The organism is Kocuria rosea subsp. polaris (assembly GCF_001483755.1).
GTDB lineage: Bacteria > Actinomycetota > Actinomycetes > Actinomycetales > Micrococcaceae > Kocuria > Kocuria cellulosilytica.
The window spans coordinates 1-56,957 of the sequence record NZ_LQBK01000023.1 but is presented as its reverse complement, the minus strand read 5'-3'; the positions used below and the strand labels follow the sequence as shown (position 1 = coordinate 56,957).

General features: G+C 72.0%; 48 protein-coding genes, 1 tRNA gene and 1 pseudogene (1 of these 50 running past the window's edge). 26 read left to right on the top strand and 24 right to left on the bottom strand.

From position 1 onward, the window contains the following. The 5 genes from uvrC to AVL61_RS11770 form a co-directional block, all read right to left on the bottom strand. A protein-coding gene (gene uvrC, locus AVL61_RS11790; RefSeq protein ID WP_058874524.1) for an excinuclease ABC subunit UvrC crosses the window boundary here: on the bottom strand, positions 1-60 show its 5' portion. 1,989 nt of this gene lie to the left of the window's left edge; only the first 60 of its 2,049 coding nucleotides appear in the window; the start codon lies at positions 58-60; its stop codon lies beyond the left edge, outside the window. Between the two features lie 8 nt (positions 61-68). Then, a complete protein-coding gene (locus tag AVL61_RS11785) occupies positions 69-764 on the bottom strand; it encodes an HAD hydrolase-like protein (RefSeq protein ID WP_231738400.1) in 696 nt (231 codons plus the stop codon). After that, on the bottom strand, positions 761-3,724 hold the full coding sequence (gene uvrA, locus AVL61_RS11780; protein ID WP_231738401.1) for an excinuclease ABC subunit UvrA: 2,964 nt from the start codon (positions 3,722-3,724) through the stop codon (positions 761-763). Before uvrA ends, AVL61_RS11785 begins: the two co-directional genes overlap by 4 nt. A gap of 86 nt (positions 3,725-3,810) precedes the next feature. Continuing rightward, the gene (locus tag AVL61_RS11775; protein WP_058874522.1) at positions 3,811-5,571 is read right to left on the bottom strand and encodes an MDR family MFS transporter; all 1,761 of its coding nucleotides are present in this window, start codon (positions 5,569-5,571) and stop codon (positions 3,811-3,813) included. Beyond that, positions 5,568-6,119 carry a MarR family winged helix-turn-helix transcriptional regulator gene (locus AVL61_RS11770; protein ID WP_058874521.1) on the bottom strand — a complete coding sequence of 184 codons (552 nt, stop codon included), beginning with the start codon at positions 6,117-6,119 and terminating at the stop codon, positions 5,568-5,570. The genes AVL61_RS11775 and AVL61_RS11770 overlap by 4 nt, the downstream gene beginning before the upstream one ends. A 329-nt stretch (positions 6,120-6,448) precedes the next feature. On the opposite strand from AVL61_RS11770, the gene AVL61_RS11765 reads away from it, so the two are divergent. Genes AVL61_RS11765 through AVL61_RS11745 form a run of 5 tightly spaced genes read left to right on the top strand, consistent with a single transcriptional unit; the run spans position 6,449 to position 15,114 of the window. Continuing rightward, complete coding sequence (locus AVL61_RS11765; protein WP_058874551.1) at positions 6,449-7,108, top strand: MBL fold metallo-hydrolase; 660 nt, start codon at positions 6,449-6,451, stop codon at positions 7,106-7,108. Continuing rightward, complete coding sequence (locus tag AVL61_RS11760) at positions 7,102-8,082, top strand: bile acid:sodium symporter family protein (RefSeq protein ID WP_058874550.1); 981 nt, start codon at positions 7,102-7,104, stop codon at positions 8,080-8,082. Before AVL61_RS11765 ends, AVL61_RS11760 begins: the two co-directional genes overlap by 7 nt. A 9-nt stretch (positions 8,083-8,091) precedes the next feature. Then, entirely contained in the window at positions 8,092-10,323 is a 2,232-nt protein-coding gene (locus AVL61_RS11755) for a glycosyltransferase (protein ID WP_231738399.1), read from the top strand. Then, positions 10,320-11,618: a glycosyltransferase gene (locus tag AVL61_RS11750; RefSeq protein WP_058874520.1), complete on the top strand. Its 1,299-nt coding sequence runs from the start codon at positions 10,320-10,322 to the stop codon at positions 11,616-11,618. Before AVL61_RS11755 ends, AVL61_RS11750 begins: the two co-directional genes overlap by 4 nt. Further along, the gene (locus AVL61_RS11745; protein WP_058874519.1) at positions 11,608-15,114 is read left to right on the top strand and encodes a patatin-like protein; all 3,507 of its coding nucleotides are present in this window, start codon (positions 11,608-11,610) and stop codon (positions 15,112-15,114) included. The genes AVL61_RS11750 and AVL61_RS11745 overlap by 11 nt, the downstream gene beginning before the upstream one ends. A gap of 161 nt (positions 15,115-15,275) precedes the next feature. Here AVL61_RS11745 and AVL61_RS11740 read toward each other — a convergent pair whose 3' ends face one another. Next, on the bottom strand, positions 15,276-17,012 hold the full coding sequence (locus AVL61_RS11740) for a formate--tetrahydrofolate ligase (protein WP_058874518.1): 1,737 nt from the start codon (positions 17,010-17,012) through the stop codon (positions 15,276-15,278). A gap of 174 nt (positions 17,013-17,186) precedes the next feature. Here AVL61_RS11740 and AVL61_RS11735 point away from each other — a divergent pair, with 174 nt between their 5' ends. Next, the gene (locus tag AVL61_RS11735) at positions 17,187-19,799 is read left to right on the top strand and encodes a DEAD/DEAH box helicase (RefSeq protein WP_058874517.1); all 2,613 of its coding nucleotides are present in this window, start codon (positions 17,187-17,189) and stop codon (positions 19,797-19,799) included. A 132-nt stretch (positions 19,800-19,931) separates the two neighbouring features. Here AVL61_RS11735 and AVL61_RS11730 read toward each other — a convergent pair whose 3' ends face one another. Continuing rightward, positions 19,932-21,260, bottom strand: coding sequence for a TerC family protein (locus AVL61_RS11730; RefSeq protein WP_058874516.1), 1,329 nt, complete (start codon positions 21,258-21,260; stop codon positions 19,932-19,934). A 225-nt stretch (positions 21,261-21,485) separates the two neighbouring features. After that, positions 21,486-23,606, bottom strand: coding sequence for an excinuclease ABC subunit UvrB (gene uvrB / locus AVL61_RS11725; protein WP_058874515.1), 2,121 nt, complete (start codon positions 23,604-23,606; stop codon positions 21,486-21,488). Between the two features lie 158 nt (positions 23,607-23,764). On the opposite strand from uvrB, the gene AVL61_RS11720 reads away from it, so the two are divergent. Beyond that, positions 23,765-24,574, top strand: coding sequence for a phosphatase PAP2 family protein (locus AVL61_RS11720; RefSeq protein ID WP_058874514.1), 810 nt, complete (start codon positions 23,765-23,767; stop codon positions 24,572-24,574). A gap of 191 nt (positions 24,575-24,765) precedes the next feature. Next, positions 24,766-25,620, top strand: a complete 855-nt coding sequence (locus tag AVL61_RS11715) for an SDR family oxidoreductase (RefSeq protein WP_058874513.1) — start codon at positions 24,766-24,768, stop codon at positions 25,618-25,620. A 33-nt stretch (positions 25,621-25,653) separates the two neighbouring features. Here AVL61_RS11715 and AVL61_RS11710 read toward each other — a convergent pair whose 3' ends face one another. Together AVL61_RS11710 and AVL61_RS11705 are read right to left on the bottom strand one after the other, a co-directional pair. Continuing rightward, positions 25,654-25,926 carry a hypothetical protein gene (locus tag AVL61_RS11710; RefSeq protein WP_058874512.1) on the bottom strand — a complete coding sequence of 91 codons (273 nt, stop codon included), beginning with the start codon at positions 25,924-25,926 and terminating at the stop codon, positions 25,654-25,656. Between the two features lie 113 nt (positions 25,927-26,039). Continuing rightward, on the bottom strand, positions 26,040-26,867 hold the full coding sequence (locus AVL61_RS11705) for a DUF1206 domain-containing protein (RefSeq protein WP_058874511.1): 828 nt from the start codon (positions 26,865-26,867) through the stop codon (positions 26,040-26,042). A gap of 172 nt (positions 26,868-27,039) precedes the next feature. On the opposite strand from AVL61_RS11705, the gene AVL61_RS11700 reads away from it, so the two are divergent. Continuing rightward, positions 27,040-27,816 carry a GAF and ANTAR domain-containing protein gene (locus AVL61_RS11700; RefSeq protein WP_082697117.1) on the top strand — a complete coding sequence of 259 codons (777 nt, stop codon included), beginning with the start codon at positions 27,040-27,042 and terminating at the stop codon, positions 27,814-27,816. A 21-nt stretch (positions 27,817-27,837) separates the two neighbouring features. Here AVL61_RS11700 and AVL61_RS11695 read toward each other — a convergent pair whose 3' ends face one another. Together AVL61_RS11695 and AVL61_RS11690 are read right to left on the bottom strand one after the other, a co-directional pair. Continuing rightward, entirely contained in the window at positions 27,838-28,983 is a 1,146-nt protein-coding gene (locus AVL61_RS11695; RefSeq protein WP_058874509.1) for an RNA polymerase sigma factor, read from the bottom strand. Positions 28,984-28,989: 6 nt separating this feature from the next. Next, positions 28,990-29,397, bottom strand: coding sequence for a YciI family protein (locus AVL61_RS11690; RefSeq protein ID WP_058874508.1), 408 nt, complete (start codon positions 29,395-29,397; stop codon positions 28,990-28,992). Between the two features lie 248 nt (positions 29,398-29,645). On the opposite strand from AVL61_RS11690, the gene AVL61_RS11685 reads away from it, so the two are divergent. Next, complete coding sequence (locus AVL61_RS11685) at positions 29,646-30,293, top strand: dihydrofolate reductase family protein (protein WP_058874507.1); 648 nt, start codon at positions 29,646-29,648, stop codon at positions 30,291-30,293. A 174-nt stretch (positions 30,294-30,467) separates the two neighbouring features. Next, entirely contained in the window at positions 30,468-30,956 is a 489-nt protein-coding gene (locus AVL61_RS11680) for a VOC family protein (protein ID WP_231738398.1), read from the top strand. Between the two features lie 299 nt (positions 30,957-31,255). Here the strand turns inward: AVL61_RS11680 and AVL61_RS11675 are convergent, their stop codons facing one another. Further along, the gene (locus AVL61_RS11675) at positions 31,256-32,410 is read right to left on the bottom strand and encodes an AI-2E family transporter (RefSeq protein ID WP_058874506.1); all 1,155 of its coding nucleotides are present in this window, start codon (positions 32,408-32,410) and stop codon (positions 31,256-31,258) included. Positions 32,411-33,164: 754 nt separating this feature from the next. Here AVL61_RS11675 and AVL61_RS11670 point away from each other — a divergent pair. Further along, complete coding sequence (locus AVL61_RS11670) at positions 33,165-34,199, top strand: NAD(P)-dependent alcohol dehydrogenase (RefSeq protein WP_231738397.1); 1,035 nt, start codon at positions 33,165-33,167, stop codon at positions 34,197-34,199. Positions 34,200-34,534: 335 nt separating this feature from the next. After that, positions 34,535-35,863, top strand: a complete 1,329-nt coding sequence (locus AVL61_RS11665; RefSeq protein ID WP_058874505.1) for a serine hydrolase domain-containing protein — start codon at positions 34,535-34,537, stop codon at positions 35,861-35,863. Positions 35,864-35,909: 46 nt separating this feature from the next. On the opposite strand, the gene AVL61_RS18215 is transcribed toward AVL61_RS11665, so the two are convergent. Further along, positions 35,910-36,152 carry a hypothetical protein gene (locus AVL61_RS18215; protein WP_058874504.1) on the bottom strand — a complete coding sequence of 81 codons (243 nt, stop codon included), beginning with the start codon at positions 36,150-36,152 and terminating at the stop codon, positions 35,910-35,912. A 94-nt stretch (positions 36,153-36,246) separates the two neighbouring features. Here AVL61_RS18215 and AVL61_RS11655 point away from each other — a divergent pair, with 94 nt between their 5' ends. The 4 genes from AVL61_RS11655 (at position 36,247) to AVL61_RS11640 (ending at position 40,759) form a co-directional block, all read left to right on the top strand. Further along, positions 36,247-38,712: a molybdopterin oxidoreductase family protein gene (locus AVL61_RS11655; RefSeq protein WP_058874503.1), complete on the top strand. Its 2,466-nt coding sequence runs from the start codon at positions 36,247-36,249 to the stop codon at positions 38,710-38,712. Continuing rightward, on the top strand, positions 38,709-39,191 hold the full coding sequence (locus tag AVL61_RS11650) for a hypothetical protein (protein ID WP_058874502.1): 483 nt from the start codon (positions 38,709-38,711) through the stop codon (positions 39,189-39,191). The genes AVL61_RS11655 and AVL61_RS11650 overlap by 4 nt, the downstream gene beginning before the upstream one ends. 96 nt (positions 39,192-39,287) lie before the next feature. Continuing rightward, positions 39,288-39,773, top strand: a complete 486-nt coding sequence (locus tag AVL61_RS11645) for a transporter substrate-binding domain-containing protein (RefSeq protein WP_058874501.1) — start codon at positions 39,288-39,290, stop codon at positions 39,771-39,773. Beyond that, the gene (locus tag AVL61_RS11640; protein ID WP_058874500.1) at positions 39,773-40,759 is read left to right on the top strand and encodes a cation diffusion facilitator family transporter; all 987 of its coding nucleotides are present in this window, start codon (positions 39,773-39,775) and stop codon (positions 40,757-40,759) included. Before AVL61_RS11645 ends, AVL61_RS11640 begins: the two co-directional genes overlap by 1 nt. 284 nt (positions 40,760-41,043) lie before the next feature. On the opposite strand, the gene AVL61_RS11635 is transcribed toward AVL61_RS11640, so the two are convergent. The 3 genes from AVL61_RS11635 to AVL61_RS11625 all read right to left on the bottom strand — a co-directional run bounded on the left by AVL61_RS11635 (position 41,044) and on the right by AVL61_RS11625 (position 43,500). Continuing rightward, positions 41,044-42,225 carry an alpha/beta hydrolase gene (locus AVL61_RS11635; protein WP_157571401.1) on the bottom strand — a complete coding sequence of 394 codons (1,182 nt, stop codon included), beginning with the start codon at positions 42,223-42,225 and terminating at the stop codon, positions 41,044-41,046. 293 nt (positions 42,226-42,518) lie between these two features. Continuing rightward, complete coding sequence (locus tag AVL61_RS11630; protein ID WP_058874546.1) at positions 42,519-43,058, bottom strand: DinB family protein; 540 nt, start codon at positions 43,056-43,058, stop codon at positions 42,519-42,521. 70 nt (positions 43,059-43,128) lie between these two features. Continuing rightward, complete coding sequence (locus AVL61_RS11625; RefSeq protein WP_058874498.1) at positions 43,129-43,500, bottom strand: ArsR/SmtB family transcription factor; 372 nt, start codon at positions 43,498-43,500, stop codon at positions 43,129-43,131. 85 nt (positions 43,501-43,585) lie between these two features. Here AVL61_RS11625 and arsB point away from each other — a divergent pair, with 85 nt between their 5' ends. From arsB to AVL61_RS11600, 5 genes and pseudogenes are all read left to right on the top strand, one after another. After that, positions 43,586-44,680, top strand: a complete 1,095-nt coding sequence (gene arsB / locus AVL61_RS11620; RefSeq protein WP_058874497.1) for an ACR3 family arsenite efflux transporter — start codon at positions 43,586-43,588, stop codon at positions 44,678-44,680. Positions 44,681-44,705: 25 nt separating this feature from the next. Continuing rightward, on the top strand, positions 44,706-45,143 hold the full coding sequence (locus AVL61_RS11615) for an arsenate-mycothiol transferase ArsC (protein ID WP_082697116.1): 438 nt from the start codon (positions 44,706-44,708) through the stop codon (positions 45,141-45,143). A gap of 56 nt (positions 45,144-45,199) precedes the next feature. Beyond that, positions 45,200-45,673, top strand: coding sequence for an arsenate reductase ArsC (locus AVL61_RS11610; protein ID WP_058874496.1), 474 nt, complete (start codon positions 45,200-45,202; stop codon positions 45,671-45,673). A gap of 11 nt (positions 45,674-45,684) precedes the next feature. Further along, positions 45,685-45,954 (top strand): annotated as a pseudogene (locus AVL61_RS18475) (FAD-dependent oxidoreductase); the annotation flags it as partial. A gap of 235 nt (positions 45,955-46,189) precedes the next feature. Next, positions 46,190-47,269: an ArsO family NAD(P)H-dependent flavin-containing monooxygenase gene (locus AVL61_RS11600; protein WP_058874494.1), complete on the top strand. Its 1,080-nt coding sequence runs from the start codon at positions 46,190-46,192 to the stop codon at positions 47,267-47,269. Positions 47,270-47,439: 170 nt separating this feature from the next. Here AVL61_RS11600 and AVL61_RS11595 read toward each other — a convergent pair whose 3' ends face one another. Further along, entirely contained in the window at positions 47,440-47,808 is a 369-nt protein-coding gene (locus AVL61_RS11595) for an ArsR/SmtB family transcription factor (protein ID WP_058874493.1), read from the bottom strand. A 99-nt stretch (positions 47,809-47,907) separates the two neighbouring features. On the opposite strand from AVL61_RS11595, the gene AVL61_RS11590 reads away from it, so the two are divergent. Further along, positions 47,908-48,408, top strand: coding sequence for an ArsI/CadI family heavy metal resistance metalloenzyme (locus AVL61_RS11590; protein ID WP_058874492.1), 501 nt, complete (start codon positions 47,908-47,910; stop codon positions 48,406-48,408). Between the two features lie 44 nt (positions 48,409-48,452). Here AVL61_RS11590 and AVL61_RS11585 read toward each other — a convergent pair whose 3' ends face one another. The 3 genes from AVL61_RS11585 to AVL61_RS11575 all read right to left on the bottom strand — a co-directional run bounded on the left by AVL61_RS11585 (position 48,453) and on the right by AVL61_RS11575 (position 51,853). Then, positions 48,453-49,931, bottom strand: coding sequence for a glutamine synthetase beta-grasp domain-containing protein (locus AVL61_RS11585; protein ID WP_058874491.1), 1,479 nt, complete (start codon positions 49,929-49,931; stop codon positions 48,453-48,455). A gap of 270 nt (positions 49,932-50,201) precedes the next feature. Beyond that, positions 50,202-51,167, bottom strand: coding sequence for an NAD(P)-dependent alcohol dehydrogenase (locus AVL61_RS11580; RefSeq protein WP_058874490.1), 966 nt, complete (start codon positions 51,165-51,167; stop codon positions 50,202-50,204). A gap of 17 nt (positions 51,168-51,184) precedes the next feature. Then, on the bottom strand, positions 51,185-51,853 hold the full coding sequence (locus AVL61_RS11575; protein WP_058874489.1) for a TetR/AcrR family transcriptional regulator C-terminal domain-containing protein: 669 nt from the start codon (positions 51,851-51,853) through the stop codon (positions 51,185-51,187). A gap of 124 nt (positions 51,854-51,977) precedes the next feature. Here AVL61_RS11575 and AVL61_RS11570 point away from each other — a divergent pair, with 124 nt between their 5' ends. Further along, complete coding sequence (locus tag AVL61_RS11570; protein WP_058874488.1) at positions 51,978-52,472, top strand: DUF6326 family protein; 495 nt, start codon at positions 51,978-51,980, stop codon at positions 52,470-52,472. A gap of 483 nt (positions 52,473-52,955) precedes the next feature. Then, positions 52,956-53,954 (top strand): NAD(P)-dependent alcohol dehydrogenase, encoded by a 999-nt coding sequence (locus AVL61_RS11565; RefSeq protein WP_197412699.1) that lies wholly within the window; start codon positions 52,956-52,958, stop codon positions 53,952-53,954. Positions 53,955-54,111: 157 nt separating this feature from the next. On the opposite strand, the gene AVL61_RS11560 is transcribed toward AVL61_RS11565, so the two are convergent. Then, positions 54,112-54,297, bottom strand: a complete 186-nt coding sequence (locus tag AVL61_RS11560) for a hypothetical protein (RefSeq protein ID WP_058874486.1) — start codon at positions 54,295-54,297, stop codon at positions 54,112-54,114. 864 nt (positions 54,298-55,161) lie between these two features. Continuing rightward, positions 55,162-55,232 (bottom strand) — tRNA-Gln (locus tag AVL61_RS11555). 403 nt (positions 55,233-55,635) lie between these two features. Here AVL61_RS11555 and AVL61_RS11550 point away from each other — a divergent pair. Beyond that, positions 55,636-56,055, top strand: coding sequence for a nuclear transport factor 2 family protein (locus tag AVL61_RS11550; RefSeq protein ID WP_058874485.1), 420 nt, complete (start codon positions 55,636-55,638; stop codon positions 56,053-56,055). Between the two features lie 130 nt (positions 56,056-56,185). Here the strand turns inward: AVL61_RS11550 and AVL61_RS11545 are convergent, their stop codons facing one another. After that, a complete protein-coding gene (locus AVL61_RS11545) occupies positions 56,186-56,623 on the bottom strand; it encodes a PH domain-containing protein (protein WP_058874484.1) in 438 nt (145 codons plus the stop codon). Positions 56,624-56,957 lie beyond the last annotated feature (334 nt).

Genomic DNA, 56,957 nt, shown 5'->3' with positions numbered 1-56,957 from the left:
GACCCCGGGGGCGGTCGGGATGTCCTGGCGGGCGGGGCGGTAGCTCTCGGGGTCGGCCACGGTCCTCCTCAGCGGCCGGTCGGGGCCGGGGAGGTGTACCGGGCCAGCAGCTCCCCGAGCTCGGCGGCGTCCTGGGCCACGGCGGCGAAGCCGGTGCCCAGCTCGTCCTCGTCGGCGAAGCCCCACGCGACGCCGAGGCAGTCGATGCCGTGGGCGAGCGCGCCCTCGGCGTCGTAGCGGCGGTCCCCGATCATCACCGTGCGCGCGGGGTCCGGGGCGTGCACGCCGAGCCGGCGCAGCGCCTCGCCGATGATCGCGGGCTTGTCGTGGGCCTGTCCGTCGCGCGGGGCGGCCGCGGCGTCGTCGGCGGCCCCCGAGACGGTCTCGAACCAGCGGCTCAGCCCGAACCGCGCCACGGCGAGCTCGGCCGTGGGCTCCGGCTTCTGCGTGGCCACGGCCATCCGCACCCCGGCGCCGTGCAGGCGCTCCAGGAGCTCCTCCACCCCCGGGTAGATCCGGGTCTGCGCCAGTCCCTCGGTGCGGTAGCGGGCCCGGTAGGAGGCGACCACCGCGGGGATCTCGTCCTCCGGGACGTCGGTGAAGGTCCGCAGGGAGAAGCCCACGGGCGGCCCCACGAACCGGCGCAGGTCCTCGGGCACGGCGTGGCCGTGCTCGGCCAGGGCCCGGGCGATGCCCCCGGTGATGGCCCCGGCCGGGTCGAGGAGGGTGCCGTCCAGGTCCCAGAGCACCACGGGGGCGCTCATCGGCCGGCCCCCGCGGGGGCGGGGCGCTCGGCGAGCACCTCGGCGAGGAACCGGCCGGTGTGGCTGTCCGTGTTCCGGGCGACCTGCTCCGGGGTGCCCTCGGCCACGACCTGGCCGCCGCCCGAGCCGCCGTCAGGGCCGAGGTCCACGATCCAGTCGGCGGACTTGATGACGTCCAGGTTGTGCTCGATGGTCATCACGGTGTTGCCCTTGTCCACGAGCCCCTGCAGCACGAGCAGCAGCTTGCGGATGTCCTCGAAGTGCAGCCCGGTGGTGGGCTCGTCCAGCACGTAGATGGAGCGGCCGTTGGAGCGCTTCTGCAGCTCGGCGCCGAGCTTCACGCGCTGGGCCTCGCCGCCGGACAGGGTCGTGGCCGGCTGGCCGAGCCGCACGTAGCCCAGACCGACGTCCACGAGGGTGTTCAGGTGCCGGGCGATCGGGCCGAACGCCTTGAAGAACTCGGCGGCCTCCTCGATGGGCATCGCCAGCACCTCGGCGATGGTCTTCCCCTTGTAGTGCACCTCGAGGGTCTCCCGGTTGTACCGGGCCCCCTTGCACACCTCGCACGGGACGTAGACGTCCGGCAGGAAGTTCATCTCGATCTTGATCGTGCCGTCGCCCGAGCACGCCTCGCAGCGCCCGCCCTTGACGTTGAAGGAGAACCGGCCGGCCTGGTAGCCGCGCACCTTCGCCTCCGGGGTCTCGGCGAAGAGCTTGCGGATGTGGTCGAACACGCCCGTGTACGTGGCGGGATTGGAGCGCGGGGTCCGGCCGATCGGACTCTGGTCCACGTGCACCACCTTGTCCAGCTGGTCCACGCCGTCGATCCGCTTGTGCCGGCCGGGGACCTGCTTGGCCCCGTTGAGCGTGTTGGCCAGCGAGGTGTAGAGGATGTCGTTGACCAGCGTGGACTTCCCGGATCCGGAGACCCCGGTCACGGCGGTCAGCACCCCCAGCGGGAAGGAGACGTCGATGCCGCGCAGGTTGTTCTCCCGGGCGCCCACGACCTTGAGCATCCGCTTGCGGTCGATCGCGCGCCGCTGCGCGGGCACCCGGATGGCCCGGCGGCCGGAGAGGTAGTCCGCGGTGATGGACCCCTCGTTGGCGAGCAGCTCCTCGTAGGTCCCGGAGTGCACCACGCGCCCGCCGCGCTCGCCGGCGCCGGGGCCGACGTCCACGATCCAGTCGGCCTCGCGGATGGTGTCCTCGTCGTGCTCGACCACGATCAGGGTGTTGCCCATGTCCCGCAGCTTGGTGAGGGTCTCGATGAGCCGGCGGTTGTCCCGCTGGTGCAGGCCGATGGACGGCTCGTCCAGGACGTAGAGCACCCCCACGAGCCCGGCCCCGATCTGGGTGGCCAGGCGGATGCGCTGGGCCTCGCCGCCGGACAGCGTCGCGGCGGCGCGCTCGAGGTTGAGGTAGTCCAGGCCCACGTCCACGAGGAACGTCAGCCGGGACTGGATCTCCTTGAGCACCTGCTCGCCGATCTTCGCCTCACGGGTGCTGAGCTCGAGGTCCCGGAAGAAGGCGTGCGCCTCGCGCATGGGCATGCGGGTGGTCTCGGCGATGTTCTTCCCGCCCACGGTCACGGCGAGCATGGTGGGGTTCAGCCGCGCGCCGTCGCAGGCCGGGCAGGCCACCTGGCGCATGTACTGCTCGTAGCGGTCCTTGGCGTTGTCCGACTCCGTCTCGGCGTGCTTGCGCTTGATGTAGCCGATGACGCCCTCGAAGCCCTGGGTGTAGCGGCGCTCCCGGCCGAACCGGTTCCGGTAGGCCACGGTGACCTGGTAGTCCTTGCCCTCGAGGATCGCCTTGCGCGCCTTGGCGGGCAGCTTGCCCCACGGGGTGACGAGGTCGAAGCCGAGCTCCTGGCCCAGCCCGGCGAGCAGACGGTTCCAGTACTCGCTGGTGGCCTTGCCGAGCGACCACGGGGCGATCGCGCCCTCCACGAGGGAGAGGTCCGGGTTGGGGACCACGAGCTCCTCGTCGACCTCGAGCCGGGAACCGATGCCGTCGCACTCCGGGCACGCGCCGAACGGAGCGTTGAAGGAGAAGGACCGGGGCTCGATCTCGTCGGCCTGGAGGGGGTGCTCGTTGGGGCACGCGAGGTTCTCGGAGAAGGGTCGGCGCAGCTCCAGCGGGTGGGCGATCTCCTCGTCCGTGCGGGGCACCAGTTCGACGACGACGCGGCCCTCGGCGAGGCCCAGCGCCGTCTCCACGGAGTCGGTCAGGCGCTGGCGGATGCCCTCCTTGACCACGAGCCGGTCCACGACCACCTCGATGGTGTGCTTGTACTGCTTCTTGAGCTTGGGCGGATCCGAGAGCTGGACCGTCTCGCCGTCCACGGTGGCGCGGGAGAAGCCCTTCGCGGTGAGCTCCTGGAAGAGGTCCACGAACTCGCCCTTGCGCTCGCGCACCACGGGCGCGAGCACCTGGAAGCGGGTCTTCTCCGGCATCTCGAGGAGCTGGTCCACGATCTGCTGGGGGGTCTGCTTCTCGATCGCCTCGCCGCACTCGGGGCAGTGCGGGTGGCCGACGCGCGCCCACAGCAGGCGCATGTAGTCGTAGATCTCGGTGATGGTGCCCACGGTGGAGCGCGGGTTGCGGGAGGTGGACTTCTGGTCGATCGACACCGCCGGGGACAGGCCCTCGATGAAGTCGACGTCCGGCTTGTCCACCCGGCCCAGGAACATCCGGGCGTAGGAGGACAGGGACTCGACGTAGCGGCGCTGGCCCTCGGCGAAGATCGTGTCGAACGCCAGCGACGACTTCCCGGAGCCGGACAGCCCCGTGAACACGACCATGGCGTCCCGGGGCACGGTCAGCGAGACGTTGTCGAGGTTGTGCTCGCGCGCGCCCTGCACCACGATCTCGGTGAGGTCGGACCGGCGGGCGGTCCGGGCGGCGGCGGTGGTCACGGGACCGTCGAGGGCTTCGGAGGGCTCGGTCGACGGGCTCATGACCAGGGTGGACGTGGGGATCGGCTCAGACACGCCCTCCACTCTAGTACCGGGCCCGGACATCGGGACCGGGTCCGTGGGCGGGTTCACACCCGGTCCACGGGGCCGGTGGAGGTGTCCTCGCGGACCCGCTCCCCCGCCGCGCCCCCGGCGGAGGAGCCGCCCGGCGAGCCGGTGCCGTCGTTCCCGGGGGTGCCGGCCGTCCCGGGCTCCCGGCCGGCCGCCTCTTCCTGCTGCCGGCGCCGGATCTCGCGGGCGTCGAGGGTGCGGGTGACGACCTTGAGCCGGCCCGTGGCGGGGTCCACCTCGACGATGTCCACGGTGCGGCGCAGCGGGACCTCCTTGATGAGGAGCACCGCGAGCAGGGTCACCAGGGACGCGACGGCGGCGACCAGGAAGACGAGGCCGGTGCCCGTGCCGTAGGCCTCGCGCACCACGCCCTCGACGGAGGCGGGCAGCGACTCCAGGTCCATGGTGGGGCTGTCCACGGCGGCGGGGTCCCCGCCGCGGGCCCGGGTGCTCTCGGCCAGCTGCCCGGCGAGGTGGGAGCTCATGAGGGCGCCGAACACGGCGACCGCCACGGCGCCGCCCATGGTGCGGAAGAAGGCGACCGAGGAGGACGCCGCGCCCATGTCCTTGAGCCCCACGGTGTTCTGCACGGCCAGGACCAGGTTCTGGTTCAGCGCGCCGATGCCCAGGCCCACGAGGAAGATGAACACGCTCACGGCCCACAGCGCGGTGTCGTGCGTGAGCGTCGCGGCGAGGAACAGGCCCGTGGACATGAGCACCGCGGCGACCACCAGGATGATCTTCCACCGCCCGTAGCGGGTGATCAGCTGCCCGGCGACCGTGGCGCCCACGAGGGAGCCGAACACCTGTGGGAGCATCAGCATCCCGGCCATGGTCGGGCTGAAGCCCTGGCCGAGCTGGAAGTACTGGCCCAGGTAGGTGGTGGAGGCGAACATGGCTCCGCCGGTGGCGATGGCCGCCAGGATGGCCAGAGCGGTGGTGCGCTCGGTGACCACCCGGATGGGCAGCACGGGCTCGGCGGCGCGCTGCTCCACGAGCACGAACAGCACGGTGCCCACGAGCGCGGTGGCCACGAGGGCCGCCGAGGTCGGCGAGACCCACTCGAACATGCCCGGCTGCCCGGCCAGGGAGACCCACAGCAGCAGCGCGGAGGCGGAGACGATCAGCAGGGCGATGCCGAGCCAGTCGATGCTCACCTTCCGGGGCGCCTGCGGCGGGATGTGCAGGGTGCGGTGGACGAGCACCGCCGCCAGGACGGCCAGCGGGGCAGGGATGAGGAACACCCAGCGCCAGCCGAAGAGGTCCACGATGAGCCCGCCGAGCAGCGGGCCGGCGGACGTGGCCACGGCCATCACGGCGCCCATGTACCCGGCGTAGCGGCCCCGCTCCCGGGGCGGGATGATCGTGCCCATGATCGTCATGGCCAGGGCCATGATCCCGCCCATGGCCACGCCCTGGACCACGCGGGCCAGCACGAGGAATTCCACGGTCGGCGCCAGTCCGGCCATGCCGGAGCCGAGCACGAAGATCACGATGGACAGCTGCAGCAGCTTCTTCTTGTCGAAGAGGTCGGCGAGCTTGCCCCACACGGGGGTGGTCGCGGCGTTGGCGAGCAGGGTGCCGGTGACCGTCCAGGACAGCGAGGTCTGGTCCCCGCCGAGGTCGGCCATGATCACCGGCAGGGCCGTGCCGATGATGGTGAGGGTGACCATCGCCATGAAGAACACGGAGAGGATCCCGGTGAGCGCCCGCAGCACGTCCTGGTGGGAGGCGCCGGTCCCCCCGCCCGGTGCGGCGGTCGGCTGCTGTGACGTCATCGTGCGGTCGGCTCCTCGTGCTCTCGGTCTGCGTGCTCCTGGTCGGCGTCGTCCGCGCCGGGTCGGTCCTGCTTCTGCGGGCCCCGGCAGGACGTGGTGCGCTCCACGCCGAGGGAGGCCAGGAAGACGGTGGTGATCTCGTTGATGGCGCCCCGGCTGGTGCGGGCCTGCTCCTCGTCCCAGCCCTCGAGCCGCGCGGCGAGACGCTGGGCGTCCTCCTCCAGCACGGCACGGACCTGGTCCCGGCCCCGCTCCGTGATGGCCACCAGTGCGGCGCGCCCGTCGTCGGGGTCGGGGGTGCGCTCCACGTGGCCCTCGTCCTCGAGGACGGCCAGCTGGCGGCTCAGCCCCGAGGGGCCCAGCCCGGTCTCGGAGGCCATGACCGTGGCCCGGCGCGGCCCGTTGCTGTCGAGGTAGTAGAGCAGGGCGATGGCCGTGGGGTTGAGCCGGCGCCCCCCGGCGTCCGTCTTGGTCACGCGCTTCATGACGCGCTGCAGCTCGAGCAGGTCGCGCACCAGCTCCACGGCGGTGTCGTGGGAGACGGGCAAGGGACTCCTCCGGGATCGGGACGTTTCGCGGCGACAACGACGACGGGGCACCCGGTCCGCACTCCCCCGCACGTCGCGGGAGCCGCGTCGACGACGACGCAGGCGTGGTGCCACCGGATGCCCTGATAATTAGTTGCCGCACGCAACTGTATCCGGGTGCGGCGCCGGGGACAACCGCAGACCCCGTGCCGTCGGACACAGCGGGCGGCCCGTCCCCGGGCGGCCGGAACCCCTCCGGGGCAATCCGCGGAGCCGATCGTGCCCACCGGCCGGACCGATCCGGGCCCCGCAATTGGCCAGCACCGGGGCGCGGGAGTACCTTCGTGCTCATGATCGCAACGAAGACGGAGGTCACCGACCTCGCCGAGGTCACGATTCGCCGGATCTCCGTGAGCGAGATGGACAACAACGTCTATCTCCTCACGTCCAAGGACGAGGGCACGCAGGTCCTCATCGACGCGGCCGACGACGCCCGCGCGATCGCCGGTCTCGTGGGCGCCGGCAACGGCGACTGCTCGAACGCCTACGGCAACCTGCAGCTCATCATCACCACCCACTCGCACTGGGACCACGTCCGCGCCCTCGAGGAGGTCCGCTCCCGCTCCGAGGCCATGACGGCGTGCGGCGCCGACGACGAGTCCGACATCGCGGTGCCCATGGACCTGACCTTCGAGGACGGCGACACCGCCGAGTTCGACGGCTTCGACCTCGAGATCATCGGCCTGCGCGGGCACACCCCGGGATCGATCGCCCTGGTCTACCGCGACCCCGAGGGCCCGGCGCACATCTTCTCCGGCGACTCCCTCTTCCCCGGCGGCGTGGGCAAGACCAACAGCCCCGAGGACTTCCGGCAGCTGATCGACGACGTCACCGAGCGCGTCTTCGAGCGCTTCGACGACGACACCGTGGTCCACCCCGGCCACGGCAAGCCGACCACGCTGGGGGCGGAGCGACCGCACCTCGACGAGTGGCGGGCCCGCGGATGGTGAACGGCGGTCCCGCGACCGGGACCACGGCCCCCGACCGGAGCGCCTACACCGCCGTCCTGGTCTTCCCCGTCCTCGTGATCGTGGGCGGGCTCGTGGGGTTCCTGGCCCCCGGCGCCGTGGGCGGACTGACCGGGTGGATCAACCCCCTGCTCGGGGTGGTCATGTTCGGCATGGGCCTGACCCTGCGGCCCGTGGACTTCGCGCTCGTGGCCAGGCGGCCGCTGCCGGTGCTGCTCGGCGTCGCGGCGCAGTACGTGGTGATGCCCCTCGTGGCGCTGCTGGTGGTGTTCCTGCTGCGGCTGCCGCCGGAGCTCGCCGCGGGCGTGATCCTGGTGGGCTGCGCGCCCGGCGGCACGGCCTCCAACGTCGTCGCCTACCTCGCCCGCGGCGACGTGGCGCTGTCGGTCGCCATGACCTCGCTCTCCACGCTGCTCGCCCCGCTGCTCACTCCCCTGCTCACGCTCTGGCTGGCCGGGCAGTACCTGCCGGTGGACGGCGGGGCCATGGCCTGGTCGATCACCAAGATCGTGCTCCTGCCCGTCGTCGCGGGCCTGGCCGTGCGCCTGCTCGCGCCGCGCCTGGTCGAGCGCGCCCTGCCCGTCCTGCCGTGGGTGTCGGTCGCGGCCATCGCCCTGATCGTGGCGATCGTGGTCTCGGGCAGCGCCGACCGGATCGTGGAGGCCGGCCTGCTCGTGCTCGCGGCCGTGGTCCTGCACAACGTCCTGGGCCTGGCCCTGGGCCACCTCGTGGGCGCGGTGACGCGGCAGCCGATCGCCGTGCGCCGCACCACCGCGGTGGAGGTGGGCATGCAGAACTCCGGCCTGGCCGCCGCGCTCGCCGCCCAGTACATGAACCCGCTCGCGGCCCTGCCCGCGGCGGTGTTCTCGGTCTGGCACAACCTCTCCGGCGCGCTGTTCGCCGTGCTCTGCCGCCGTGCCGACGCCCGGACCGCGCCGCGCCTCCCAGCATCCTGAGAATCCCCGGTGCCGCTGTCCGCGGACCCGGGCCTCGGCTACCGTGAGCCCATGACCTTCGCCGCGCCCCGCGCCCCGCGAACCAGCGCGGAGCCCGCCGGCACGGCGGTACGCGAGGCCCTCGAGGCCGTCCGGTGCGCCCCTTCCCTCCTCGACGCCATCCGCCGTGCGGACGACCTGCCGGCGGCCGCCCGGCAGCACCCGGACGAGGCCCTGCCCGTGCTCGCGGCGGAGATCCACCGGCGCGACGACCAGGTCGCCGCCATCGCCGCGGTCCACGCCCTGGCGGCGGTGCCCGGGCCGCGGGCGGACGTCCTCCTCACCGGGCTCCTCGGCCACGACGAGCCGTGGCTGCGCGAGCACACCGCCTGGGCGCTCGCGGACCGCGCTCCCCTGTCCGGGGCGGAGGCCTCCCTGGCCGGGCTCGTCGCCGGCGGCGGCTTCCCCGGCATGCTCGCCCAGCGCACCCTGCAGGCGTGGGCGCCGGCGGCCGCGGGAACCGTGGGCCCGGCCCTCGAGCACGCCCTCGCGGGGGCTCTCGCCCCCGCGGCACGGGCCCGGCTCACCGAGACCCTCGGGCTCGTGCCCGGCACGGGTCCCGCCGGACTCCTCCGGGGCCTGGCCGCCGACCCCGCGGAGCACGAGGACGTGCGCGGCGCCGCCCTCGAGGCCCTGGTGGACCGGTGGCACGCAGACTCCGGCGACGTGGCCGGCCTGGCGGAGCTCGCCCGGGCCTGCGCGCGGGCGGCCGGCCCCCTGGCCGCGACGGCCCGGCTCGCCCTCGCGGAGATCGACGACGCGGGAGACCCCGCCCCGGCCGGCGGCGGGCTGACCGTCCTGCAGTCGTTCCTGCACGCGGAGATCGACCGGGACCTCACCTTCTCCGGGCGGGGGGACAACGGCGGGATCGCCACGCTCCTCGCCCAGCTGGGCGACGCCCTCAGCGCCCGCTCAGCGCCCGCCGGCGTCACCCGCGTGGTGACGGCGTCCCGGGGCACCCACGACGAGGCCCGGGAGGCGCTGCCGCGCGTCACGGGGCCGGGACACGTCTTCGCCGTCGTCCCCTTCACCGGACCCCCGGTGCACATGGCGGACGCCTGGCCGCGGCGCGTGGCCGCGGAGCGCGGGCTGCGGCGCGTGCTCCGGCGGGCCGGACCCGTCGACGTCCTGCACCTGCGCATGGCCGACGTCGGCTCGATGGCCGCCGCCGCCGTCGCCGCGGAGCTCGGCGTCCCCTGGGTGCTCACCATGGCCCCCGATCCGCACGCGCTCGTCGCCGCGCGGGAGCGAGCCGGCACCCTGACCCGCGCCGGGTTCGGCGCCGCCGACCACGTGGAGCACCTGTGGTTCCGCGTGCGCCTGCTCGCCGACCTCGCCGCCCGGGCGGAGCACATGGTGCTCTTCCCCCGGCCGGACCTGGCGCGGGACGCGCGCGAGCTCCTCGCCGTGGACCCGGGGGACGCCGCCCGGTGCACGGTCGTGCCCGAGGGCATCGACCTCGGCGCCGTGGACCGCGCCGCCGAGCAGGTGCGGGACGGCACCGGCTCCCAGCCGGCGGAGCTCGACGCCGTCCTGGCCGACCTGCCCGCCGAGCGGCGCGGGCTGCCGCTCGTCATCACGGTGGGCCGCCTGCACCGGGTCAAGGGCACCGCCACCCTCGTCGAGGCCTGGGCCCGGGACGCCGAACTGCGCGCCCGGTGCAACCTGCTCCTGGTGGGCGGGGACCTGGTGTCCCCCTCCCTCGACGAGCGCGAGCAGCTCGCCCGCATCGACGCCGTCCTCCCCCGGGACGAGGCCGCCGCCGCCGGCCTGCTCCTGGCCGGGCACCGGCCCCACGGCACGGTGACCGCCTGGCTCGCCGCGGTGCGCCGGGGCCGTCCGGGCCTGTCCTCCCGCGCCGGCGCCTACGTCTGTGCGAGCCTCAAGGAGGAGTTCGGGGTCGCGCTCGTCGAGGCCCTGGCGAGCGGTCTGCCGGTCGTGGCGCCCGACTCCGGCGGGCCGGCGACCTTCGTGGAGGACGGCGTCACCGGCGTGCTCGTCGACACCCGGGAGCCTGCCGCGCTGGCCCGGGCCGTGGGCCGGGCCCTCGACCTGGCAGCCCACCCCGACGCGGAGCGCACCGCCGACTCGGCCCGCGCCATGGTCCGCGAACGCTTCAGCATCGAGGTGATGGCCGCCGCCCTCACCTCCGTCTACGACCACGCGGCGGCGCGCGCGGCCGACAGGAGCCCCACCCCGTGACCCTGCTCGTCATCAGCCCGGACTACGCGTCCCACCTGTACCCCCTCGCGACCCTGGCCACCGCATGGCGGGACGCCGGGGAGCGCGTGGTCGTGGCCACCGGTCCCGCGACAGCTTCCATCGCCCGGGGCTTCGGCTTCGACGTCGAGCTCCTGCCGCTGGGCCGCGGCTCCAACCCCGGGGTCATCCGCGCGGAGGAGCAGCCGCCCGGGGAGGACGAGGCCCTGCGCGGCTTCTTCGCCGCCACCCGCCGCGGCCCCGCGGAGACCCTGTCCTTCCAGGCGCGGGCACGGCGGGACGACCTGCTCTGGGACCCCCTGGGCACGGCCCGGCGGGTCCAGGGCGTGGTGGACCGCGTCCGGCCGGACCAGGTGGTCGTGGACCACCTGGCCTTCGCGGCGCGCCTGGCCCTGACCGGCGCCGGGATCCGGCACGCCGACGTGGTGCTCGGCCACCCCTCGGCCCTGACGGTGGCGGACGAGGTCTACGGGCACCCGCCCGCGTGGCCGGGCCGGCTGCGCCCGTCCCCGGCCGAGCTCGAGGCGCTGCACCGGCTGTGCTCCGCCGTGCGGGACGGGTTCACCGAGCAGTGGAACGAGGCCCTGCAGCAGATCGCCCCCGGGTCCGCGGCGAGCGCCGACGCCTTCGCGGAGACCGGCGACGACCTCCTGCTCAACTATCCGGGCGAGCTCCACGACGAGCACCGCACCAGGGCGCTGCCCGAGCACACGTTCCTCGGCTCCGCCGTCCGGGAGGAGGCGGAGGACCCGGAGGTCGCCGCGTGGCTGGCCGGCTCGGACCGCCCGGTCGTCTACCTCAGCCTGGGCAGCTTCCTGTCCGTGCGCGGGGACGTCCTGGCCCAGGTGGCCGAGGCCCTCCGCGGCCTGGACGTGCGGGTCGCCCTCGCGTCCGGCTCCACCCGGCCGGCCGATCTGGGCCCCGTCCCGGACTCCTGGCTGGTCCGGGCGACGCTCCCGCAGGTCACTCTGCTGCACCGGGCGGCCGTCGCGGTCTCCCACGGGGGCAACAACAGCGTGACCGAGGCCCTCACCGCCGGGGTGCCCCTGCTCCTGCTCCCGATGTCCACGGACCAGTTCGCCGGGGCCGCCGCGCTCGAGGCGGCGGGGCTGGGCACGGTGCTCGATCCCAACGCCCTGACCGCGGCCGAGGTGCGGGACGCCGTGGCCGAGCTGCTCGACGAGGGCCACGAGCGGCGGGGGACGCTCGAGGACCTCCGGCACGACCTGACCCGCCGGCCCGGGCCGGGGCGGGCGTTCGCGGCCCTTGCCGGCTGAGCGGCCGGCCGGCGCCGTCCCGCCCGGCGACCTGCGGCTGACGGTCCTCCCGCCGTCCCGGCGGCTCGCCGACGCGACGGCGGGGCAGGCACCGGCCTTCGGCCGGACCCTCCGGCTCGCCCTCGCGATGCGCGGCGGCGTGAGCCTCGCCGTGTGGATCGGCGGCGCGGTGGCCGAGCTCGACGTGCTGCGCCGGATCCGCCTCCACCGGGACGGCGCGGGCCGGCTGCACGCGGTGCTCCTGCACCCAGCGGAGGAGGCCGATCCCCGGCTGGCCGAGCGCGCGGCGGTGTACGCCCGGCTGCTCGCGGACGCCGGCTACGACCGGGTGGAGCTCGACCTCCTCGCCGGGGCCAGCGCCGGCGGCCTCAACGGCGTGGTGCACGCGGTGGCCCAGCGCGCCGGCACCGACCTGGACGCCCTCGGCCGGATCTGGGCGGAGCACGGCGCCCTGGACCGCCTGCTGCGCCCGCTCGGCCGGCGCCCCGTGGACTCGATGCTGCGCGGGGACGACTACCTGTGGCCGCGGCTGCTCGAGGCGCTCCGGTCCCTCCACGGCAGCGCGGAGCACCACCCGGACCTGGTCGCGGAGCACGTCACGGTGGAGCTCTCCGCCACGGTCCTGGACAGCGACCCCTCCCTCTACAGTGCGACGGCGGAGGGGCGCGGCGACTTCCACTTCGCGTCGCGGGAGCCCGGCGCCCCCGCCCCGCCCCTGGGCAACGACATCCCGGCGCGGGACACCGCGCCCGGGGAGGCCGCCGCGGCGCTCTCCCGGCTGGCCTACGCGGCCCGGGCGACGGCCTCCTTCCCCGGCGCCTTCGAGCCGGCCTCGGTGTGGTCCGCCCCCACCCCGGGCCCCCGGGGGGCACCGGGCCCGGCCGCCGGGCGCCCCGACCTGAGCCACGCCTTCGGCGCGCACTGTGAGCCCGCGGAGCTTCCCTACCACGTGGTGGACGGCGGCGTGTTCGACAACATCCCCATCGACCGGGCGCTGGAGGCCGCTCGCACCAGGACGTCCCTGCGGCACGCCGACCGGGGCCTGCTGTACCTCGACCCGGACCCGCCCCACCGCGAGCCCCGCGTGCCCTTCGAGCGCGATCTCCCGCGTCTGGTGGGCACGCTCGCCGCCACGGTCGCCCGGCTGCCCCGGCGGGAGTCGGACGACGACGAGGTGCTGGCCCTGTCCGACTACCTGGACGCCCAGCTCGTGGCCCGGGGCCGCCTGCACCCGCTCGCGGCCCTGATCGACTCCTGGGACGGGGCCGCGCTCGAGGAGCGCCGCCGGGGCTATCTCCGCTACCGGGCCCGGGCCGACGCCGACCTGCTGTCCCGGCTCCTGACCCGGCCCGCGGAGTGGCAGCTCACCTCGACCACGGCCCGGCGCGACGCCCTGCGGGCCCGGCCGCCCCGTGCGCTCGAGCCCTTGCGGGCGGAGCTGCTCCGGCGCTACGACGCGCTCTCCCGGGGCCCGCTCGAGGAGCCCTCCGCCGCGGCGGTGCTGCGGGGAGCGCAGGCGCTGTTCGACGCCGCCTCCTGCGTGCTGTCCTGGGTGCGCGTCCTGGAGGAGCTGGGCCTCGCCGGCCTGCCGGGCCCGGCCGGGGGCTTCGACGCGGCCGGCGCCCGGCAGCGCGCCTACCGGGTGCTGACGGTCGCTCGCCACCAGCGCGACCGGCGGTTCCACGCCGTGCTCGCCGCCCTCGCGGACCCCGCCGCCGAGCCGGCGGCGGCCGTCGGCCCCTGGCTGGGCACGGCCGGCGCCGAGCCGACGGCGGGCTCCTGGGCGGAGCTCGACGCGGTCGTGGACGGGCTGCGGCGTCTGCACTCCGCGGTGGCGCAGCAGCTGGACGCCGACGGCCCGGCGCGGGCGGGTCGGCGGGCGGTGTGGGAAGCGTCCCCCTGGTCGAGGATCCCCGCCGGGGACGCGGCGCTGGGCGCCGTGGACCTGCCCCCGCTCCTGGCCGCGGCCGGGATCCCCGCCGCGGTGTCCCCCGTGGCCTACGGCGAGATCCGCGGGGACCAGGCCCCCGCGGAGCCCGCCGCGCACGCCGCCCTCCGGGACTCGCTCGTGCTCGACCGCCTTCAGCAGGCCCTCGACGCGCGGGGCGCGGGGCCGCGGGAGCTCGCGCGGCTGCTCACGGCCGACGACGGCCGGATGCCGGCCGGCGCCAAGCTGGCCGGTGCCGGGCTGCTGAACTTCCGGGGGTTCCTGGCCGGGGACTGGCGGGCCAACGACTGGTGGTGGGGCCGCCTCGACGCGGCGGCCGGCGTCGCCGGGTTCCTGCGCGGCCTGCCGGCGCCCGGCGCCGCCCCGGCGTCCGGCGCGCCGTCCAGTGCGGCGTCCGGCGCGGCCGGCGGACCTCGCGGCACGGACTCGGCGACGGACGACCCCGCCGTCGCCCGCCTGCAGACCAGCCTGCTGCGGGACCTCGGCGACGGCTCCGCCGCACGGGGCCGGGCGGCGGTCGGCGCGGGCGCCGACGGGCTGGACCGGCTGGCCCCGGGCCACCGTCTCTCGCTGGCCTCGCGCGGGGTGCGCGTGCTCGGCCGCGCCCTGGCCGGCACCCCGGACCTGCCCCGGCCCGCCTGGGAGGCGGTGCTGCTGGTGCTGCAGCCCGTGCTGGTGCTCCTGCCCACCGTGGTCGTCCCGGTGCGCGCCGCCCTGGTCGCCGTGGTGCTGGCGGCCGGGCTGTGGCCGGCCACGGGCCCGGCCGCCGGCGCCGGTCCGGCCTGGTCCTGGCCGGGGACCGTGCTGCTCGCGGCAGCGTCCGCCGCGCTGGTGCTGTCCCTCCTGCGCACGGGCCGGCGCGCGCTGCGGCGGTGGGCGGCCGTCCGGGACGCCACCGGGGTCCGGCCGCCCCCGCGCACCGGGCCCGCGGGGGCTGCGGTCCCGGCCGTCACGGCGGACGACGTGGCCGCCGCCCGCCGCCGGGCGCTGCGGCGGGCCGCCCTGCTGGGGGCGGCCGCGCTGTCCCTGCTGCTCCCCCTCTGGGCGGCCGTGCCGTCCCGGCGCGCCGCCGCGGCCCTGCTCCTGGTGCTCGCCGCGCTCGGCCTGGAGCGCCTCGCCGCGGTCGTGGCGGTGCGGGTGCCGGGCCGCGCGGGCGTGGACGAGGTCGGGCGCGCAGCCCTCGTGGTGCTCTCGGCGGTGGCCGTGTGGGCCGGGGCCGCCCTGACGGGGCTCCTGGACGGGGTGCCAGCCGGCGCCGGACCGCGGGCCGCCGTGCTCGCCCTGGCCCTGTTCGTGGCGGGCGCGCTGCTGCTGGCGGGATGGGTGCGGCCCGTTCCGGCCCTGGCCGTCGCGGCGGCCGCCGCGGCCCTCGGGGGCGCCGCGGCCTGGCTGCTGTGGACCTGGGCGGGCGGGCCCGGCGCGCTCCGGGCCGATCTGCCGGCCGTGGCGGGAGCGGTGCTCGGCTGGGCGGCCGTGCTGTGGTGGGCGCCCGGTGAGGCCGTGCTGCGGCGGTTCGGGCCCGGTGAGGAGCTGCTGCCCCGCCGGTGAGCCGACATGAGGTGCGGGCCGGGGAGACGCTCGCCGGAACCGGCGTGCGCCGGAACAGGGGTACGCCAGGACCGGCGTGCGCCGGAACAGGGGTGCGCCGGAACAGGGGTGCGCCAGGACAGACGTGCCTTCGGAACGGGGTGCGCCGGCGGTCGAGGGCGTCAGAAGAGGCCGGTGACGCGCCCGTCGTCGTCGATCCCGATCCGTTCGGCGGCCGGGGAGGTGCCCAGGCCGGGCATGGTGCGCATCGTCCCGCAGATCGCGTAGAGGTACCCGGCGCCCACGGCGGCACGCAGCTCCCGGACCGGCAGGGACCACCCGCTGGGGGCGCCCTTGAGGGACGGGTCGGCGGTGGTCGACAGGTGGGTCTTGGCCACGACGACCGGCAGCCCGCCGAAGCCCAGCTCCTCGTAGCGCTCCAGCTGGCGCTCCGCGGCCGGGGAGATCTCGAGGCCGTCGGCGCCGTAGACGCGGGTGGCGACCGCGGTGAGCTTGTCCTCGAGCGACTCGGTGAGCCCGTAGGTCGGGGTGTAGCCGGCCGGGTGCTCGCACGCGGCGGCCACGGCGTCGGCGAGCTCGGCAGCCCCCGCCCCGCCGTCGGCGACCGACGTGCACACGGCCACCTCGGCCCCGGCCGCCCGGGCGATCCGGCGGATCGCCTCGTGCTCCGAGGGGTGGTCCCCGGGGAACGCGTTGATCGCCACCACCGGGGAGACCCCGAAGGACCGGGCGATGGCCAGGTGGTGGAGCAGGTTGACGGCCCCGGCCTCGACGTCCCCGGGGTTCTCCTGGAGCATCTCGGCGGGCAGCGCCCGGCCCGGCCGCACGGAGTAGCGGCCCGAGTGGGCCTTCAGCGCCCGCACCGTGGTGACGAGCACGGCCGCGTCCGGGGTCAGGCCGGAGACCCGGGCCTTGACGTTGACCAGGCGCTCCAGGCCCATGTCCGCGCCGAACCCGGCCTCGGTGATGACGTAGTCGGCGTGCGCCATGGCCACGTAGTCGGCGACCACGGAGGAGTTGCCGGTCGCGATGTTGCCGAACGGCCCGGCGTGGACCAGGGCCGGGGTCGCCTCGAGGGTCTGCAGCAGGTTCGGCTGGAAGGCGTCCTGCAGCATCACCGCCATGGAGCCGGCGGCCCTGAGGTCCTCCGCGGAGACGGGCTCGCCGTCGTGCGTGTAGCCCACCACGATCCGGCCCAGGCGGCGGCGGAGGTCGGCGAAGGACGTGGCGAGCGAGAGGATCACCATCACCTCGGACGCGGCCGTGATGTCGAAGCCCGTCTGCCGGGGCACGCCGTCCTGGTGGTCGCCGAGGCCCACCACCACGGTGCGCAGGGCCCGGTCGTTGACGTCGAGGACCCGCCGCCACGTGATCGAGCGGACGTCCAGGCCCAGTGCGTTGCCGTGGTGCAGGTGGTTGTCGATCATCGCCGCCAGCAGGTTGTGCGCGGCGGTCACGGCGTGGAAGTCCCCGGTCAGGTGCAGGTTGAGCTTGTCCATCGGCAGCAGCTGGGCGTAGCCCGCCCCCGCGGCGCCGCCCTTGATGCCGAACGTGGGGCCCATGGAGGGCTGGCGCAGGGTCAGGGCGGCGGAGCGCCCGGTGGCGGCCATCCCCTGGGCCAGGCCCACCGCCGTGGCCGTCTTCCCCTCGCCCAGCGGCGTGGGCGTCAGCGCCGTGACCACCACGTAGCGCACGCCGCGGGCGTGCTTGCGGCCGGTGGCCTCCTCGGGGGTGGTCACCTCGTCCGGTCGCGGGTCGACCTTCGCGACGAACCGCCCGTAGGGCTCCAGGCGGTCGGGGGCGATGCCGGCCGCGGCCGCGATCTCGGTCACGGGGCGGGGCCGGGCGGCCTGGGCGATCTCCAGGTCCGAGGGCAGCGGGGCGGTGCCGTGCGTCATGGGCCCAGTCTGCTGGATCCGGGCCCGCTCCGGCGAGCGCCCCGCCGTCGTCCTGCCGTCCTCGTGCCGGTTCCGGCTCCCGGCGGTGCGGAACGCGCACGGGCCCGCGGTCCCGGAACCGGCACGGGCCCCGCGGCGCCGTCCCGAATACCGTGCCCGATACAGTGGAGGACGATGAAACTCCTCGAAGCCCTCTCCCCCGAGCTCGGCGCCCCGGGCCATCCGTACTACCGCGGCGACTTCGCCACCAACGCCCTGTCCGGGGACGAGGTCTACGAGGGGTTCCTCGGCTGGATCGCCTCCCGGGACATGGAGCTCTACCCCGCGCAGGACGAGGCCGTGCTCGAGTTCGCGAGCGGGTCGAACGTGATCCTCGCGACCCCGACCGGGTCCGGGAAGTCCACCGTGGCGGTCGCGGCGCACTTCGCGGGCCTCGCCGCCGGGCAGCGCTCCTACTACACCGCCCCGATCAAGGCGCTCGTGTCCGAGAAGTTCTTCTCCCTCGTGGAGATCTTCGGCGCGGAGAACGTCGGCATGGTCACCGGTGACTCCGCGGTCAACGCCGCCGCCCCGATCATCTGCTGCACCGCCGAGATCCTCGCCAACGTCGCCCTGCGCGAGGGCCGGGACGCGGACGTGGGGCCCGTGGTCATGGACGAGTTCCACTTCTACTCCGACCCCCAGCGCGGCTGGGCCTGGCAGGTGCCGCTGCTGGAGCTGCCCCAGGCGCAGTTCCTGCTCATGAGCGCCACGCTCGGGGACGTCTCCCGCTTCGAGGAGGGGATCACGGAGCTCACCGGGCGCCCGACCACCACGGTCTCCTCCGCGGAGCGGCCCATCCCGCTGCACCACTACTGGTCCGAGGACCCCATCCACGAGGCCCTCGAGGAGCTGCTGAGCACCAACCAGGCCCCGGTCTACGTGGTGCACTTCTCCCAGCTGCAGGCCATGGACCAGGCGCAGAACCTGATGTCCGTGAACGTGCTGACCAAGGAGGAGAAGGAGCGCATCGGCGAGCTGATCGCCGGGTTCCGCTTCTCCGCCGGCTTCGGCAAGACCCTCAACCGCCTGGTCCGCCACGGCATCGGCGTCCACCACGCCGGGATGCTGCCCAAGTACCGCCGGCTCGTGGAGCAGCTCGCCCAGACCGGGCTGCTCAAGGTCATCTGCGGCACCGACACCCTGGGGGTGGGCATCAACGTGCCCATCCGCACCGTGGTGATCACGGCGCTGTCCAAGTTCGACGGCGAGCGCACCCGCCGGCTCAACGCCCGCGAGTTCCACCAGATCGCCGGCCGGGCGGGACGGGCCGGCTACGACACCGCGGGCACCGTGGTGGTCCAGGCCCCCGAGCACGTCATCGAGAACAACAAGGCCATGAAGAAGGCCCACGCCAAGTTCGGCGACGATCAGAAGAAGCTGCGGCAGGTGGTGCGGAAGAAGCCGCCGCAGGGCTTCGTGTCCTGGGGCAAGCCCACCTTCGAGACCCTGGTGGCCTCCGAGCCGGAGCCGCTGACCTCCTCCTTCACGGTGACCCACTCGATGCTGCTCAATCTGCTGCAGCGCCCAGGGGACCCGGTGCTGGCGGCGTGGCACCTGCTGACCCACAACCACGAGACGCGGCAGCGCCAGCGCGTCCTGCTCCGGCAGGCCATCGGCATCCTCAAGGAGCTGCGCGCCGCCGGTGTGGTGGAGAAGCTCGACACCCCGGACGAGGAGGGCCGCACCTGGCGGCTCACCGTGGAGCTGCAGGAGAACTTCGCCCTCAACCAGCCGCTGTCCCCGTTCGCCCTCGCCGCCCTCACCCTGCTGGACCGCGAGGACCCGGGCTACGCCCTGGACGTCGTCTCCGTCATCGAGGCCACCCTGGAGAGGCCCCGCCAGGTGCTCAACATGCAGGAGAAGAAGGCCCGCGGGGAGGCCGTGGCGTCGATGAAGGCGGAGGGCCTCGACTACGACGAGCGGATGAAGGAGCTCGAGGACGTCAGCTACGCCAAGCCGCTCGAGGAGCTGCTGACCCAGGCGTTCGAGACCTACCGCACCGGTGCCCCCTGGGTGGCGCAGTTCGAGCTGACGCCGAAGTCCGTGGTGCGGGACATGTACGAGCGCGCCATGACGTTCGGTGACTACGTGCAGTTCTACGGGCTGGCCCGCTCCGAGGGCATCCTGCTGCGCTACCTCTCCGACGCCTACAAGGCGCTGCGCCAGACCGTGCCGCTGGACCTGCTGCGGGAGGACCTCGAGGACCTCGTCGAGTGGCTGGGCGAGCTCATCCGGCAGACCGACAACTCGCTGCTCGACGAGTGGGAGAAGCTGGCCGCCGGCGAGGAGTCCCCCATGGGCACGTCCGCGGACTCCCTCGAGGAGCTCATCGACGAGCAGCCGCCCGCGATCACGTCCAACCTCCGGGCGTTCCGGGTGATGGTCCGCAACGCCCTGTTCCAGCGCGTGGAGCTGTTCGCGGACGAGAAGGACAAGGTCCTGGGCGCCCTCGACGGGGAGCACGGCTGGGACCGGGACCGGTGGGCGGACGCCATGGACGCGTACTTCGCCGAGCACGAGGACATCTACACGGATCCCCAGTCGCGGGGTCCGGGACTGATCCGGATCGACGAGCAGCCCGAGGGCCTGCCCGGGTACTGGACCGTGGTCCAGGTCTTCGACGACCCGGACGGCCACCACGACTGGGGCATCAACGCCCGCATCGACCTGCGGGTCTCGGACGAGGACGGCTTCCCGGCCGTGGTCGTGGACAACGTGGGTCCCATCACCGAGACGGGGCGCTGAGCCGGACTCCCTCCGCGCCGCCGCATCTCCCCGCCCCACCCCGGGACGACGACGGAGCCCCCGGTGCGCACCTGCTCGGTGCGCGCCGGGGGCTCCTGGTCCCGGTGCGCGGGGCGCCGAGGCCTGTGGTGCTCAGACGGCGGAGCTGCCGCCGCCGCGGGGATCGTCCGGGGTCGTGGTCCCGGTCGCGTCCTGCGTCTCGGACCGGGCGCCGGAGAGCGCCTCGGCCTCCGGGTCCGGCACGGCGTCCGGCTCGGGGCCCACGCCGGTGGTCTCGAACTCGTCGTGCTTGCCGCGGGCGCGGTCCAGCAGCTCGTGGAAGTGCTTCTCGGACTCGAGCAGCTCCTGGCGGTGCTTGTCGGAGATCTTCGGCATCTGCTGCTGGTACCTGGCGGCCTTGTCGGCCAGCTTCCGGCGCTCCTCGGCCGGGGCGTCCTGCGGCAGGGTCACGTACTTCTCGGCGACGGTCTGCAGGCCGTTGAGCACCCGCAGGGCCCGGCCCTTGGGGCTGTAGAGGGAGGCCAGGACGGTGACGGCCAGGACGCCCACGATGACGGTCAGCGACAGGCCGATGCCGACCTCGACGACCTCCACGTGCTCGCCGTTGTTGATGAAGCCCAGGTTGTTCTCGTGCAGCGCGTGCAGGATCAGCTTGATCCCGATGAAGCCGAGGATGATGGCCAGGCCCCAGGAGAGGTAGATGAGCCGGTCCAGCAGCCCGTCGATGAGGAAGTACAGCTGGCGCAGGCCCATCAGCGAGAACGCCACGGCGGTGAACACCAGGTAGGTCTGCTGGGTCAGGCCGAAGATCGCGGGGATCGAGTCCAGGGCGAAGAGGACGTCCGTGCCGCCGATGGCCACCATGACGAGGAGCATCGGCGTCATGACCTTCTTGCCGTTCTCCATCGTGAACAGCTTGTCGCCGTCGTACTCGTCCGAGGTGTGCATGAAGCGCTTGGCGGTGCGGATGATGAAGTTGTCGGCCTCGTCGTGCGCGGAGTCCGAGAGCTCGCCCTTGATCAGGGAGCCGGCCGTCAGCAGCAGGATGAGACCGAACAGGTAGAAGACCCACGCGAACTGGTTGATCAGCCCCGCGCCCACGAAGATCAGGGCGGTCCGGGCGATCAGGGCGAAGGTGATGCCGAACAGCAGGACCTTCTGCTGGTCCGCGCGCGGGACCTTGAAGGACGCCATGATGATGAGGAACACGAAGAGGTTGTCCACCGACAGGGCCTTCTCCGTGATGTACCCGGCGTAGTACTCCCCGGCGTACCGGCCTCCCCACTGGAGGAGCACGTACAGGCCGAAGACTAGGGCGATGCCCACGTAGATCGCCGACCAGATCGCGGCTTCCTTCAGCTGGGGCTCGTGCGCCTTGCGCACGTGGAACACGTAGTCGAACAGGAGCAGGCCGATGATGGCCGCGACCGTGACGATCCAGACGGTGAGTGAGACTTCCATGGTTCTGCTTTCGGGGTCGAGTACGGGACAGCCGTAAGTCTCTCCGCCGGCCGCGCGGGACCGTTCCGGTCCGTCGTGCTGGGCTCGGCCGCTGCGTCCGGCCGGGCTGAGTCACCCGACGTGCTGACGTCCACAGCGCTGAGGGATACTCCCCTAGGCTGGGGACAGTCTATACGGGCCCCGCGCGCCTTCCGCGCAGGCCCGGGGCGGGCCGCCCCGGCGGGCTCAGGCGTGCCCGGCCTGCTGCATCTGCCGCAGCTCCTTCTTCAGGTCCGAGAGCTCGTCCCGGATCCGCGCGGCGAGCTCGAACTGCAGCTCCTGGGCCGCGGCCTGCATCTGCTCGGTCATCTGCGCGATGAGGTCCACGAGGTCCTCCGCTGGGGCGGCCGTGAACCCGTCCTGGCGCAGCTTGTCCTCCGCGGCCGCGGCGGCGTCCCGTCCGCCCTTCCCCCCGGTCGGGGCGGTCTTCTTGCCGGCGGCGGCCCGCCGGGCGAGCAGCTCCCGGGTGTCCTCCTCCTCGCGCTGGAGCTGGTCCGTGATGTCGGCGATCTTCTTCCGCAGCGGCTGCGGGTCGATCCCGTGCTCCGTGTTGTAGGCGACCTGGATCTCCCGGCGCCGGTTCGTCTCCTCGATCGCCGTGGCCATCGAGTCGGTGATCCGGTCGGCGTACATGTGCACCTGCCCGGAGACGTTGCGGGCGGCGCGGCCGATCGTCTGGATCAGGGACGTCGTCGAGCGCAGGAAGCCCTCCTTGTCGGCGTCGAGGATCGCCACGAGGGACACCTCGGGCAGGTCCAGGCCCTCCCGGAGCAGGTTGATGCCGACCAGGACGTCGAACGAGCCCATCCGCAGCTCGCGCAGCAGCTCCACGCGGCGCAGCGTGTCGACGTCGGAGTGCAGGTACTGGACCCGGACCCCGTGCTCCATGAGGTACTCGGTGAGGTCCTCGGCCATCCGCTTGGTGAGGGTGGTGACGAGCACGCGCTCGTCCCGCTCGACCCGCAGGTTGATCTCGTCGAGGAGGTCGTCGATCTGCCCCTTGGTGGGCTTGACGATCACCTCGGGGTCCACCAGGCCCGTGGGCCGGATGATCTGCTCCACGTAGCCGTCCGCCTGGGACAGCTCGTACTTGCCCGGGGTCGCGGAGAGGTAGACGGTCTGGCCGATCCGCTCCAGGAACTCGTCCCACTTCAGCGGGCGGTTGTCCATCGCGGAGGGCAGCCGGAAGCCGTGCTCCACCAGGGTGCGCTTGCGGGACATGTCGCCCTCGTACATGCCGCCGATCTGCGGGATGGTCACGTGGGACTCGTCGACCACCAGCAGGAAGTCGTCGGGGAAGTAGTCGATGAGGCAGTGCGGTGCGGAGCCGCGGGGGCGGCCGTCGATGTGCAGCGAGTAGTTCTCGATGCCGTTGCAGTAGCCCATCTGCTCCATCATCTCGAGGTCGTACGTGGTGCGCATCCGCAGCCGCTGGGCCTCGACGAGCTTGTTCTGCGCCTCCAGCTCCTTGAGCCGCGCGGCGAGCTCGTCCTCGATGGACTTCACGGCCGTGGCCATCCGGTCCGCGCCCGCCACGTAGTGGGAGGCGGGGAAGACGTACATCTCGGTCTCCTCCCGGATGATTTCCCCCGTGAGCGGGTGGAGGGTGTAGATGGACTCGATCTCGTCGCCGAAGAACTCCACGCGGATCGCGTGCTCCTCGTACATCGGGATGATCTCCACGGTGTCCCCGCGCACGCGGAACGTGCCTCGGTGGAAGTCGACGTCGTTGCGGGCGTACTGCATGTTCACGAACCGGCGCAGCAGCTCGTCGCGGTCCATCTCCTGGCCCCGGCGCAGGGTGACCATCTGCGCCACGTACTCCTCGGGGGTGCCCAGGCCGTAGATGCAGGAGACGGTGGCGACGACGACGACGTCGCGCCGGGTCAGCAGCGCGTTGGTCGCCGAGTGCCGCAGCCGCTCGACCTCCTCGTTGATCGAGGAGTCCTTCTCGATGAAGGTGTCCGTCTGCGGGACGTAGGCCTCGGGCTGGTAGTAGTCGTAGTAGGACACGAAGTACTCGACGGCGTTGTTCGGCAGCAGCTCGCGCAGCTCGTTCGCGAGCTGCGCGGCGAGCGTCTTGTTCTGCACCATGACGAGGGTCGGCCGCTGGACGCGCTCGATGAGCCACGCGGCGGTCGCGGACTTGCCGGTGCCGGTGGCGCCGAGCAGCACGACGTCCTTCTCCCCCGCCTCGATCCTCGTGGCGAGCTCCTCGATGGCCCGGGGCTGGTCGCCCGCGGGCACGTAGTCGGAGATGACCTCGAAGGGGGCGACGACACGGTTGATCTTCTGGGCGAGGCTCATGGCACCAGGCTACGCGCCGCCCCGGACACGGGACCCGGGTTCCTCCGGAGGCGATCGGCCGGTGCGCGGGACGCCGTAGGCTCGTCCCACGAGGCGCTCCGGGAGGCTCCGTGCCGCCGCCGGCGCCGGGCCCGGTGGCAGGACGACAGGAGGACGGCGTGGCCGAGGAACGACGGCGGAGCGGCGGCCACGAGGACCGCTTCGTGGGCGGGCAGGACCTCACGGCCTGGCCCACCCGCCTCGGGCAGCTCCTGGTCCGGTGCGTCCGGTGGCTGGCCCGGCGGCTCGGGCCCTACGCGGCGGTCCTCGTCCCGCTCGGGCTCGGCCTGGGCGTCGCGGTGACCATGACGGTCGCCACGGCGGAGGTCTACGAGTCCGTCATGGACCAGGACGACGCCGCGGCGCTGGACGAGCCGCTGCTGGAGGCGGCGATGGCGGTGCGTTCGCCGGCCCTGGACGCTCTCGTGACGGCCTACACGCACGTGGGCGGGCCGGTCGGCATGACGGTCCTGACGGTGGCCGTCATGGCGGCGCTGGCCCTGGCCCGGCGGTCCTGGACCCCGGTCGTGCTGGTCACGGCGGCCGCTGCGGGCTCCCTGCTCATGACCGTCGCCGGGAAGCCGCTGATCGGCCGGTCCCGGCCGGACCTCGAGGACGCCGTCCCGCCCTACGAGTACTCGGCGTCCTTCCCCAGCGGCCACTCCCTGAACGCCTTCGTCATCGCGGGGATCGTGGCCTATCTGCTGGTCCTGCGGCAGCGCGCCCGTCCGGCCCGGGTCCTGACGATCGCCGCCGCGGCGGCCTTCGCGCTCACCATGGCGCTGAGCCGGGTGTACCTGGGCCACCACTGGTTCACCGACGTGCTGGTCGCGCAGACCCTCGGGGCGGCGTGGCTGGCGGTGGTCATCACGACGCACCGGCTGCACCTCACCGTCCGGCACCGGGGTGCCGGCGGCGCCCGCCCCTGACCGGCCGGCTCCCGCCCACCGCACCGGGATCCCGCCGGAGGCCGCCGGCCCCCGGCGGACGGCGACCGCCGGGGACGCGGACCCGGGGCGGACGGGAAATACGCCGCGGGCGTCGTCGGTTGCACAGGGCACACCGCCGCCGCCCGGCGGACCGCCACCGGAGCCTGCGGGCCACCGTCGAGAGGAACACCGTGTCCATCGTCATCACCGGAGCCACCGGCCAGCTGGGCCGCCACGTCATCAGCTCGCTCCTGCGCCTGGACGTGCAGCTGCCGGACCTCGTGGCCGCCGGCCGCAACGAGGACAAGCTCGGGGCCCTCCGTGAGCTGGGCCTGGCCACGGTCCGGGTCGACTACACCGATCCCGCGACCCTGGACGAGGCCTTCGCCGGGGCCGGCACCGTGCTGCTGATCTCGAGCAGCGAGGTGGGCCGGCGGGTGCCCCAGCACCGGAACGCGGTCGACGCCGCCGTCCGGGCCGGGGTGTCCCGGGTCGTCTACACCAGCGCCCTCGGCGCCGACCGCGGGAAGCTGCTGCTCGCGGACGAGCACCTGGCCACGGAGCAGGCCATCGCCGAGTCCGGGCTCCCGTACACGATCCTGCGCAACGGCTGGTACACCGAGAACTTCGAGCCGGCCCTGCGGCACGCAGAGCGCACCGGCGTGGTCCTGGCCAGCGCCGGGGACGGCCGGGTGGCCAGCGCCACGCGCGAGGACTACGCGGAGGCGATCGCCGCGGTCCTCGCCCAGGACGGCCACTCCGGGCAGACCTACGAGCTCTCCGGGGACGTGGCGTGGAGCTTCGACGAGCTCGCCGCGGCGCTCACCGAGGTCCTGGACCGGGAGGTGACCTACCGGCGCCTGACCCCCGAGCAGCACCTGGCCGAGCTGGAGCGGACCGGGGTGGACGAGAGCACCGCGCGCTTCCTGGTGGCCCTGGACGCCAACATCGAGGACGGCGCCCTGGACCTCGTCACCGGGGACCTGTCCCGGCTGCTCGGCCGGGACACCACCCCACTGGTCGACGCGCTGCACGAGATGCGCTGATCCCCGCTCCCCCGGCGCCCGAGGGCCGGTTCGTCAGTTGCGGGAGGTCCCGGCCCGCGGGCCGCCGCGGGAGTCGTCACGGTGGTACAGGTACTCGTTGCCGTGCTCGTCCCGCTCGATCACGAAGTGCTTCTGGCACTCCTCGTACCAGGCGTGGGCCCGTTCGCTCTCCTCGGCACCGTGGGTCTCCGGCGGCACGCGATCGGCGGCCCCGTAGACCTTGAGGGCGATCTGGTTCAGCCGGTCCAGCAGGCAGTAGCCCGACGACGGTGAGTCCTCGTTGACGGTGTGCTGGTCTTCGGTCATGGCGTCCCCCCGGTGACCGCGATGCGGATGGGACCATTCTAAGCCTCCTGCCGCGCCGGGCGAAGGCCGAGCAGGAACTCCGGAGACTCCCGTGACGTCTCCCGGGCGCCCCGTCACATCCGCTGGTACTTGGCCCGGACCACCATGAACGCTCCGTAGCAGATGAGCCCCAGGGCGACGGCCCCGAGGATCCACGCCCCGAAGGGCTGCTCCTGGAGGGACTTGAGGGCCCCGTCCAGACCGGTCGACTGCTCCGGGTCGTGCTGCACCGTGGCCACGACGAAGAGCACGCCGAGCACGCCCAGGGCCACGCCCTTCGCGACGTAGCCGGCCGCGCCCAGTCCCACCACGGCCGATCCGGCCCGGCCGGGCGGCAGGCTCTTCAGGTTCTCCCGGAAGGACCGCGTCACACCGCGGTGGACGAAGAAGGCACCGGCGACGACGAGACCCAGGCCCACGGCGATCAGCAGCACCGTGCCGGCCGGATGCGCCATCAGCCGGGCGCTCAGCGACTGCGTCGACCGACTGCTGTCGCTCGAGCCCCCGAGGGCGTAGACCCCGAACACCGCGCCGATCGCGCCGTAGACGACTGCTTGGCCGCCCATCTTGGCCCGGTGCTTGAGCCGTTCCCGGTCCGAGCGCTGGGTCGCGCCGAAGAACACCTCGCTGAACAGGAACACGGCGAGCGCCGCGCAGCCCAGGAAGCACGCCCACAGCAGGACCGTGCCGCCGGGGCTGCCGGCGAGCGCGGCGACGGCGCCGGACTGGTCGGCGGAGCCTGAGCCGCCGGTGGCGACGCGCAGCGCGATGACGCCGATCATGACGTGCAGCAGTCCCGCGGCCACGTATCCGGCGCGCGCGGCGAGGCGGAACCCCCGGGAGTCCGTCGCGTCGTCCGCGGCGTCGGCCGCCCTCGTGGCCTGCCGGCCGACCTCGCCCATGGCTCCTCCTGCGGTGTGGGACTCCATCGTGCGCCTGCGGACCGCCGGTGTCCACGACGCCGTTCGGCTGACACCGTGCGGCAGCCGCGTTCCGCCCGGCGCAGGGGTTCCCGGCAGCAACGAGTTGTCCCGGGCGGGTCCTCCCCGCCGGTGCGGGGAGGAGACTGGGAGCATGAGCACAGATTTCGGACGAACGGCCACGACGGCCTCCGGCGGCACCAGGGCGGGAGCCGTGGACGGGGACCTGGCCCGGCGGCTGAGCGACCTGGCCCGCGCCCTGCAGGTGGAGCAGGACGTCCAGGGCACGCTCGAGGCCATGGTGCACGCCGCGCTGGAGCTCGTCCCCGGGGTGGTGGCCGCCTCGATCTCGGTGGCCCGACGCCGGCACGGGATCGAGTCCCGGGCCGCGTCCGGGGAGCTGCCCCGCAGGATGGACCAGCTGCAGGCGGACACCGGCGAGGGACCGTGCATGGACGCGGCCTTCGAGCAGCGGATCGTGCGCGTGCCCGACTTCCGCCACGAGGACCGGTGGCCGCGGTTCGCCCCGGCCGCCCTGGAAGCCGGGGCCACGTCCATGCTCGCCTTCCAGCTCTACACCGACGGCGACGTCCTCGGGGCGCTCAACGTCTACGGAGCCGGCTTCGGCGCCTTCACCGAGGAGTCCGAGGAGATCGGCCTGCTGGTGGCGGCCCACGCCGCGGTGGCCCTGGCCGCCGCCCAGCAGGTGAGCCACCTGCACGAGGCCCTGGCCACCCGGGACCTCATCGGGCAGGCGAAGGGCGTGCTCATGGAACGGTTCAGGATCACGCCCCACGAGGCGTTCGTCCTCCTGACCACCGCCAGCTCCCAGACGAACACCAAGCTGCGGGACGTGGCCGAGCAGCTGGCCACCACCGGTGTCCTCACCGGCGAACCGCCCGCGGAAGCGGCCGGCCCGCAGGACTTCTGATCGTGCTCGGACCCCGGTCGCTCAGCCGCCGAGCCCTGCGTTGAGCCGCGCGGCCTGTCGCACGAGGTGGTCGCGTTCGGGGGCGCTGAGCGCCGACCGGGCGGCTTCGGCGTAGAGCCGCGCCGCGGTCACGGGGTCGCCGTCGCGCTCGTGGAGGTACGCCGCGGCGGCGGTGTACCGGGGCAGGGCGGGGTCGAGGTCGGCGAGGGCGGCGAGACCGGCCCGGGCGCCCTCGGCCTCCCCGAGGGCGACGGCGCGGTTGAGGCGGGCAACGGGGCTGCCGGTGAGCCGCACGAGCTCGTCGTACCACTCGACGATCTGCGGCCAGTCGGTCTCCCCGGCGGTGCGGGCGTCGGCGTGGAGCGCGGCGACGGCCGCCTGGGCCTGGTACTCGCCCAGGCGGTCCCGGCGCAGGGCCCTCTGGAGCACGTCGACGCCCTCGGCGATCAGGCGGGTGTCCCACAGGCCGCGGTCCTGCTCCGCGAGGGGCACGAGGCTGCCGTCGGCGCGGGTCCGGGCGGGTCGCCGGGCGTGGTGGAGCAGCATGAGCGCCAGCAGTCCCGCCACCTCCTCGTGCTCGATCCCGGCCGCCAGCTGACGGGTGAGCCGGATCGCCTCGGCGGCGAGGTCCACGTCCCCGGAGTAGCCCTCGTTGAAGACCAGGTAGAGCACGCGCAGCACCGTGGCCGGGTCCCCGGGCCGGTCGAGCCGGACGCCCGCGACGGTCCGCTTGGCCCGGCTGATCCGCTGCGCCATGGTGGGCTCGGGAACGAGATAGGCCCGGGCGATCTGGCGCGTGGTCAGCCCGCCGACCGCGCGCAGGGTGAGCGCGACCGCCGAGGCCGGTGTCAGGGACGGGTGCGCGCACAGGAAGTACAGCTGCAGCGTGTCGTCGGCCGTCGTCCCCGGTCCGGGCACGGGCTCGTCCTCCGCCCGGAGCTCGCGCCGGCGCCGGGAGGTGTCGGCGCGCGAGGAGTCGAGGAACCGGCGCCAGGCCACGGCGACCAGCCACGCCCTCGGGTTCCGGGGCGGGTTCCCCGGCCACACGCGCACCGCCTCGACCAGGGCGTCCTGCACGGCGTCCTCGGCCGCCGCGAAGCCGGCTCCGCGGCGGACGAGGACCCCGATCACGGTGGGGATGAGGGTCCGCAGCAGGGCCTCGTCCACCGTGGATCACTCCGTGACGGTCGGCGGCGCGCCCAGGAACGGACGCACCTCGAGCCACTCGTGGATGGGCCTGCCGCCCGCGCCGGGCGCCGCGGACAGCTCCCCGGCCAGTTCGAGCGCCCGCTCCCAGGAGTCGACGTCGATCACCATCCAGCCGGCGATCAGGTCCTTGGTCTCCGCGAACGGGCCGTCGGTGACCGGCGGGCGCCCCTCGCCGTCGTGGCGGACGAACGTGCCCTCCGGGGACAGCGCCTGCGCGTCGACGAACTCCCCGGTGCCCTTGAGCCGGTCGGCGAAGTCCTCCATGTAGCGCACGTGCGCCGAGACCTCCTCCGGCGTCCACCGGTCCATCGGCACGTCGTTGATCGCTGCCGGTGCGCCTCGGTAGTGCTTGAGCAACAGGTACTTGGCCATGATGTCCTCCTCGCTGGGATACGGCCCATTGTGGCCGCATGCACCCCGGGGACGGAGCCGCGGACAGGATTTCGACATCCCACCGGGACGATGTCCGGCGCCCTCCCTCCACGGCCGGGGCAGGACTACGCTCGGTCTCGACGGAGGCCGCAGAGGACGTGCGCGCCGGTGCGACTCATGGATCCGGCAGTCGTCCGGAGTGTCAGCAGTTCCCTGCGCACTCGCAGCCGAGCGAACGGAGCGACCAGATGGCACGGACCCGCATCCACAACTTCTCCGTCTCGCTGGACGGCTTCGCGACCGGCGACGGCCAGTCGTCCGAGGCGCCCATGGGACACGCCGGCCAACGGCTGCACGAGTGGATGATCGCCACCCGCTTCGGCGCACCGATCATGGGGCGCCGGGGCGGCACGGCCGGGGTGGACGACGCGTTCGCCCAGCAGCACGAGCCGGACATCGGCGCCGAGATCATGGGCGCCGGCAAGTTCGGCCCACCGGGCTGGCAGGACGACGCCGACTGGACCGGGTGGTGGGGCCCCAACCCCCCGTTCCGCACGCCGGCCTTCGTGCTCACCCACCGCCCGCGACCCTCGATCGAGATGGAGGGCGGGACCACCTTCCACTTCCTCGACGCCGCACCGGCCGAGGCGCTCCACGCCGCCCGCGCGGCCGCCGGCGGACAGGACGTGCGCATCGGCGGTGGCCCGACCGTCGTGCGGGACTTCCTCGCCGCGGGCCTGGTCGACCACATGCACCTGGTCCAGGTGCCGATCGTGCTCGGCCGCGGCGTCCGGGTGTGGGACGGGCTGGAGGCGCTCGAGCAGGACTACGACGTCGAGGTCGTCTCGGCGCCCAGCGGCGTCACCCACCTGACCTTCGACCGCAGGACCGCGTGACGGGGTCATCTTCCGAGCTCGTGGCGGCCACCGCGGTGGAACGGCGAGCGTGCGGGCAGACGGCGTGCAGCGGTGGGGATGCCCCCGGGCGGTGACCGCCCGAGGCGGGCCCGCAGCACGCAGCCCGTTCCCGGGTGTCGAGATCGAGGCGCCGGCTCCGTCCCGAAGGCACGGGTGGCCACGACCGGCCGCACCAGGACCTCACGACGCAAGGAGAAGATCATGTCGATCCAGCGGATGGACCACGTGGGCGTCGTCGTCGGCGATCTCGAAGCCGCCGTGGCGTTCTTCCTCGACCTCGGCATGGAGCTGGAGGGCCGGGCGCCGATCGAGGGACAGTGGGTGGACCGTGTCTCGGGGCTCGAGGGCGTGCGGGTCGACGTCGCCATGCTGCGGACCCCCGACGGCCACGGCCGGCTCGAACTGACGACGTTCCACAGCCCCGAAGCGGTCAGCGCTGCGCCGCAGAACGCCCCGGGGAACACCCTGGGGCTGCGCAGCATCATGTTCGCCGTCGACAACATCGACGCCACCATCGCGGCGCTGCAGTCCCGCGGCGCGGAACTCGTCGGTGACGTGGTGCAGTACCAGGACAGCTACCGGCTCTGCTACGTCCGCGGCCCCGAGGGGATCATCGTCGCGCTGGCCGAGCAGCTCGGCTGAGCGCCCGGGACGCGAGCCGCTCGGCCATCGGCACGGGTTCGGCGCCGTCCGTGAGCGTGCTCTCGAGCAGCTGCCGCAACAGTTCACGCTCGGTGCCGAACACCGCGTATGACGTCGATCCACACCCGCATCAGGACGGGCGAGGCCGCCCGGAACGCGCCCGTCCGGGGGGCTGATCCTGCACACGGGAGGTCCGAGCGAGCGGGGCGTGCACGGCCTCGACGTCCGGCAGGCCACGGAGGACGCCGAGCCCTTCTTCGCCGAGCGCTCGGCGCCGGCCCTGCGGCGTGGCGACGCCCTCAAGCACCGGTGGGTGCAGCCGGATCGGATGGGTCCGGCGGCCCGGCGCGGGGGCGCACCGCTCTTGGAGGGAGTGCCTCCGGGTTCCCGGGATCCGGGAACCAGATCTGGACCAGGGCCCACCCCACCGCGGTCAGCGGCACGGCCAGCACGGCCCCGACGACACCGGAGAGGATCCCTCCGGCAGCCAGGGCGAGCAGCACCACCAGCGGGTGCAGACTCAGGGCCCGGCCCAGCACCATCGGCTGGAGCACCCGGCCGTCGAGCTGGTTGATGGCCACCACCACCGCCACCACCACCAGCGCCACCACGGGACCGTTGGCCACCAGGGCCACCAGGGCCGCGACACCCCCGATCAGAGCGGCTCCCACGATGGGGATGAATCCGCCCAGAAAGATCAGCACGGACAGGGGCAGGGCCAGAGGCACCCGCAGCACCAGCAGGGTGAGTCCGATGACCACCGCCTCCAGCAGCGCCACCACGGCGGTGCCGCGCACGTAGCCTCCCAGCACGTGCAGGGCCGTGATGCCCGACACGAGCAGCTTCGCCAAGGTCTCACCGTGGAAACGGCGCAGGAAGAACGCCCAGATCCTGGCCGCGTCCTGGAGGAAGAAGTAGAGGATCACGGCCACCAGCACCGCACCGGTGATCACCTGAGTGGCCGCGGAGATCCCCAGGAGTGCCCCGGCGCCGAACCGGGGGCCGGCCGTGAAATCCACGACGGCCGTGATGGCCTCGTCCAGGCCCTGCTGACCGACCGGAACCGGACCGGCCACGATGAACTCCCGCAGCCGTTCCAGCCCGCCCACTGCGGAGGCCACCAGCTCCGCCCACTCGCTGCGCACCGCGAACACCATGCCGGTGACCACCCCGCCCAGGACCACGATCGCGGCCAGGAACACGATCCAGGTCGCCAGCGCCCCCGGCACGCCCCGCCGGCGCAGGAACGCGACCAGCGGGTTCAGGGCCGCGGCCAGGATCAGGGCGATCAGCAACGGGATCACGACCAGTTTGAGCTGGATCAACCCGTAGACCACCACCGCTCCCGCGCTCAGCAGCACCAGCCCCTGCAAGGCTCGGGTGGTCGCCCGCCCCAGCGGATCCGCCCACAGGTCACGAGGGTGCGAGGCGCTGCGATGCCGTGGGCGCGTCATCGGAATCCGCCTCCCCAGTCCCGCCGTCGACCTGGCTTCAGGATGCGCCCACGGGCTCGTGGATGCCAAGCCCCGGGACAGTGCCCGACGACGGCGCCGCACCCGGCCCCGGGTCCGGTGCCCCGACGCGGCGACCCACGCGCCGGCCGGCGAGTGGACGGTCCACCCCCCCCTGTTGCATCACAGGGGGGTCGCATGGCAGTCCTGCTGAGCCGGAGCAGGTTGCACGCAGTGCGAGGCCACTGTCCGGTGCATGGGTCGTTCGGTTTCTTCGTGTCGGCAGGAGCACCCAGCTGGTGATACCCGCCTCGACCGGGCGGCACACTTAATAAAAGGTCCGTCCCGGTGCGGAGCCGGCCATCAGGCGGATCATGGGAACTCAGATCGAGCCGACCGCTCCGACCGTCGGCATCGGGTGGTTTCCCCGGCAACGTGGAGGAAAGGGCACCGGCAGAGCCGGAACCGTCCCCGGCGCCCTGGCCTTCGCCGTCGCGGCCACGGCGCCGTCGGTGATCGGGTTCCTGCGCTGGGTGTTCGTGGTCCCCCTGGCCACCATCTGCGCTCCGGGGGATTCCGCCACCGGCACCGCGGTGGAGGCCGCCCGGACTGCCCAGCACCAGGTCGACGGGGCCCTGCTGGGCGAGCACCTGGGCCAGATCCTCGTCCTGGGCTCGGCGGGGAGACCTGTCCACAGATTCGCCCCCGGGTTCCCTCCCGGGCACCGACCGGACCCGGTCCGGAGAGGAGCACCATCATGGCCGCTGAGGAACACCACACCGTGGAGGGCCAGGGCACGACCGGTCCCACCCCGGACAGCACGATGCGCGCGGTGGTGCGCGACAGGTACGGCCCTGCCGAGGTCCTGCACCTGGCACGGATACCGGTGCCCGAGCCCGGCAAGAAGGAGGTGCTCCTGCGCGTGCGCGCGGCCGGTCTGGACCGGGGCACCTGGCACCTGATGACGGGCCGGCCCTACCTGTTGCGCCTGGGCTTCGGGCTGCGGGCACCGAGGAACCCGGTGGCCGGGATGGAAGTCGCTGGCACGGTCGTGGCCCTCGGCGCCGCCGTCACCGGCCTCTCCGTCGGGCAGGAGGTGTACGGGGCAGCCCGCGGCTCTTTCGCCGAGTACGCCGTGGCCCGGGCCGATCAGCTCGCCCCCGCACCGGGGAGCCTGACCGCCGAGCAGGCGGCGGTGGTGCCGGTCTCCGCAGCCACCGCCCTGCAGGCCCTGGGACGGGCCGGACGCCTGCGGGCAGGGCAGACGGTGCTGATCACCGGGGCCTCCGGCGGAGTCGGGTCCTACGCCGTGCAACTGGCCAAGGCCTTCGGGGCAGACGTCACCGCCGTGACCAGCACCGCCACGGTCGACCACGTCCGCTCCCTGGGCGCGGACCACGTCATCGACCGCACCCGCGAGGACTTCGCCGACGGAACCCACCACTACGACCTCGTCCTGGACCTGGCCGGCAACCCACCGCTGTCCCGGCTGCGCCGGGCCCTGGCACCGACCGGAACGGCCGTGCTCGTGGGCGGGGAGGAGGGCGACCGCCTCACCGGTGGCATGGGACGGACCCTGCGCGCAGCAGCCCTCTCCCCGTTCGTGGGCCAGCGGTTCACCAACGTCGTGTCCACCACCCGCACCGCAGGCCTCCAACGGCTCACCGAGCTCATCGAGGCCGGTCGAGTGACTCCGCACGTCGACGGCACCTACCCGTTGGAACAGGCTGCTGAGGCCATGGCACGACTCGAGGCCGGTCAAGTGCGAGGAAAGATCGCCATCACCGTCTGAGCACACCTGGGCCCAACCCGCTGCGCGACGGTGTCATCTTCGGTGGTCGGGTAACGATCCGGGACAGGTCAGCGGGCCGGTCCGGAAGGCCGTTCTACGCTGGGGACACCGCCCGGCCCAGGAGTTCTTCGGGTCCGGCCCGCGGTCCGGGGCCGTGGACCGGCCCGTCATCCCATCGATTCCTTGGTCTGTGCGTACTGCCGGGATGTGCTGTCGCGGTGACGTGGGGCCCAGGGGTCGACATCGTCGTCCATGACGACTGGACCCGAAGCGCTGTTCTCCGGGTGCAGGGGCCTCACCGGAGGTGACCTGCGCCGGTCGAGAGGAAGACGACAATGTCATCATCGGCACGATCCCCGCGTTCCGCGTTCGCCGCCGCCACGGCGGCGGTGCTCCTCCTCGGGACCGGCGGGGCAACGGCCGCCCCGTCCTCCCCCGCCGGGCCGGCGGCCGCTCCGGCCGCTTCAGCGACCCCGTCGGCGTCGGCCACCGGCTCCGACGCCTGTGTCACCGACGTCGACGACGTCGTCACCCGGGAACCCTCGGCGCAGATGGCCGAGCCCCTGCCCGAGGAGCTGGCGACGACGTTGGATGCCGCCGCCCGTGCCTCGTTCGGCCAGGCGTCCGCGCCCGGTGCGGTGGTGGGCGTCTCCTCCCCCGAGGGCACCTGGACGGCCGCCTACGGGGTGGCCGACCCCGCCACCGGGGAGTCCATGCAGGTCGGCGTGCACACCCGCATCGGGTCGGTCACCAAGCCCTTCACCGCCACCTTGATCCTGCAGCTGGCCGAGGAGGGACAGCTCGCCCTGGAGGACCCCGTCGCCGACTACATCGAAGGCATCCCCAACGGGGAGCGGATCACCCTGCGGCAGCTCGCCAACATGACCAGCGGTGTGGCCAGCTACACCCGCAGCACTCGGTTCACGGACCGCTTCTTCGCGGATCCGCAGCAGGTCTTCACCCCGGAGGAACTGGTCGCCGTCGGCGTCTCCGAATCCCCCCTGTTCGCCCCCGGTGAGCAGTTCGACTACTCCAACACCAACTACATCCTGCTGGGCCTGGTCATCGAGCAGGTCACCGACCAGCCGGTCGGGGAGGTCCTGGAGGAGCAGATCTTCGAGCCGCTGGACCTCGACGAGACCACCTGGCCCGGGGACTCGACCGAGATGCCGGAACCCTCCGCGCGGGGCTTCACGCTCCAGGGCGACACCGCGACCCCGGAAGCACCGGCCGATGCCACCCACTGGAATCCCTCGTGGGGAGACACCGCCGGGGCCCTGATCTCGGACATGGACGACCTGCTGGTCTACGGCCGGGCCATGGGCACCGGGCACGGGCTGCTGGACCCGGAGGCCCAGCGGGAGCGCCTCACCTCGTTCCGACCACCCGAGTCCGGCTACGGACTGGGGTTCGGATGCATCGACGGCTGGGTGGGGCACACCGGGACACAACCCGGCTACAACACCACCGTCTACTACGACACCACCACCGACACCACCGTGGTCGTGCAGGCCACCAGTGACATCGCCTCCGGGGACTGCCCGGAGTCCCCGGTGTTGGCCGACGACCCCAGGACCCTGTCCTGCGCCACTCCGGCCACACGGATCTTCGCGGGGCTCTCCACCGCCCTGGGCCACACCTTCACCCCCAACCCGGAACGCTGACCGTCCGCATCGCCGGATCGGTCGAACGCCGACCCGGCGCGTGGGGTCACCCGGTGGTTCTGCCCGACGGGGCTGCTCCCCCGTCGTCGACCTCCTCGAGGACGAGACGGTAGACGCCCCAGCCGACCAGCACGGTGGTCGCGAGAAGGCCGAACCGGTGCCCCCGCAGGATCACAGTGGCCGGGACAGTGGGGATCACCGCCTCGGTGACCGAGCCGTTCTGCGCGCTGGAGCCGGGGACGAGGCCATCGCCGATGCCGCCACTCCGTTCTGCCCTTCTTGTCAGCACCCTTGTTGGCCTTCGTGGGCCGTGCGTAGAGTCGGAGCAGTCCGGACGCGGACACCGTGCCGGAGCAGGCCGAGGCAGGACCGGAGGGGTCTCGATGACGAGCAAGGACCGGATCGCTGAACCGTGGGGCGCCCGAACCCCCTACGCCGCCGGGGAGGACTGGCCGGTGCGGGTCGACACGCACCTGGCCGAGGGGCTGGGCCCCGAGGACATGGACCGATGGGTGCAGACCGCTTCGATCCTGCACTCCAACGGTGATGCTCTCGACATCGGGGTCAAGGACGGAAAGATCGCCGGGGTCCGGGGCCGGGCCGTGGACCGGGTCAACCACGGGCGCCTGGGCGTGAAGGATCTCTACGGGTGGCAGGCCAACGCCTCCGGCGACCGGTTGACCAGGCCGCTGGTCCGCAAGGGTGGCAAGCTCGTGGAGACCGACTGGGACACCGCCATGGACCGGATCGTGGGACGCACCCAGGATCTGCTGGAGGAACAGGGTGCCAGCGCGATCGGCTTCTACACCACCGGCCAGCTCTTCGCCGAGGAGTACTACACCCTGGGTGTCCTCGCCCACGGCGGACTGGGCACCAACCACGTGGACGGCAACACCCGGCTGTGCACTGCCACCGCCGCCGCCGCGCTGAAGGAGTCCTTCGCCTCCGACGGCCAGCCCGGTTCCTACACCGACATCGACCACGCCGACGTCATCGCCCTGTACGGGCACAACATGGCCGAGACCCAGTCCGTGCTGTGGATGCGCGTGCTGGACCGCCTGGCCGGGCCCAATCCACCGCAGGTCATCTGCGTGGACCCCCGGCCCACCCCGGTCGCCCGGCACGCCACCGTGCACCTGGCCCCGCGCCCGGGCACCAACGTCGCCCTCATGAACGGGTTGCTGCACGAGATCATCACCCACGACTGGGTCGACCACGACTACATCGACGCCCACGCCGTGGGCTACGCCGAGCTCGAGAAGAGGGTGCAGGAGTACACCCCGGAGGCCGTGGCCACGATCTGCGACGTTCCTGCCGAGCAGATCAGGGAAGCCGCCCGCATCATCGGAGGTGCCCAGCGGTTGCTGTCCACCGTGCTGCAGGGCTTCTACCAGTCCCACCAGGCCACCGCCGCAGCGGTGCAGGTGAACAACGTCAACATCATCCGCGGCATGCTCGGCAGACCTGGTTGCGGGATCCTGCAGATGAACGGTCAGCCCACCGCCCAGAACACTCGCGAATGCGGCGGCGACGGCGACCTCCCCGCATTCCGCAACTGGTCCAACGACGCCCACGTCGCAGATCTCGCCAAGGTGTGGAACGTCGAACCGTTCCAGATCCCGCACTACTCCCCGCCCACCCACGTGATGCAGATGATGCGCTACGTCGAGGACGGCTCCATCCGCATGCTCTGGGTCAGCGGCACCAACCCTGCCGTGTCCTTGCCGGAGCTGGCCCGGATCCGTTCGATCCTGCAGCAGAAGCGGTTGTTCCTGGTGGTCCAGGACATCTTCCTGTCCGAGACCGCCCAGCTGGCCGACGTGGTGCTGCCGGCGGCGACCTGGGGCGAGAAGACCGGGACCTTCACCAACGTGGACCGCACCGTGCACCTGTCGGAGAAAGCCGTGGACCCGCCCGGGGAGGCGAGACCGGACCTGGACATCTTCCTCGACTACGCCCACCGCCTCGGCCTGAAGGACAAGGACGGGGAGCCGCTGATCAAGTGGCACGACCCCGAATCGGCCTTCGAGGCCTGGAAGGAGTGCACCCGTGGACGGCCCTGCGACTACACCGGTCTCAGCTACGACAAGCTGCGCGGCGGCTCCGGCATCCAGTGGCCCTGCAACGACGAGCACCCCGATGGTTCTGAACACATCTACGTCGACGGGGCGTTCTGGTCCGATCCGGAGTACTGCGAGAGCTACGGCCGGGACCTGGTCACCGGCGCACCGCTGGAGCCGGCCGAGTACAAAGCACTGAACCCGTCGGGCAAAGCGATGCTCAAGGCCGCCGAGTACCTGCCGCCCCACGAGATGCCCAGCCAGGAGTTCCCGTTGCAGCTGATCACCGGGCGCACCCTCTACCACTTCCACACCCGCACCAAGACCGCCCGCGCGCCGCAGCTGCAGGACGCCGCCCCGGAAGTGTGGGTGGAGCTCTCCGCCGGTGACGCCGCCGCCACCGGCATCAGCGAGGGCGACCTGACCCAGATCAGCACCCCGAGGGGATCGGTGCAGGCCACGGCGCGGATCACCGAGATCCGCACCGGGGTGCTGTTCCTGCCCTTCCACTACGGATACTGGGACACCAAGAGGGGGCACGAGCCCGGCAAGGCCGGGCGGGCGGCCAACGAGCTGACCATCACCGACTGGGACGCGGCCTCCAAGCAGCCGATCTTCAAGACCGCCGCCGCCAGGATCACCAAGATCGCCGCGGCCGAGGGCCCCTCCCGGGCCCCGACCACCACGGCCTCGGCCCCAGTGTCCGACGTGGGTCACCGCACCGCCGGCAACCCCTCGGCAGCAGCCGATGAGAATGTCCACGACACCACCGCGGAGGCACTGCGATGAAGATCGGCCTGGTCCTGCACGAACTCCACCGCTCCGAGAACGACCTGGCGCAGAAGCTGCTGCACGTCTCCGAACGCCACAAGGTCGACCACGAGATCTACCACCTGGGCCGAGATCTCGCCCGCTGGTCCCAGCACCACGTTCGGGAGATTGCCGAGATCGGCCGGCACTACGGCCAGGACCTCGACCCGGAACCCGAAGGCGAGCCCGGCCTCACGGAGAAGCTGCGGGAGAAGAGCAGCGAGCTCATCGGCCGGCGCAGTCACGCCGCGCTGCTGATGCTCATCGACCTGCGAGAGGTCTACACCATGGCCTCCGGGGTCTCGGCCGACTGGGAGATGCTCGCGCAGGCCGCCCAGGGCATCAAGCACCACGACCTGCTCGACGTCACCCAGCGCTGCCACCCCGACACCCTGCGCCAGGTCCGCTGGGCCAACGCCATGCTCAAGGTCAACTCCACCCAGATCCTCGTCAGCTGACTGGTGGCAGGACCCACCGGCGGCACTGCGAGAGTCCGAAGACTGCCGGTCCCTCCGGACGGGACAATCCGCCTCGAACAGGTCTACCGTGGTGCCATGAGTCCGATCATCAGGTCACTGATCGTTGGGGTCGGTGCGATCCTGGGGCTTCTGCTCGCCGGGTGCGCGGGCCCTTATCCGGCCGATCCGCACCGGACGCTGGAGCGGGTCAGCGGTACCGTGCTGCGGGTCGGGATCTCGCACAACGAGCCCTTCGTGTCCGTGGAGGGCCCATCCCCGTCCGGGCGCGAGGTGGCCCTGGTGGAGGACTACGCGCGGACCCTGGACGCCGAGGTGGTATGGACCGCCGACGGGGAGGAGGAGCTGGTGGACCAGCTCGAGCACGGCCGGCTCGACATGATGATCGGCGGGCTCACCGACAAGACCCCGTGGAAGAAGAAGGTCGGGCTCACCCGCCCCTACACGCAGACCACCGACGAGTTCGGGCAGAAGGAGAAGCACGTGATGGCCGTGCGCAAGGGCGAGAACGCGTTCCTGCTGGACCTCGACCGGTTCCTTCACGATCAGGCAGGGCAGCCGTGATGGCAGCCCGCCACAATGTCGACGACGAGCCCCTCCCCGAGGAGATCGCCGGGCACCTGCGCAGGGCGGTGCGGCTGGAGTGGATCACCATCGCCGCCCTGGTGGTCATCGTGGGACTGGTCTACCTCGTGCTGGGCAACTCCCAGGCGATGAAGACCGCCTGGATCGAGGACATGCTCTCCTTCATCCCCCCGATCGCCTTCCTGATCGGGGTGCACGTCACCCGGAAGCCGGCCACCGCCGAACGCCCCTTCGGCTACCACCGGGCCATCGGCATCTCCCACGTGGTCGCCTCGACCGCCCTGGTCATGATGGGCGGGTACCTCATCGTGGACTCCGCCCTGAAGCTGATCACCGCCGAGCACCCCACCATCGGCGGGATCCAGCTCTTCGGCACCACGATCTGGCTGGGCTGGCTGATGATGGCCGCGATGGTGATCACTGCGGTCCCCCCGGTGATCCTGGGGCGGATGAAGCTCAAGCTCGCCCCGCCGCTACACAACAAGGTCCTCTACGCCGACGCGGACATGAACAAGGCCGACTGGATGACCTCCCTGGCCGTGCTGGTGGGCGTGGCCGGGATCGGCCTGGGGTGGTGGTGGGCCGACGCCGCGGCCGCGATCGTGGTCGCCACCTCGATCCTCAAGGACGGCATCACCAACCTGAAGGCCGCGGTGGCCGGACTGATCGACGCCCGCCCCACCAGCATCGACAACCAGGACCCGCACCCGTTGCTGGGCGAGATCGACGCGTACCTGCGGTCGCTGGACTGGGTGCGCACCGCCGGGGCCCGGGTCCGGGACGAGGGCCAGGTCTTCCACGTCGAAGGCTTCGTGGTGCCCGAGCCCCTGGAGACCGCGACCCCCGAACGGCTGGACGCGGCCCGGACCGGACTGCTGGGCCTGGACTGGAAGATCCGCGACGCCGTCATCGCCACCGTCCCGAAACTGCCCGACGTCCTCGAGCGGCACGCCTCCCAGCCCTGAGTCCTGACGCAGGATCGGACCCCCGCAAGACTCGGTCGCGGGTCGACGCGCTCTCCGACGGCCGAGGGGCGGTAGCGCCCCGATGACACGAACTGCGCCACGGGACGGTCCTGCCGGGTTCTTCGGCCCTGCCCTCCCAGTCGGTCACCGCAGGTGGGATCCAGGGCAGAGCCGGATTCGGCCCCACAGCTGCTCCCTGCAGGGAAATGGCACCAGATCCAGGCGAGTGGCGAGCTCGCAGGCGGCCCGGACCAGGGCTGGGTTCTCGCTGTGGTGTCGATGCGCTATGCAGACGGATCGGGCCGCGGCTCGGATGTGTTCGCATTCGTCTCAACCTTGCGCAACCAGTCGGTGAGCACCTGGCAGGCGAGCTCGAGGTTGCCCATCTGACAGTGCTGATCGGCGTGCTCTCCTCGGGTGAACATGCGCGTCGTGAGGCTGCGGGCGCCCGTGAGTGCCTGAGCCTGGGCACGTGCCAGTGCCGGCGGCTGGAAGGCGTCGTGCTCCCCGCACATCAGCAGGACGTCCTGGTGCACCCGGCCGCTGTCCAGGTGTCCGGCGTTCATGCCCAGGAACCACTCGGCGACATCGGCCGGGTCGTCGCTGTCGAGCATGTACAGCACCTGGTCGACCACGGCACGCAGGGTCGGCGACAACCGGGCACGAGTGCACACGCTCCAGCGCATGAACTCCCGGTGCCGCACCATCGTGCGGACCGGGGTCCGCAGCACCGGCGGAAGCCTGTGCAACCAGTCGTAGACCGGCGGCCAGGCCACGACACCGTGGATGCGGGACTCGCGCCCGGCCGCACGCAGCGCCCAGTACCCGCCCATCGAGATGCCGACCAAAGCGGCCCGGTCCAGCCGGAAGTGGTTCAGCACCGCCGCGACCGGTTTTTCCCAAGCGTGGTCGAAGGTGAGCCCGTGCAGCGTCCGCGCGCCGCCTTGGCCCGGTCCCTCGAAGGCGATCACGTCGAAACCGGCGGCGGCGACCCGCTGCCAGACGGGGAAGAACTCCTCGATCAAGGAGTCGAATCCACCGTGCAGCAGCACGGTGCCACCCGTCGCCGATCCGCCCGCCGGAAGCGCGTAGACCGGCAGCGCCGCTCCGGCATAGGGCACCTCGTGGCGGAAGATGTCCGCATCAGCGAACGCGGTGCCGAAGAGCTCGAGGTACCGGCGGTAGCGATCCGCCTTCTGCACCGTCCGCGGCGGCGTGAAGAACTCCGCGATCCGCGCATAACCTGTCGCATGCCGGTACCGACCCTCGGCAGCGGCCCAGCTCGACAGGCTCTCGAACACCGGAACACAGTCGTCCATCGACCCCAGGCGCGCCGCGGCGTCGAACAGCTCCCGGCGGTCGGCGAAGCCCAGTGCATGGGCCCGGTTCAATTGATAGTTGATGAAGTCCCGTCGGTGAAAACGTTCGAATCCCACCGGCAGAGCAACGAGCTCAGGATTGCCCACACCGCCAGCGTACGCCTGGCGTGGCAGGCGCTCGAGACTCTCCGCGCACCAGCAACCTATCTCGCCACGCCGACTTGTTGCGAACAGGAGATTTCTGCTGAACCGTCGCCCTCACGAGACGTGACCGGTAGCCGGGCGTATGCAGAGCGAAGGGGATGGATTTCTCGTTCCCCCCCTCGCTCATGACCCCATCGACTTCAGCGTGGTCGATCCTGAACTGGCGATCCCGCCCAGAACGCAGGACGCCGGCGAGGCCGTCTCCACCGTAGTGCCGGGCTCGGGAGGAGACCTCTTCACAATGGCCGGCCGAGGGTCAGCTGCTGTCGGTGGTGGTCGTAGTGCTCGGTGCCGTAGTGGTAGATCTCGGCCAGGCTCATCCAGTCGCGGAAGTACGGGTCCCAGGACACGGGCATGTGCATCCCCCGGGCCAGGACGGCCGCGGGCTCGGCCTCCAGCTGGGCCTGCAGGACGTCGAGGGTCCGGTCGAACCACCGGAGCATCCGCGGACCGTGGATCACCCGGGCCGCCCCACGGTCACTCTGGTAGTTGATGAGGTGGAAGGGCCGGGTGCCGGCCTCCAGCACCCGGGCGAAGGTACGGCTGACCGGCTCGGGGAGACGACCCATCAGGCGCACCAGCGGGATCAGACGCCGGACGATCAGATAGCCGAAGAACATGTGGAACAGCAACTGCCCGTTGGTCCACCGGGTGCCGGACGAGGGCCGGCACAGCTCCACCGGAGTCGCCGCGGCCACGAGGGCGTGGAAGTCCGCCCGAACCTGTTCGAGCTCGTCGTGGATCTCCTGACGGGTGGACGAGGTATCGCTGCTCATGGTGGTCATCCCCTCGTGCGGTGTGCTGGATGAGACAGAGCCCGGGCTCGAGGAGTCCGGCGCCGGCGCGTCAGCGCAGGTCGAGGAAGGAGCGGAGCTCGGCGAAGGCTTCGGGCACCACGGAGTAGTGGGCCCACTTGCCCCGCTGCTCCCGGGTGAGCAGCCCGGCGTCGACGAGCTTCTTCATGTGGTGGCTCACGGTGGGCTGGCTGATGTCCACCACCGCGGTCAGGTCGCACACGCAGACCGCACCGCACCCCTGCGCCGCCACGTGCGAGAGCAGCCGCAGGCGGGTCGGGTCGGACAGGGCCTTGAGCCGGCCGGCGATCCGCTGGGCGTCATCGGCGGCCATGGGCCCGCTCGACAGCGAGCAGCACTCCGTGCCCGTGGTGCTGGGAGCGCACTGATCGGCGGCGGCATGGAGGTCCGGTGCGAGAGTCATCACCCCATCCTACATTGACCAATATCGATGTGACCCCCTAGTGTTTCCGATAGATCGTCGTCGATACGAAGGGCTGCCCCTGATCATGAGCACCACCACCACCGCCCCCGCCGCCCACCAGGGGGTGATGAAGGACCTGTCCTTCCTCGACCGCTGGCTGCCCGCCTGGATCATCGCCGCCATGGTCGCCGGGCTGCTGCTGGGCCGCTTCGTCCCAGGGCTGAACACCGCCCTGGAGGCCGTGAAGATCGGTGAGGTGTCACTGCCCATCGCGATCGGGCTGCTGGTGATGATGTACCCCGTCCTGGCCAAGGTCCGCTACGACGAGACCCACCGCGTGGCCGGCGACCGCCGCCTCATGGGGGCCTCGCTGGTGCTGAACTGGATCGTCGGGCCCGCGCTGATGTTCGCCCTGGCCTGGATCTTCCTCCCCGACCTGCCCGAGTACCGCACCGGGCTGATCATCGTGGGCCTCGCCCGCTGCATCGCCATGGTCCTGATCTGGAATGATCTGGCCTGCGGCGACCGGGAAGCGGCCGCCGTGCTGGTCGCGATCAACTCGGTGTTCCAGGTCATCGCCTTCGGCGCCCTGGGCTGGTTCTACCTCCAGGTCCTCCCGTCCTGGCTGGGCCTGCCCACCACCTCCGCGGAGTTCTCCGTGTGGTCCATCGTCGTCTCCGTGCTCGTGTTCCTCGGGATCCCGCTGGTCGCCGGGTTCCTCACCCGCACCCTCGGCGAGAAGGCCAAGGGCCGCGACTGGTACGAGGGCACGTTCCTGCCCAAGCTCGGCCCCTGGGCCCTGTACGGGCTGCTGTTCACCATCGTGCTGCTCTTCGCCCTGCAGGGGGACGCGATCACCTCCAACCCCTGGGACGTGGTGCGCATCGCCTGGCCGCTGCTGGTGTACTTCTTCCTCATGTTCGGCATCGGCCTGCTCGCCTCCCGCGCCCTGGGCCTGAACTACGCGAGGTCCACGACCGTGGCCTTCACCGCCGCCGGAAACAACTTCGAGCTCGCCATCGCCGTGGCCATCGGCACCTTCGGGGTCACTTCCGGCCAGGCCCTGGCCGGGGTGGTCGGCCCGCTCATCGAGGTCCCCGTCCTGGTCGCGCTGGTCTACGTGTCCCTGTGGGCCGGGCGGAAGCTCTTCCCCGGTGACCACACCGTCCCCACCCGCTGACCCCGCGACCTTCCAGGAGCACCAGTTGAGCACCGAGACCACCAAGCCCTCCGTTCTGTTCGTCTGCGCCAAGAACGGCGGCAAGTCCCAGATGGCCGCCGCCCTCATGGACGAGCGCGCCGCAGGTGCCGTGGAGGTCCACTCCGCCGGCACCACACCGGGTACCAACATCAACGCCCTGTCCGCCGAGGTCGTCGCCGAGCTCGGTGCCGACATGTCGCGAGGACACCCCACGCCGATCGACCCGGAGCTGCTGCGATCCGTGGACCGCGTCGTCGTGCTCGGTGACGAGGCGAAGGTCGAGCCGGTCGAAGGCATGACCGGCACCATCGAGACCTGGCACACCGACGAGCCGTCGGAACGCGGGATCGAGGGCGCGGAGCGGATGCGCCTGGTCCGCGACGACATCGACACCCGGGTGCAGCAACTGCTCACCGAGCTCACCGACGGCAGCCCCTCCTGAGCGCCGCCCCTCCCCCTCCCCCCCCTCTTTTCGTTGCGACAGAACGGACGATCCCGATGAGTGCTGAGACCACCCCCGAGACCACCTCCACGACCCCGGCCGAGACCACGGACAAGCCCTCCGTCCTGTTCGTGTGCGTGCACAACGCCGGCCGGTCCCAGATGGCCGCCGCCTACCTCACCCACCTCTCCGGCGGGCGCATCGAGGTGCGCTCGGCCGGCTCCGCCCCGGCCGACGCGGTGAACCCGGCCGCCGTGGAGGCCATGGCCGAGGAGGGCATCGACATGAGCGCCCAGACCCCGAAGATCCTCACCGACGAGGCGGTGCAGGACTCCGACGTGGTGATCACCATGGGCTGCGGGGACGCCTGCCCGTTCTACCCGGGCAAGCGCTACGAGGACTGGAAGCTGGAGGACCCTGCCGGCAAGGGCGTGGAGTCCGTGCGGCCCATCCGCGACGAGATCAAGGCCCGCATCCAGGCGCTGATCTCCGAGCTGCTGCCCGCCGACGACACCACCGCCACCCAGTAAGGACGGGAACGGTCATGACCACGGACACCACCACCGGGGCCTCTCGCCAACTGGCCGCCGGGGTGTTCGTGGTCATCGGCCACACCCCGCGCACCGAACTCGTCAAGGACCAGCTGAAGCTGGACGGCGAGGGCTGCATCACGGTGGACTCCCCCACCACCGTCACCAACCTGCTCGGGGTCTTCTCCTGCGGGGACGCGGTGGACCACCGCAACCGCCACGCCATCACAGCCGCCGGCACCGGATGCGCCGCCGCCCTGGCCGGGGACCGCACCGCGGCCGACGACGTGCAGCTCGTGCTGCCGGAGACCGGGGTGTGCTCCACCGACCTGGGCGGCTCCTGCGACCTCCCGGCCCCGGGTGCCGCGGAGCAGGGCTGCTGCGCCCCGGATGCCACGAAAGAGCCTGCCGATGCCTGCTGCTCCGGGCCCCAGCCCGTCACCATCGGGGCCGCCCCCGTCCATTGAGGCGGGGCCAGACCCGCATGGAGAGCGACGGAATGGGAGACTGAGCATCATGGAGCATCAGCTGGACGTCGTGATCATCGGCGGCGGTCAGGCCGGGTTGGCGGTGGGCTGGTACCTGCGCCGCCGCACGGACCTGTCCTTCGTGATCCTCGACGACCAGCACACCCCGGGCGGGGCCTGGCGGCACACCTGGCCCTCGCTGCGCCTTTTCTCCCCCGCCTCCTACTCCTCCCTCCCCGGCCGGCTCATGCCTTCCACCGGGGCGGACAACCCGGATGCGGCCCATGTCATCGACTACCTCACCGACTACGAGGACCGCTACGACCTGCCGGTCCGCCGGCCGGTCCACGTGAGCGCTGTGCACCGTGACGACGACGGCTTCCGCCTGCGAACCATCGAAGGCACCTGGTCCGCCCGGGCGGTGGTCAGTGCCACCGGCACCTGGTCCCAGCCCTTCTGGCCCACCGTCCCCGGCCAACGAGCGTTCACCGGGACCCAGGTGCACAGCGCCCACTACGGTGGCCCGGCAGCGTATGCGGGAAAGCGCGTGGTCGTGGTGGGCGGGGCGAATTCCGGGGCCCAGATCGCCGCCGAGATCGCCGAGGTCGCGGACCTGACCTGGTGCCTCAAGGGCGAGCCGCACTGGTTGCCAGACGAGGTCGACGGCCGGGAGCTCTTCCGCGTGGCCACCGAACGATCCCGAGCCCTGGCCGCCGGGCTCCCGGACCCAGGCGGGGTGGCGGCCCTGGGCAACATCGTCGTGGTGCCCCCGGTCAAGCGCGCCCGGGACGCCGGGCTGCTGCACCCGGAACCGATGTTCGACCGCTTCACCTCCACCGGGATCGCCTGGGCCGACGGACGGGAACAGGACGTGGACGAGGTGATCTGGTGCACCGGGTTCCGCCCCGTCCTGCGCCATCTGCGGCCCCTGCAGGTGCGTGAGGCCGACGGGACGATCCGCACCGACGGGACCGCCTCGGTACAGGTTCCGGGGCTGTACCTGGTGGGCTATGGGGACTGGACCGGGCCCGGCTCGGCCACCCTCATCGGGGTCGGCCCCACCGCCAAGGCCACCGCCGCCGCCCTCCAACGCCAGCTGGCCACCCCGGCGCCCATCCCGACCCGCTGACCCCGGCATGCCCGTCGAGCGACGGGAACGGGTTCAGGTGCCGACAGTGTCGCTGCGCCGTTCGAGCAGGATCACGTCGCGCCACCGTCCCGCCTGGGGCCCGTGGCTCATCGGACCCAGGCGTCGACCCGCCGGCCGCACCGCACGGTCCGCGGGTGGGGGTGTGCCGCTCATGCGGTGGCCGCCGCGGGGGCGAACAACGTCCCCAGGGCCTCCAGCGCCGCCGGGTGGGCGCGGTAGTACACCCACACCCCACGCTTGTCCCGCTCCAGCACCCCCGCCTCGTGCAGGACCTTCAGGTGGTGGCTGATCGTGGGCTGGGACAGCTCGAACCCCGGCAGCAGGTCGCACACACACGCCTCCCCACCGGGGTGGGCCAGCACCATCGAAAGCAGCTGCAGCCGCACCGGATCCGCCAGAGCCTTCAACAGCGCGGCGATTCCCTCCGCCTGCCCCCGTCCCAGCGGTTCCCGGGCCAACGGGGCGCAGCACGCCAGGGCGGTCGGTGCCACCGAGGAATTGTCACCAGAAATAGACATACATCTATATTGACCTCCTTCGATGCCGGTGGCAACATCAAGACATCGACGACGATCTATATCCGATGGTGGGTCGTCTCTTCCGGAAAGGAACCCGTCATGTCCAGAGTCCAGCTCGCCCTGCGCGTCGCCGACCTCGAGGCCTCCATCGCGTTCTACTCGACCCTGTTCAACACAGCCCCGGCCAAGCGCCGGCCCGGCTACGCCAACTTCGCCATCACCGAACCCGCCCTCAAGCTCGTCCTCCTCGAGGGCGAACCCGGGGAGGACACCCGGATGGACCACCTCGGGGTGGAGGTCGAGTCCACCGAGATCGTCAACGCCGCCGCCGCCCGCCTGGCCGACGCGGGGCTGGCCACCCGCCCCGAAGAGCAGACCACCTGCTGCTACGCCGTCCAGGACAAGGTCTGGGTCACCGGCCCCGGCCAGGAACCCTGGGAGGTCTACACCGTCAAAGCCGATGCCCGCCCCGACCTGGAAGGCAAGACCGATCCCGAGCAGTCCGACGTGGCCGGCGACGGCACCTGCTGCACCGCCGACGACCGGTCCGCCCCGGCCGACGTCGGCGAGCAGACCACCGAGCAGCCCAGCTGCTGCTGAGGCGCCCCAGGGGCGAGCCGCCTTCACCCGAAGGCCGGCCGAGTTCAGCCGACGTGCCAGTGACGGCGAATGAGCCCCTTCCGAGCAGCCTCGTCTTCTGCGAGCTCCCCGACCGGCGTGGCGTCGTCGGTGCCGCGCAAGCCCACGAGCACGGCGTCGATGAGCGCACCGGGGAAGACGCCGTCGGCCTCGAAGATCTCGCGCTCGGCCTCGAGCATGTCGGCCGACTCCGCGCACGAGCTGGGCAGGTGCTCGAAGTCGTCGTGGTCGGCGGCGCTGAGCCGCTCGGCCAGCTCCACACTCCCGGGATCGTTCAGCCCATGCTTCGCCGCGACGGCCATGCCGGCCAGGAGCAGGTGCACGTCGGCCGAGCCGTCGGCGAGCCGGAACTCGACGGTCTGCGGGTGCGTGGCGGGTTCGGGGACGGGCTCGGCGCTGCCGGGATTGGCGTGGGCGACCATTCCGGCCAGCACGTCCCCACCCCACGCCAGGGGGACCCGGACGAGACCGGTGCGGTTCTGCTCACCCCAGCAGATGCTCTCGGGCGACTCCGCACCGTCGGTGAATCGCAGGTAGGACGTGGGGACCGTGTTGCCGAACGCGGTCAGCGCTCTGGCCGCCGAGAGATAGCCGGCGATCAGCCGACGCCCGGTGTCGTTGATCCCCTCCTTGCCGACGATGGTGCTGACGCCGTGGCGCACCAGCAGGCTGTGGATGTGCAGGCCGTTTCCTGCGCCCTTGCCGCTCACCGAGGGAGCGAAGGTCGCCTCGAGACCGTGGGCGTGGGCGACTTCGCGCACCACCCACTTCGCCAGGACGAGGTTGTCGGCTGCCTGCTCCAAGGGCACGGGTTGGAGCTCGATCTCGTGCTGCACCAGCTGCCGGTCGTCCTCGAGGATGTTGCCGACCTCGCCGTGGGCGTACTTCACCGGCACCCCCATGGCGCAGAGGTGCCCCAGCACCTGTTCCCGGACCCGCTGGCCCTTCGAGAATGGCGCCGACTCCTGATAGCCGCGCTCCTCCTCGACGGGATAGATCCGCTCGGGCTCGCCGACGAGGTAGTACTCCAGCTCGCCGAAGGCTTCCAGCGTCATGCCGTTCTCCTGCGTCAGCACCTCGGCCGCGCGGCGCACCACCTGCTCGCGCGCGTAGGACAGCGGCTTGCCGAGCTCGTCGTAGAAGGAGCACAGCACGTCGAGCGAGCACCGCGCCCCGAAGGGGTTGAGGAAGGCGGTGCGGTGCCGCGGAACGATGTAGACGTCGCTGTTGTCGGTATCGGTGCCGGTGAAGACACTCGAGCCGTCCACACGCTCGCCCCGCGTCAGCACCTCGATGAGGTGCTCGCGCGAATTGATGGGGAAGGCCAGGGTCTTCAGGCGCCCGTCGCCGCCGACGTAGCGCAGGTTCACCTGGTGCAGCCCCAGCTGTTCGGTCGCCCGCACGAGGTCCCCGCCGGTGAAGTCGGCGGAGGGCTTGCCGAGCAGGCGGACGATCGGATGGGGTTCGAAGGCGTCGATGGCCATGCTCCGTTCTACCAGCGCCACAGTGCGTTCTGCCAGCGTCCAGATGCCAAGGCCCTACCGAGAGCGACCGGTCCGGGAAAAGATGCTGGCCGCGTGCCGAACTGGTGACACCCCGGATGTGGCCGGACTCGACCGACCTGGCCCACAGGGCAGCCGGGGTCGGGGCGAGATTTCGTGTCCAGCATGTGTGGCTTCACGTGGCCGCGAGGGTCGTGGCCGTCCTGCTCCTCGAGGCGTCGGGATCGACCCGCTCATAGGTTCGCGCGGTCTTCAGTCGACACCTGCCCGCGCCTCGACCACCACTTTGCCGAGCGCGTGGCCGTCACCGACGTAGGTGAGCGCTTCGGGCACCTGCTCGAGTGGGAACACGCGGTCGATGTGGATACGGACGTCTCCCGCGATGCATCGGTCGGCAAGAGGCGAGAAGTGCGCCGGACCCGGCTTGACGGCGAGAACCCCCAGCCGCCGACCCGTCATCGTGCCGATCAGTGTGCCTACCGTCACCACCCGCAGCAGGGCGCGCGTCGTCCCGCCGACGATCAGGCAGGTGCCACCGGGGGCGAGCGCACGGCGATACGCGAACACCGACCGCCGGGCGGCGAGGTCGATGATGAGGTCGTACGGACCGGTGCGCGTGAAGTCGTCGGTGCGGTAGTCGATGACCTCGGCGGCCCCCAGGGATCGCATGAAGTCGAGCTTGCCGGCGTTGTCGACGGCGGTGACATGGATGCCGGAAGCAGCGGCGAGCTGGAGCGCGAACGCCCCCGTTCCTCCGCCGGCGCCGTTGATCAGCATCCGCTCACCGGGCTTCGCGCGCGCAACTGCTTGCACCGCGATCGCCCCCGACTGCGGCAGTGTCGACGCCTCGGCGAACGACAGTCCGGCCGGCTTGAGCGCGAGAGCGTGCTCGGGCGCCACGGCGTACTCCGCGAAGCCGCCTTTCAGCGTGAGATTGTCGCCGTAGACATTGTCACCGGGCCGGAACAGCGTGACCCCTGCGCCCACTGCCTGGACCACTCCCGCGATGTCCGAACCGAGCGTGCGGCGGGCGGGTCTGAACAGGCCGCCGAGTCGGGCATAGGCGGGCGCCCCGTGCAGCCCCTCCCAATCGCTCAGATTGACCGAGGTCGCGATCACCCGCACGAGCACCTGGCCTCTTCCCGGCGTCGGCGTGGCGATGTCGGCGAGCCGCAGAACATCGGGCGAGCCGTAGCGGTCATGGACGATCGCTCTCATGCCCGCACGACCATGCGCTAACGCCCGCGAAGCGTGGGGCTCTCGTCGGCGACCCGACGCTCCAGGCTCTCCAGCAGCAGCTCCAACCCGTAGTCGAACTCGTCCGCGAACGCGTAGACGCCATCGCCCAGCAGCTCGGCACGCGAGCGCGCAATGTGCGGATACAGCTCCGCCGACGCCCCGACCTTGACGGCGAACGCCTCCTCGGCGCCGTCCCCCGGTTCGAACGGCAGGCTCGTCCAGGTCAGCGCGAACCCGTACACGTAGGCGTCGATCGCGGAGAACGCGTGTGTTGCGAGCGCGGCGCTGAAGCCCTCGGCCATCAGCACGCCGAGGAGACGGTCGTGGTGCTGCAGCAGCGCTGGGCCGGGGTTGGGGCGCGACTCCATCATCCCGAGCGCCCACGGATGAGCGGTGAGCACCGACCGTGCCGATCGTGCCCGGCCGGTCAGCGCCTCCCGCCAGGTCGCGCCGACCTGGGGCAGTTCGATCCTCTCGAACACCCAGTCGGCGAGGTCGTCGAGCAGCGCCTCCTTGCTGGGGACGTGATGGTAGAGCGACATAGCCTCGACGCCGAGCGCCTTCGCGACACTGCGCATGCTCACGGCGGCGACACCCGCGCGGTCGGCGACCGCGGCGGCGGCGTCGATGATCCTCTCCCTGCTCAATGGTGTGCGTCGCGTCATTTTCCCATCCTTGCGCACTTACGCCTGTAAGTCTAAACTCGTGATTACGCCCTTACAGGCGTAAGTCGCATGTTCGACAAAACCCGAGGACCTGGCGATCCTCACCACCACAACGGAGCCCACGATGAGAACACGTCAACGCACCACCACGCTGGAGAACCTGCGGATCCCGGTGCAGGCCAAGCTCGCGGCGGCATGGACCAGCTTGATGTTCTTCTACATCTACATCGACTACTTCCACCTCTACCAGCCCGGCGCCATCGACCAGATCCGAGGTGGCGGCATCTTCGAGTTCGGCATCACCCCGACGTTGATGACCGTCTTCGTCGTGGTCATCGGGATCCCGGCCCTGATGGTGATGCTCTCCATGACGCTGCCCGCCCGTGCGAACCGCGCCACGAACCTCGTCGTGGCATCGCTCTACATCCCCGTCACGGTGTTCAACGCGGTCGGGACGTCTTGGGACTGGGCCTTCTACTACGGCTTCCACATCACCATCGAGGTGCTGCTCCTGGCCTTCATCCTGCGCTCCGCCTGGACCTGGCCCCGCACCGCGTCGCCGGCGACCATGCCGGCCAACCCGGACCGTGAAGCCGCTCGCATCCAGCAGCAAGCGTGAACCCAAGAACGGTTCCCGTCCTGTTCGGAGCCATCTGCTTCGGTGCCGCGGAGCGGGCCTCCTGGCAGTGGGACACCAACCACCACTGAGACGTCGCGTGGGGGCCTTCCAAGGCCCCCACCGGCAGGTCAGGTCATCGGACGCGCACGCAGAGCCCCCGCATCGTCGACACCGGCCCCCAGCGCGGCAACGTCGTCGTCCGCCGCACCGACCCGCCACGACGGGCACGCCGGCCATCGCCGTCCTGGGCGGCCTGTCCATCACCGGCGAATACGCCACCATGATCCGCTCCACGTTCGCGGCAGTCCCGGCCCGGATCCCGGTCCTCGGCGCCAAGGCGATCGTCCTGGTCGCGCCGCTCCCGGTCGTCATCGTGCACTCGATGCGGCGGCAGAGGGCGTCGGTCACAGCTCGCTCTTGACCGGGACTGCACCCTGGAACCCTCCGGCGATGCCCCTGAACCGACCGAGACTGGAGAACGCCATGAACACACGCACTCAGCATCCGCGCAAAACGATGAGGGCCATCACCCAACTGCGATACGGCGGGACCGAGGTGCTCTCGCTCGCCGAGGTCGAGACGCCGGTGACCGGCGACGACGAGGTGCTCATCCGGTTGGGCGCAGTCGGGGTCAACGCCGGCGACATCCTGTTGATGCATGGCGAGCCACGGATGGTCCGCCTCGCATTCGGGCTCCGGCGGCCCAGGCAACCGACCATCGGCCGGGACGTCGCGGGCGTAGTCGCGGCGGTCGGTGCGCAGGTGACCCGCTTCCGCGTCGGCGACGCGGTGTACGCGGAGTCGAACCAGGGCGGGTACGCGGAGTTCGCCGCGGTGCAGGAACGGTTCGTCGCGCTGCGCCCGACGACCGTGGACGCCGTTCACGCCTCGGCCGTGCCGGTCTCGGGGACCACCGCGCTCCAAGGACTCAGGCTGGCAGGCGTTGCTCCCGGGCAGCACGTGCTCGTGAACGGCGCCTCCGGCGGCGTCGGCGGATTCGCCGTGCAGCTCGCGAAGGCGATGGGCGCCGAGGTGACGGGTGTCTGTCGCGCCGCGAAGGCCGACCACGTGCGTGCGATCGGCGCCGACCACGTCATCGACCACACCAGCGAGGACTTCACCGCCGGCGGAGGTCGCTACGCCGTGATCTTCGACCTCGTCGCCGACCACCCCCTCGGACGGTTGCGTCGCTCACTCACCCGGCACGGAACGCTCTTGGTCGCAGCCGGAAAGGGAGGGAAGGTGTTCGGCCCGGTCGGTCGCATCATCCGCGCATCGACCATGTCGTTGTTCGTGTCGCAGCGGCTGCGTCCGCTGGCTGCCAGGAGGAACGGCGGCGACCTCGCCGAGCTGACGCGGCGCATCGATGCGGGCGAGGTCGTGCCCGTCGTCGACAAGGTGTTCCCGCTCGAGCGCGCCGCCGAGGCGATCACCCGACTCGAGTCGGGTCAGGTGCGGGGCAAGGTGGTCATCACGGTCTGAGCGCACGTGAACGAAGGACCCGTTGGACTCGACCGCCCGCCCTGACCCTCGTGCGGCAAGTCCTGGACCGGCGAGCCCACACCATCTCCGAAGCAATGAGAACCAACCGGGGCTGACAACAGCATGACCACCCGGATGTGGAACGCCGATCGCGCCGTCAGCCGCGGGGACGGTTCCTGTCGCTGCCGGACCGTCCGGGCGTGAGCATTCCGAGCTCGTTCACCAGCAGCGCACCTCCTGCCGCAGGCAGGAACAGCAAGGCCGGCATCCACTCAGTCACGGCGAACAGGCCCAGCGCGAGGAGGAGAACGACGATCGCTGCGACTCGAACCTTGGTGTGCATGACATCACTTCCGTTGCGTTCGTGAAGACTAGCATCGGCCTCCGGGGCGGCTCTGAGCCGTCTGCTTCAGCGTGCGAATTCCTGGTGGAGACAGGAACCTCATCATCCTCACCAGGAATTTCCCCGGCTGTCCGCCCTGTCCGGGCACCGTACCTTCGGAAGCACTCACCTCGGCCGTCGGTGACAGCGTGAGAAGCACGAACACCCGTCGAGCCCGCGTTCCTGCCCCCTCCACCCCGGCCCGACGCCACCACGATGACCGCAGTCCGCACGGACGGCCCAGCGCCGGCAGCTTGCGGCCATAGACCCCCCGCACCGCCCCGGTCGGACGCTGGGAGAGCATCCTCCAGTCGCCAAGGAGCCCCGCTGTGCAGCGATCAGTCCGTGTCCTCAGCGTCGCCGTTGCCGCTCTCACATCCCTGGGCCTCACCGGGTGCGAGGACAACCTGCTCCTCCAGGACAGACCGACCACCCCCTCCCAGGTCACGCCCACCGCGGTCACCCTCGACCCGGGGTGCACCATCTCAGAAGCCGGCACGAACCCAGGGCAGACCGAGGACCACACCACAGCACCCGACAACTTGAAGCTGAGCTGCGGCGACCGAACCCTGATCCTCGCCGGTGATGGCGCGGCAGTCCCTTCCGCTGTGACATTCACGGCTCGACACTCCACCCGTCACCTGTCGGTGCTGCAGTCCCGATCGAGGCCTCGTGGGCATACGCGTTCAGCCAGCCTTCGCGGACCGCCTCCGACCCTATGCTCAACGTCGCCACAGCTTCCGAACCAGAACTGATCGTGGAGCGCCAGGGAAGAAAGTCGCTGGGGAACACAACGGGTAGAGCTAGACCTGGGGATTTCGAATGCTCCGGCGCGAGGGATCGAACCTCGGACTGCTGATCCAAAGTCAGCCGTGTTGCCGCTACACCACGCCGGAATGGTGTTGAGCGGGAACGCCGAACAGCTAGCGCCACCGCTCAACGAGCAGCACGCGTTGGTGTTGCTCTGGGAGGTGGCGGTAGAAGGTCACGGTCTCAATATACAAGGGGAACCCACGACCTGGCCTGCAGTTCGTATCGCCCCGAGGTCCGACGGCGGGGAGAGCTCCCATCGACCCGGACGGTCATCGTCTCGATCCGCCACGGCGTACCCAACCCGCTCACCGAGGTCGCCGCACTCGGGCGGAACCAGGTCGTGATACGACCCGGGTGGTGCTGGGTGGCAGGTCCGGAGGACGATAGTGAGGCACCCGGCAACCATTGCCGTGACCGCGGTGTCGGTTGGCTCTGCCATTGGCTGACAGGGCCAAGGTGCTGCGGAAGGCGTTCCAGGAGGAACTGATGGACATCATCGCTGACCCCTTCGAATCCGCGCAGGCGTCCGTGCAGGCGCGGATCGAGCAGATCCTGGATGCTGCGACGGCCAAGGACTTCGACCGTCTGGCGGCCTACCACCTGGCGGGACCGAAGTTCTCGAAATTCGACGACGTCGAGCCGTTGGACCGCCAGGACGCCGAAACCAGCATGCGGCTGGAGGCGGAGCAGTTCACCGGGATGGAGGACTTCCACGGACGGTTCGACGACCTGAAGATCGACGTGTTCGGCCCCGTGGCCATCGCCACCGGGATCTTCGTGTGGGACTGCCGGGTCGAGGGGGACGTCGTCTCGGGCCGGAACCGGTCGACCGTGGTCTTCGTGGACAGCCACGGGCAGTGGTTGATCGCCCACGAGCATCACTCCCCGTTCCCCACCAACAGTTGAGAGACGGCGGCAACCGGCTGTCCACGCCGCAGGCCGGCGATGGCATCTCTGCAGACCCTCGACCGAGCTGTCCCTTGGCCGTGACCGCCGCAGCCCACCCCTCCGGCCGGGCTCATCACACCGGGAAGGGTCAACGATTCTCGATGCTGCTGACCGCGACCTGGATGATCCGCCGGGTGTCGCCCTCCCGGAACTTGAGCACCCGGATCCGCAGGTCGTAGCCGTCGACGACCCCCTCGGCCGAGCACGCCGTGTGGAGTCGGGTGCTGCCGGGGCGCAGAGGCGAGGTGTCACAGTCGCCCTCGACCCGCACCCCCAGTCCGGCCTCCGCGCTGATGCGCTGGACATCGGCCACGGTGACCGGCTGCTCCGTCCGGTACTCGCGCCACATGCTGTCGCACGGGACGGCGAGGTCGATGCAGAACAGTCCGCCTGAGATGTTGTGTGCTTCCTCGCGCCAGCCCGGATCGGGTCGCACCCCGTCGGCCACCGCCACCATGGGTGCCGTGTCGATGAGGAACGACGCCTGCATGACGATGAACGGGGAGGCGAGGACGGCCAGCGCCACGACGACGCGCGTTCCCCATCTCCGGACTCGACCCGTTCCCGCCTGTGCTGAGGCGCCGGATGCACCACCCATGCCCTCGCCTCCTCCGTCGCCCGCGCTCATCGTCCTGGACGGTTCCAGCGGCGGCCGCAGCACGGTGTTGAGACCCCGCCCGCCGACATCCACCAGGGTGGCCGAACCAGCGCAGGAGGCTGAGCGCCGGATCCCCGCGCAGGACCCACGGCGGGGCATCCCGCGCCACGGCGATCCCGACCCGCAGTGCCTCGCGGCCACCGCATCCCGTGTTCCCTCGGCTAGATGAGTAATTCCAAGGGGTGGTCAGTGGTCGTAGGCG

Excerpts from the sequence above, each read along its gene's own strand:
- AVL61_RS11785 (WP_231738400.1), bottom strand. The coding sequence starts at position 764 with ATGAGCGCCCCCGTGGTGCTCTGGGACCTGGACGGCACCCTCCTCGAC.
- uvrA (WP_231738401.1), bottom strand. The coding sequence starts at position 3,724 with ATGAGCCCGTCGACCGAGCCCTCCGAAGCCCTCGACGGTCCCGTGACC.
- AVL61_RS11775 (WP_058874522.1), bottom strand. The coding sequence starts at position 5,571 with ATGACGTCACAGCAGCCGACCGCCGCACCGGGCGGGGGGACCGGCGCC.
- AVL61_RS11765 (WP_058874551.1), top strand. The coding sequence starts at position 6,449 with ATGATCGCAACGAAGACGGAGGTCACCGACCTCGCCGAGGTCACGATT.
- AVL61_RS11760 (WP_058874550.1), top strand. The coding sequence starts at position 7,102 with ATGGTGAACGGCGGTCCCGCGACCGGGACCACGGCCCCCGACCGGAGC.
- AVL61_RS11740 (WP_058874518.1), bottom strand. The coding sequence starts at position 17,012 with ATGACGCACGGCACCGCCCCGCTGCCCTCGGACCTGGAGATCGCCCAG.
- AVL61_RS11735 (WP_058874517.1), top strand. The coding sequence starts at position 17,187 with ATGAAACTCCTCGAAGCCCTCTCCCCCGAGCTCGGCGCCCCGGGCCAT.
- AVL61_RS11730 (WP_058874516.1), bottom strand. The coding sequence starts at position 21,260 with ATGGAAGTCTCACTCACCGTCTGGATCGTCACGGTCGCGGCCATCATC.
- uvrB (WP_058874515.1), bottom strand. The coding sequence starts at position 23,606 with ATGAGCCTCGCCCAGAAGATCAACCGTGTCGTCGCCCCCTTCGAGGTC.
- AVL61_RS11710 (WP_058874512.1), bottom strand. The coding sequence starts at position 25,926 with ATGACCGAAGACCAGCACACCGTCAACGAGGACTCACCGTCGTCGGGC.
- AVL61_RS11705 (WP_058874511.1), bottom strand. The coding sequence starts at position 26,867 with ATGGGCGAGGTCGGCCGGCAGGCCACGAGGGCGGCCGACGCCGCGGAC.
- AVL61_RS11700 (WP_082697117.1), top strand. The coding sequence starts at position 27,040 with ATGAGCACAGATTTCGGACGAACGGCCACGACGGCCTCCGGCGGCACC.
- AVL61_RS11690 (WP_058874508.1), bottom strand. The coding sequence starts at position 29,397 with ATGGCCAAGTACCTGTTGCTCAAGCACTACCGAGGCGCACCGGCAGCG.
- AVL61_RS11685 (WP_058874507.1), top strand. The coding sequence starts at position 29,646 with ATGGCACGGACCCGCATCCACAACTTCTCCGTCTCGCTGGACGGCTTC.
- AVL61_RS11675 (WP_058874506.1), bottom strand. The coding sequence starts at position 32,410 with ATGACGCGCCCACGGCATCGCAGCGCCTCGCACCCTCGTGACCTGTGG.
- AVL61_RS11670 (WP_231738397.1), top strand. The coding sequence starts at position 33,165 with ATGGCCGCTGAGGAACACCACACCGTGGAGGGCCAGGGCACGACCGGT.
- AVL61_RS11665 (WP_058874505.1), top strand. The coding sequence starts at position 34,535 with ATGTCATCATCGGCACGATCCCCGCGTTCCGCGTTCGCCGCCGCCACG.
- AVL61_RS11655 (WP_058874503.1), top strand. The coding sequence starts at position 36,247 with ATGACGAGCAAGGACCGGATCGCTGAACCGTGGGGCGCCCGAACCCCC.
- AVL61_RS11650 (WP_058874502.1), top strand. The coding sequence starts at position 38,709 with ATGAAGATCGGCCTGGTCCTGCACGAACTCCACCGCTCCGAGAACGAC.
- AVL61_RS11645 (WP_058874501.1), top strand. The coding sequence starts at position 39,288 with ATGAGTCCGATCATCAGGTCACTGATCGTTGGGGTCGGTGCGATCCTG.
- AVL61_RS11640 (WP_058874500.1), top strand. The coding sequence starts at position 39,773 with ATGGCAGCCCGCCACAATGTCGACGACGAGCCCCTCCCCGAGGAGATC.
- AVL61_RS11630 (WP_058874546.1), bottom strand. The coding sequence starts at position 43,058 with ATGAGCAGCGATACCTCGTCCACCCGTCAGGAGATCCACGACGAGCTC.
- AVL61_RS11625 (WP_058874498.1), bottom strand. The coding sequence starts at position 43,500 with ATGACTCTCGCACCGGACCTCCATGCCGCCGCCGATCAGTGCGCTCCC.
- arsB (WP_058874497.1), top strand. The coding sequence starts at position 43,586 with ATGAGCACCACCACCACCGCCCCCGCCGCCCACCAGGGGGTGATGAAG.
- AVL61_RS11610 (WP_058874496.1), top strand. The coding sequence starts at position 45,200 with ATGAGTGCTGAGACCACCCCCGAGACCACCTCCACGACCCCGGCCGAG.
- AVL61_RS11600 (WP_058874494.1), top strand. The coding sequence starts at position 46,190 with ATGGAGCATCAGCTGGACGTCGTGATCATCGGCGGCGGTCAGGCCGGG.
- AVL61_RS11595 (WP_058874493.1), bottom strand. The coding sequence starts at position 47,808 with ATGTCTATTTCTGGTGACAATTCCTCGGTGGCACCGACCGCCCTGGCG.
- AVL61_RS11590 (WP_058874492.1), top strand. The coding sequence starts at position 47,908 with ATGTCCAGAGTCCAGCTCGCCCTGCGCGTCGCCGACCTCGAGGCCTCC.
- AVL61_RS11585 (WP_058874491.1), bottom strand. The coding sequence starts at position 49,931 with ATGGCCATCGACGCCTTCGAACCCCATCCGATCGTCCGCCTGCTCGGC.
- AVL61_RS11580 (WP_058874490.1), bottom strand. The coding sequence starts at position 51,167 with ATGAGAGCGATCGTCCATGACCGCTACGGCTCGCCCGATGTTCTGCGG.
- AVL61_RS11575 (WP_058874489.1), bottom strand. The coding sequence starts at position 51,853 with ATGACGCGACGCACACCATTGAGCAGGGAGAGGATCATCGACGCCGCC.
- AVL61_RS11570 (WP_058874488.1), top strand. The coding sequence starts at position 51,978 with ATGAGAACACGTCAACGCACCACCACGCTGGAGAACCTGCGGATCCCG.
- AVL61_RS11565 (WP_197412699.1), top strand. The coding sequence starts at position 52,956 with ATGAACACACGCACTCAGCATCCGCGCAAAACGATGAGGGCCATCACC.
- AVL61_RS11560 (WP_058874486.1), bottom strand. The coding sequence starts at position 54,297 with ATGCACACCAAGGTTCGAGTCGCAGCGATCGTCGTTCTCCTCCTCGCG.
- AVL61_RS11550 (WP_058874485.1), top strand. The coding sequence starts at position 55,636 with ATGGACATCATCGCTGACCCCTTCGAATCCGCGCAGGCGTCCGTGCAG.